General features: G+C 74.5%; 59 protein-coding genes and 1 pseudogene (1 of these 60 only partly in view). 37 read left to right on the forward strand and 23 right to left on the reverse strand.

Annotated features, from left to right (window positions below; translation table 11 throughout):
• Together AB0C84_RS31125 and AB0C84_RS31130 are read right to left on the reverse strand one after the other, a co-directional pair.
• A partial coding sequence (locus AB0C84_RS31125) for a hypothetical protein (protein ID WP_361073517.1) occupies nucleotides 1–317 on the reverse strand: 317 nt, incomplete at its 3' end.
• Between the two features lie 253 nt (nucleotides 318–570).
• The gene (locus AB0C84_RS31130; RefSeq protein ID WP_361073519.1) at nucleotides 571–1299 is read right to left on the reverse strand and encodes a hypothetical protein; all 729 of its coding nucleotides are present in this window, start codon (nucleotides 1297–1299) and stop codon (nucleotides 571–573) included.
• 167 nt (nucleotides 1300–1466) lie between these two features.
• Between AB0C84_RS31130 and AB0C84_RS31135 the strand changes: the two genes are divergently transcribed.
• Entirely contained in the window at nucleotides 1467–2648 is a 1182-nt protein-coding gene (locus AB0C84_RS31135) for a sensor histidine kinase (protein WP_361073521.1), read from the forward strand.
• Nucleotides 2645–3316 carry a response regulator transcription factor gene (locus AB0C84_RS31140; protein WP_361073523.1) on the forward strand — a complete coding sequence of 224 codons (672 nt, stop codon included), beginning with the start codon at nucleotides 2645–2647 and terminating at the stop codon, nucleotides 3314–3316. The genes AB0C84_RS31135 and AB0C84_RS31140 overlap by 4 nt, the downstream gene beginning before the upstream one ends.
• 39 nt (nucleotides 3317–3355) lie before the next feature.
• Here AB0C84_RS31140 and AB0C84_RS31145 read toward each other — a convergent pair whose 3' ends face one another.
• Nucleotides 3356–3778 carry a DUF6069 family protein gene (locus AB0C84_RS31145; RefSeq protein WP_361073525.1) on the reverse strand — a complete coding sequence of 141 codons (423 nt, stop codon included), beginning with the start codon at nucleotides 3776–3778 and terminating at the stop codon, nucleotides 3356–3358.
• A 161-nt stretch (nucleotides 3779–3939) separates the two neighbouring features.
• On the opposite strand from AB0C84_RS31145, the gene AB0C84_RS31150 reads away from it, so the two are divergent.
• Both AB0C84_RS31150 and AB0C84_RS31155 read left to right on the forward strand, forming a co-directional pair.
• Nucleotides 3940–5100: a histidine kinase gene (locus AB0C84_RS31150; protein WP_361073527.1), complete on the forward strand. Its 1161-nt coding sequence runs from the start codon at nucleotides 3940–3942 to the stop codon at nucleotides 5098–5100.
• Complete coding sequence (locus AB0C84_RS31155; RefSeq protein ID WP_179848944.1) at nucleotides 5088–5750, forward strand: response regulator transcription factor; 663 nt, start codon at nucleotides 5088–5090, stop codon at nucleotides 5748–5750. The genes AB0C84_RS31150 and AB0C84_RS31155 overlap by 13 nt, the downstream gene beginning before the upstream one ends.
• A gap of 31 nt (nucleotides 5751–5781) precedes the next feature.
• Here AB0C84_RS31155 and AB0C84_RS31160 read toward each other — a convergent pair whose 3' ends face one another.
• Nucleotides 5782–6939, reverse strand: coding sequence for a serine hydrolase domain-containing protein (locus tag AB0C84_RS31160; RefSeq protein WP_361073529.1), 1158 nt, complete (start codon nucleotides 6937–6939; stop codon nucleotides 5782–5784).
• A 217-nt stretch (nucleotides 6940–7156) separates the two neighbouring features.
• On the opposite strand from AB0C84_RS31160, the gene AB0C84_RS31165 reads away from it, so the two are divergent.
• Nucleotides 7157–7747, forward strand: coding sequence for a helix-turn-helix domain-containing protein (locus AB0C84_RS31165; RefSeq protein WP_361073531.1), 591 nt, complete (start codon nucleotides 7157–7159; stop codon nucleotides 7745–7747).
• A 21-nt stretch (nucleotides 7748–7768) separates the two neighbouring features.
• Nucleotides 7769–8323, forward strand: coding sequence for a carboxymuconolactone decarboxylase family protein (locus tag AB0C84_RS31170; protein ID WP_361073533.1), 555 nt, complete (start codon nucleotides 7769–7771; stop codon nucleotides 8321–8323).
• Nucleotides 8324–8330: 7 nt separating this feature from the next.
• Here the strand turns inward: AB0C84_RS31170 and AB0C84_RS31175 are convergent, their stop codons facing one another.
• Nucleotides 8331–9878: an MFS transporter gene (locus AB0C84_RS31175; protein ID WP_361073535.1), complete on the reverse strand. Its 1548-nt coding sequence runs from the start codon at nucleotides 9876–9878 to the stop codon at nucleotides 8331–8333.
• Nucleotides 9879–10062: 184 nt separating this feature from the next.
• On the opposite strand from AB0C84_RS31175, the gene AB0C84_RS31180 reads away from it, so the two are divergent.
• Complete coding sequence (locus tag AB0C84_RS31180; RefSeq protein ID WP_361073661.1) at nucleotides 10063–10473, forward strand: YciI family protein; 411 nt, start codon at nucleotides 10063–10065, stop codon at nucleotides 10471–10473.
• 40 nt (nucleotides 10474–10513) lie between these two features.
• Here AB0C84_RS31180 and AB0C84_RS31185 read toward each other — a convergent pair whose 3' ends face one another.
• A complete protein-coding gene (locus tag AB0C84_RS31185) occupies nucleotides 10514–10966 on the reverse strand; it encodes a helix-turn-helix domain-containing protein (protein WP_179848938.1) in 453 nt (150 codons plus the stop codon).
• A gap of 107 nt (nucleotides 10967–11073) precedes the next feature.
• On the opposite strand from AB0C84_RS31185, the gene AB0C84_RS31190 reads away from it, so the two are divergent.
• Nucleotides 11074–11925 (forward strand): alpha/beta hydrolase, encoded by an 852-nt coding sequence (locus AB0C84_RS31190; RefSeq protein ID WP_361073537.1) that lies wholly within the window; start codon nucleotides 11074–11076, stop codon nucleotides 11923–11925.
• Nucleotides 11926–11967: 42 nt separating this feature from the next.
• Here AB0C84_RS31190 and AB0C84_RS31195 read toward each other — a convergent pair whose 3' ends face one another.
• Complete coding sequence (locus AB0C84_RS31195) at nucleotides 11968–12585, reverse strand: TetR/AcrR family transcriptional regulator (protein WP_361073539.1); 618 nt, start codon at nucleotides 12583–12585, stop codon at nucleotides 11968–11970.
• Nucleotides 12586–12701: 116 nt separating this feature from the next.
• Between AB0C84_RS31195 and AB0C84_RS31200 the strand changes: the two genes are divergently transcribed.
• The 8 genes from AB0C84_RS31200 (at nucleotide 12702) to AB0C84_RS31235 (ending at nucleotide 19736) form a co-directional block, all read left to right on the forward strand.
• A complete protein-coding gene (locus tag AB0C84_RS31200) occupies nucleotides 12702–13592 on the forward strand; it encodes a virginiamycin B lyase (protein WP_361073541.1) in 891 nt (296 codons plus the stop codon).
• Between the two features lie 69 nt (nucleotides 13593–13661).
• The gene (locus AB0C84_RS31205) at nucleotides 13662–15056 is read left to right on the forward strand and encodes an MFS transporter (protein WP_361073543.1); all 1395 of its coding nucleotides are present in this window, start codon (nucleotides 13662–13664) and stop codon (nucleotides 15054–15056) included.
• A 51-nt stretch (nucleotides 15057–15107) separates the two neighbouring features.
• Nucleotides 15108–15893, forward strand: a complete 786-nt coding sequence (locus AB0C84_RS31210; protein ID WP_361073545.1) for an RNA ligase family protein — start codon at nucleotides 15108–15110, stop codon at nucleotides 15891–15893.
• Nucleotides 15880–17004, forward strand: coding sequence for an AAA family ATPase (locus AB0C84_RS31215; RefSeq protein WP_361073547.1), 1125 nt, complete (start codon nucleotides 15880–15882; stop codon nucleotides 17002–17004). Before AB0C84_RS31210 ends, AB0C84_RS31215 begins: the two co-directional genes overlap by 14 nt.
• Nucleotides 17005–17136: 132 nt before the next feature.
• Nucleotides 17137–17625, forward strand: a complete 489-nt coding sequence (locus AB0C84_RS31220; RefSeq protein ID WP_179848933.1) for a phage holin family protein — start codon at nucleotides 17137–17139, stop codon at nucleotides 17623–17625.
• Nucleotides 17622–18071, forward strand: a complete 450-nt coding sequence (locus tag AB0C84_RS31225) for a DUF3618 domain-containing protein (RefSeq protein ID WP_361073549.1) — start codon at nucleotides 17622–17624, stop codon at nucleotides 18069–18071. The genes AB0C84_RS31220 and AB0C84_RS31225 overlap by 4 nt, the downstream gene beginning before the upstream one ends.
• 21 nt (nucleotides 18072–18092) lie before the next feature.
• Complete coding sequence (locus tag AB0C84_RS31230) at nucleotides 18093–19094, forward strand: YihY/virulence factor BrkB family protein (RefSeq protein ID WP_361073551.1); 1002 nt, start codon at nucleotides 18093–18095, stop codon at nucleotides 19092–19094.
• Nucleotides 19095–19169: 75 nt separating this feature from the next.
• On the forward strand, nucleotides 19170–19736 hold the full coding sequence (locus tag AB0C84_RS31235) for a GNAT family N-acetyltransferase (RefSeq protein ID WP_361073553.1): 567 nt from the start codon (nucleotides 19170–19172) through the stop codon (nucleotides 19734–19736).
• Between the two features lie 18 nt (nucleotides 19737–19754).
• Here AB0C84_RS31235 and AB0C84_RS31240 read toward each other — a convergent pair whose 3' ends face one another.
• Complete coding sequence (locus AB0C84_RS31240; protein ID WP_361073555.1) at nucleotides 19755–20717, reverse strand: YafY family protein; 963 nt, start codon at nucleotides 20715–20717, stop codon at nucleotides 19755–19757.
• Nucleotides 20718–20798: 81 nt separating this feature from the next.
• On the opposite strand from AB0C84_RS31240, the gene AB0C84_RS31245 reads away from it, so the two are divergent.
• Both AB0C84_RS31245 and AB0C84_RS31250 read left to right on the forward strand, forming a co-directional pair.
• Nucleotides 20799–21563, forward strand: a complete 765-nt coding sequence (locus AB0C84_RS31245; protein WP_361073557.1) for an alpha/beta fold hydrolase — start codon at nucleotides 20799–20801, stop codon at nucleotides 21561–21563.
• A 132-nt stretch (nucleotides 21564–21695) separates the two neighbouring features.
• Entirely contained in the window at nucleotides 21696–22736 is a 1041-nt protein-coding gene (locus tag AB0C84_RS31250; protein ID WP_361073559.1) for an alpha/beta hydrolase-fold protein, read from the forward strand.
• A gap of 100 nt (nucleotides 22737–22836) precedes the next feature.
• Here the strand turns inward: AB0C84_RS31250 and AB0C84_RS31255 are convergent, their stop codons facing one another.
• The 3 genes from AB0C84_RS31255 to AB0C84_RS31265 all read right to left on the reverse strand — a co-directional run bounded on the left by AB0C84_RS31255 (nucleotide 22837) and on the right by AB0C84_RS31265 (nucleotide 26726).
• Nucleotides 22837–24675, reverse strand: a complete 1839-nt coding sequence (locus AB0C84_RS31255; protein WP_361073561.1) for a glycoside hydrolase family 3 protein — start codon at nucleotides 24673–24675, stop codon at nucleotides 22837–22839.
• A gap of 131 nt (nucleotides 24676–24806) precedes the next feature.
• Nucleotides 24807–26009 carry an AI-2E family transporter gene (locus AB0C84_RS31260; protein WP_361073563.1) on the reverse strand — a complete coding sequence of 401 codons (1203 nt, stop codon included), beginning with the start codon at nucleotides 26007–26009 and terminating at the stop codon, nucleotides 24807–24809.
• Between the two features lie 123 nt (nucleotides 26010–26132).
• A complete protein-coding gene (locus AB0C84_RS31265; protein WP_361073565.1) occupies nucleotides 26133–26726 on the reverse strand; it encodes a TetR/AcrR family transcriptional regulator in 594 nt (197 codons plus the stop codon).
• A gap of 114 nt (nucleotides 26727–26840) precedes the next feature.
• On the opposite strand from AB0C84_RS31265, the gene AB0C84_RS31270 reads away from it, so the two are divergent.
• The gene (locus AB0C84_RS31270; protein ID WP_361073567.1) at nucleotides 26841–27662 is read left to right on the forward strand and encodes an SDR family NAD(P)-dependent oxidoreductase; all 822 of its coding nucleotides are present in this window, start codon (nucleotides 26841–26843) and stop codon (nucleotides 27660–27662) included.
• A gap of 43 nt (nucleotides 27663–27705) precedes the next feature.
• A complete protein-coding gene (gene abc-f / locus AB0C84_RS31275) occupies nucleotides 27706–29340 on the forward strand; it encodes a ribosomal protection-like ABC-F family protein (protein ID WP_361073663.1) in 1635 nt (544 codons plus the stop codon).
• Here abc-f and AB0C84_RS31280 read toward each other — a convergent pair.
• The gene (locus tag AB0C84_RS31280) at nucleotides 29326–29889 is read right to left on the reverse strand and encodes a helix-turn-helix domain-containing protein (RefSeq protein WP_361073569.1); all 564 of its coding nucleotides are present in this window, start codon (nucleotides 29887–29889) and stop codon (nucleotides 29326–29328) included. The genes abc-f and AB0C84_RS31280 overlap by 15 nt on opposite strands.
• A gap of 91 nt (nucleotides 29890–29980) precedes the next feature.
• Here AB0C84_RS31280 and AB0C84_RS31285 point away from each other — a divergent pair, with 91 nt between their 5' ends.
• Together AB0C84_RS31285 and AB0C84_RS31290 are read left to right on the forward strand one after the other, a co-directional pair.
• Nucleotides 29981–30388 (forward strand): nuclear transport factor 2 family protein, encoded by a 408-nt coding sequence (locus AB0C84_RS31285; RefSeq protein ID WP_361073571.1) that lies wholly within the window; start codon nucleotides 29981–29983, stop codon nucleotides 30386–30388.
• A gap of 182 nt (nucleotides 30389–30570) precedes the next feature.
• The gene (locus AB0C84_RS31290) at nucleotides 30571–31062 is read left to right on the forward strand and encodes a DinB family protein (protein ID WP_361073573.1); all 492 of its coding nucleotides are present in this window, start codon (nucleotides 30571–30573) and stop codon (nucleotides 31060–31062) included.
• Nucleotides 31063–31079: 17 nt separating this feature from the next.
• Here the strand turns inward: AB0C84_RS31290 and AB0C84_RS31295 are convergent, their stop codons facing one another.
• On the reverse strand, nucleotides 31080–31994 hold the full coding sequence (locus AB0C84_RS31295; RefSeq protein WP_361073575.1) for a phosphotransferase: 915 nt from the start codon (nucleotides 31992–31994) through the stop codon (nucleotides 31080–31082).
• 79 nt (nucleotides 31995–32073) lie between these two features.
• Here AB0C84_RS31295 and AB0C84_RS31300 point away from each other — a divergent pair, with 79 nt between their 5' ends.
• From AB0C84_RS31300 to AB0C84_RS31335, 8 genes are all read left to right on the forward strand, one after another.
• Nucleotides 32074–32667: a TetR family transcriptional regulator gene (locus AB0C84_RS31300; protein ID WP_361073577.1), complete on the forward strand. Its 594-nt coding sequence runs from the start codon at nucleotides 32074–32076 to the stop codon at nucleotides 32665–32667.
• A gap of 16 nt (nucleotides 32668–32683) precedes the next feature.
• Nucleotides 32684–33721 carry an NADP-dependent oxidoreductase gene (locus tag AB0C84_RS31305; protein WP_361073579.1) on the forward strand — a complete coding sequence of 346 codons (1038 nt, stop codon included), beginning with the start codon at nucleotides 32684–32686 and terminating at the stop codon, nucleotides 33719–33721.
• Nucleotides 33722–34234, forward strand: coding sequence for a DinB family protein (locus tag AB0C84_RS31310; RefSeq protein WP_361073581.1), 513 nt, complete (start codon nucleotides 33722–33724; stop codon nucleotides 34232–34234).
• A gap of 150 nt (nucleotides 34235–34384) precedes the next feature.
• Nucleotides 34385–34753, forward strand: a complete 369-nt coding sequence (locus AB0C84_RS31315; RefSeq protein WP_361073583.1) for a hypothetical protein — start codon at nucleotides 34385–34387, stop codon at nucleotides 34751–34753.
• A gap of 53 nt (nucleotides 34754–34806) precedes the next feature.
• Nucleotides 34807–35130, forward strand: a complete 324-nt coding sequence (locus AB0C84_RS31320) for a YciI family protein (RefSeq protein ID WP_361073585.1) — start codon at nucleotides 34807–34809, stop codon at nucleotides 35128–35130.
• Complete coding sequence (locus AB0C84_RS31325; RefSeq protein ID WP_361073587.1) at nucleotides 35127–36362, forward strand: DUF6596 domain-containing protein; 1236 nt, start codon at nucleotides 35127–35129, stop codon at nucleotides 36360–36362. Before AB0C84_RS31320 ends, AB0C84_RS31325 begins: the two co-directional genes overlap by 4 nt.
• Before the next feature lie 117 nt (nucleotides 36363–36479).
• Nucleotides 36480–36860: a hypothetical protein gene (locus AB0C84_RS31330; RefSeq protein ID WP_361073665.1), complete on the forward strand. Its 381-nt coding sequence runs from the start codon at nucleotides 36480–36482 to the stop codon at nucleotides 36858–36860.
• A 4-nt stretch (nucleotides 36861–36864) separates the two neighbouring features.
• Complete coding sequence (locus AB0C84_RS31335) at nucleotides 36865–37020, forward strand: hypothetical protein (RefSeq protein WP_361073667.1); 156 nt, start codon at nucleotides 36865–36867, stop codon at nucleotides 37018–37020.
• Here the strand turns inward: AB0C84_RS31335 and AB0C84_RS31340 are convergent.
• The 3 genes and pseudogenes from AB0C84_RS31340 to AB0C84_RS31350 all read right to left on the reverse strand — a co-directional run.
• Nucleotides 36973–37107, reverse strand: a pseudogene (locus AB0C84_RS31340) (helix-turn-helix domain-containing protein); the annotation flags it as partial. The gene AB0C84_RS31335 and the pseudogene AB0C84_RS31340 overlap by 48 nt on opposite strands.
• 67 nt (nucleotides 37108–37174) lie before the next feature.
• A complete protein-coding gene (locus tag AB0C84_RS31345) occupies nucleotides 37175–37444 on the reverse strand; it encodes a helix-hairpin-helix domain-containing protein (protein ID WP_361073589.1) in 270 nt (89 codons plus the stop codon).
• Nucleotides 37445–37491: 47 nt separating this feature from the next.
• On the reverse strand, nucleotides 37492–38352 hold the full coding sequence (locus AB0C84_RS31350) for a sigma-70 family RNA polymerase sigma factor (protein ID WP_361073591.1): 861 nt from the start codon (nucleotides 38350–38352) through the stop codon (nucleotides 37492–37494).
• A 69-nt stretch (nucleotides 38353–38421) separates the two neighbouring features.
• On the opposite strand from AB0C84_RS31350, the gene AB0C84_RS31355 reads away from it, so the two are divergent.
• Entirely contained in the window at nucleotides 38422–39564 is a 1143-nt protein-coding gene (locus AB0C84_RS31355; RefSeq protein WP_361073593.1) for an alkene reductase, read from the forward strand.
• On the opposite strand, the gene AB0C84_RS31360 is transcribed toward AB0C84_RS31355, so the two are convergent.
• The 3 genes from AB0C84_RS31360 to AB0C84_RS31370 form a co-directional block, all read right to left on the reverse strand.
• A complete protein-coding gene (locus AB0C84_RS31360; protein WP_361073595.1) occupies nucleotides 39561–39935 on the reverse strand; it encodes a nuclear transport factor 2 family protein in 375 nt (124 codons plus the stop codon). The genes AB0C84_RS31355 and AB0C84_RS31360 overlap by 4 nt on opposite strands.
• A gap of 96 nt (nucleotides 39936–40031) precedes the next feature.
• Nucleotides 40032–40409 carry a VOC family protein gene (locus AB0C84_RS31365; RefSeq protein WP_361073597.1) on the reverse strand — a complete coding sequence of 126 codons (378 nt, stop codon included), beginning with the start codon at nucleotides 40407–40409 and terminating at the stop codon, nucleotides 40032–40034.
• A complete protein-coding gene (locus AB0C84_RS31370) occupies nucleotides 40406–41212 on the reverse strand; it encodes an ArsR family transcriptional regulator (protein ID WP_361073599.1) in 807 nt (268 codons plus the stop codon). Before AB0C84_RS31370 ends, AB0C84_RS31365 begins: the two co-directional genes overlap by 4 nt.
• A 49-nt stretch (nucleotides 41213–41261) precedes the next feature.
• On the opposite strand from AB0C84_RS31370, the gene AB0C84_RS31375 reads away from it, so the two are divergent.
• Together AB0C84_RS31375 and AB0C84_RS31380 are read left to right on the forward strand one after the other, a co-directional pair.
• Nucleotides 41262–42686 (forward strand): APC family permease, encoded by a 1425-nt coding sequence (locus AB0C84_RS31375; RefSeq protein WP_361073600.1) that lies wholly within the window; start codon nucleotides 41262–41264, stop codon nucleotides 42684–42686.
• Nucleotides 42679–43134, forward strand: coding sequence for a thioesterase family protein (locus tag AB0C84_RS31380; RefSeq protein WP_361073602.1), 456 nt, complete (start codon nucleotides 42679–42681; stop codon nucleotides 43132–43134). The genes AB0C84_RS31375 and AB0C84_RS31380 overlap by 8 nt, the downstream gene beginning before the upstream one ends.
• Nucleotides 43135–43280: 146 nt before the next feature.
• Here AB0C84_RS31380 and AB0C84_RS31385 read toward each other — a convergent pair whose 3' ends face one another.
• The 3 genes from AB0C84_RS31385 to AB0C84_RS31395 form a co-directional block, all read right to left on the reverse strand.
• Complete coding sequence (locus tag AB0C84_RS31385) at nucleotides 43281–44291, reverse strand: DUF6569 family protein (RefSeq protein ID WP_361073604.1); 1011 nt, start codon at nucleotides 44289–44291, stop codon at nucleotides 43281–43283.
• A 91-nt stretch (nucleotides 44292–44382) separates the two neighbouring features.
• The gene (locus AB0C84_RS31390; protein WP_361073606.1) at nucleotides 44383–45729 is read right to left on the reverse strand and encodes a hypothetical protein; all 1347 of its coding nucleotides are present in this window, start codon (nucleotides 45727–45729) and stop codon (nucleotides 44383–44385) included.
• Nucleotides 45730–45784: 55 nt separating this feature from the next.
• The gene (locus AB0C84_RS31395) at nucleotides 45785–46546 is read right to left on the reverse strand and encodes a TetR/AcrR family transcriptional regulator (RefSeq protein WP_361073608.1); all 762 of its coding nucleotides are present in this window, start codon (nucleotides 46544–46546) and stop codon (nucleotides 45785–45787) included.
• A 94-nt stretch (nucleotides 46547–46640) separates the two neighbouring features.
• On the opposite strand from AB0C84_RS31395, the gene AB0C84_RS31400 reads away from it, so the two are divergent.
• Entirely contained in the window at nucleotides 46641–47588 is a 948-nt protein-coding gene (locus AB0C84_RS31400; protein ID WP_361073610.1) for an ATP-binding cassette domain-containing protein, read from the forward strand.
• A 16-nt stretch (nucleotides 47589–47604) separates the two neighbouring features.
• On the forward strand, nucleotides 47605–48447 hold the full coding sequence (locus tag AB0C84_RS31405; protein ID WP_361073612.1) for an ABC transporter permease: 843 nt from the start codon (nucleotides 47605–47607) through the stop codon (nucleotides 48445–48447).
• A 10-nt stretch (nucleotides 48448–48457) separates the two neighbouring features.
• On the opposite strand, the gene AB0C84_RS31410 is transcribed toward AB0C84_RS31405, so the two are convergent.
• Nucleotides 48458–49564, reverse strand: a complete 1107-nt coding sequence (locus AB0C84_RS31410; protein WP_361073614.1) for a DMT family transporter — start codon at nucleotides 49562–49564, stop codon at nucleotides 48458–48460.
• Nucleotides 49565–49659: 95 nt separating this feature from the next.
• On the opposite strand from AB0C84_RS31410, the gene AB0C84_RS31415 reads away from it, so the two are divergent.
• Together AB0C84_RS31415 and AB0C84_RS31420 are read left to right on the forward strand one after the other, a co-directional pair.
• Nucleotides 49660–52548, forward strand: coding sequence for a hypothetical protein (locus tag AB0C84_RS31415; protein ID WP_361073616.1), 2889 nt, complete (start codon nucleotides 49660–49662; stop codon nucleotides 52546–52548).
• A 103-nt stretch (nucleotides 52549–52651) separates the two neighbouring features.
• Nucleotides 52652–52926: the 5' portion of a WYL domain-containing protein gene (locus AB0C84_RS31420; RefSeq protein ID WP_361073618.1), read on the forward strand. The gene runs 844 nt beyond the window's last position; only the first 275 of its 1119 coding nucleotides appear in the window; its start codon is at nucleotides 52652–52654; the stop codon falls past the right edge of the window.

Consider the following 52926-nt stretch of genomic DNA (forward strand, 5'->3'; position numbering starts at 1 on the left):
TTGCACTCCTCCACGGAGTACTTGGGCGGCTCGAACCGGTGATCCCGGAACGACAGGGACATGGTCCCGGAGAAGTCCTCGATCGGACTGATCTCCTCGAAGATCTCCTCCAGCCCCGACTGCGTCGGGACGTCCCTGCGTCCCTCCTGCCGAGCAGCCTCGACCCGGGCCTTCCAGCGCTCGTTGCCGACCAGCCAGTCGAAGGAGTTGGTCTGCAGGGCGAGCAGATCGGGAACCTCGAGGGGTTCGTGGATGCGTGAGAAAGAGACGCGGCGGGGACCGGCGGGTACGGCGGAACTGGTGCGCGAGGCTGCCAACAGGTGTCCTTCCGAGGGCTCGCGGCGAACTGGAGGCGCGCACGCCGACGACATCACGGCCGATACGGAAGGAGGGGACGTCGAAGGACGGGCGCGGAACGGCAGCATAAGCCAAAATGCCGATAGCTGTCCACACCTATGAGAATTGTCAACCTCGATGCCGGGACCAGGATGACATGCGCGCTTCGCTCTCGTCAACCCGCACGCCGAAAGCCCGGGAAAGGCATCCGCCGAGTGCCTGGACGCCCCATTCTCATCCCTGGGAGGAGACGAAGCCGAGGATCACCACCGCCAAGGCGGCGGCACCGAACCGGGCCACCGACCGGCGGGAGGGGCGGGGCCCCTCCCGGAGGGTCGCGAGTCCAAGTGGCACGAACGCGACGCACAGGCCCGCCGCACCCGCGATCGACAACGGCGTCGTCCCCTTCAGCACCCCCAGCGGCAGCAGTGCCATGAGCGCCAGACCGAGGCAGCGCACCGGGCCGAGCACGCCGGAGCGCCAGGCTCCGACCGCCAGCACGGGCCAGCCGAGCATGATCGCGAACGAGGTGTACTGGAAGATGTGGAACGCCTGATAGGTGCCGGCCACGGCCACGGTGGCCGACGGCCGCCCCTGGGCGTCGACGAGCCCGAAGGCCAGATGGTCCACACCGGCATGGAACGTGCGGGCGAACAGCCCCACCAGGACGAGGCCGCCGCCGAACGCCGCCGGCGCCGGCCGGACGGCGCCGATGCGCACGGCCAGGTCGCTGACGGCCGGCCACAGGGCCACGGTCCCGGCCGCGAAGCAGCTGTAGGACGCCGTCATCAGCACCGGGTACCGGTCGTAGGCGGCCAGTTGGTCGGGGAAGAAGAAGTGGAACCTCGCTCGGAGGAGCACCCCGAACAGCAGCAGGACCGGTCCGATGAGCAGTGATGTCCCGGCCAGCCACCGTCCCGGGAACGCGAAGACGACGTGTGCCGGAGGTCGGGTTGACGACATGCCCACAGGCTGCCCGCACGGCACGTTCCGGCGAATCGGCCTAGCGCCGACATTTCTCGTTCAGACAGCCGTGGACACCACTCGCCGACATGGCGCCGCCTTCATCCCCAGGGATGATCCATTCTGGGCCGATGCGGCGAGTCACCTGCGCGGATAACGTGCGCTCCGTGGACGAAGCCGACTTCGAGGCGCGCCAGGCGCACCTGCTGCGCCGGGGCCGCATGCTCGCCCTCGACCTGCCGCCGGCGGTCGTGCTGGTCGCGGTGGACGTGATGGTCGCCGGGAACATGCTCAAGGACCGGCCGGACTTCACCCCCTTCTTCCCGGTGTCCTGCCTGGTGGCGGTCGTGCTGGGCTCGGTCGTGGCCGTTCGGCGGCTGTGGCCGCGGCGCGCGTTGGCGACCGCGGTGGCCCTGTCGTCGGTCGCGGCCGTGACCGGCGTGCTGTGGGATCCGTTCGCGGCGACCGCGCTCGTGCTCGGCACCGTCGCGACCCTCGCGCCGCCGCGGTGGTCGGCCCGTGTGCTGGGCGGATGCGTCGCCGCCGCGACGGCGGCCGCGGCGGTCGCCCAGGTCGTCCATCCCCGGTACGGCCTGGGGGCGGCCGTCGGCTGGACCGCGGCCGCCTGGCTGCTGTCCGCCCTCGGCTGGCTGGCCGGCCACCGGTTGCGGCGCCGCAGGTGGCACGCCGCGTGCGCGCAGGAGCAGCGGGCGCGCCAGATCCTGGCCGAGGAGCGGCTGCGGATCGCCCGGGAACTGCACGACGTGGTCACGCACGGCATGGGCCTGATCGCCGTCAAGGCGGGGGTCGCCAACCACATCGCCGAGGCGCGCCCCGAGGAGGCCCTCCAGGCGCTGCGGGTGATCGAGACGACCAGCCGCGAGGCCCTGACCGAGATGCGGCGACTGCTCCAGATGCTGCGCCGCGACGGCGCGGAGGGTAACGATTTCAGCGGGCCGGGCGTCGACGGCCTGGAGGATCTGGCCGAGCGCGTCCGGGCCGCCGGGGTGGAGGTCGAACTAGCGGTGTCCGGTGAGCACGAGCTTCCCGAATCTCTGCGGCTCACCGTCTACCGGATCGTGCAGGAGGCCCTGACCAACGTGGCCAAGCATGCGGCTCCGGCCTGGTGCCGGGTCACGGTGGACGTCTCGGCCGACCAGGTGGGGATCCAGGTGGTGGACGACGGGACGGCCCGCACGCCTCCCGAACCGGGCACTGGTGGGCACGGACTGGTCGGGATGCGGGAACGCACCGCGATGTACGGCGGCACGTTCAGCGCCCGGCCCCGTCCCGGGGGCGGCTTCGCGGTCACCGCCACACTCCCGTACGCCCAGGTCGGCGCCCGGTGACCGAACCGATCCGCGTCCTCGTCGCCGACGACCAGGCCCTGCTGCGCGGCAGCTTCCGCGCCCTCATCGACACCACCTCCGACCTCACCTCGGTCGGCGAGGCCGCCACTGGCGCCGAGGCCGTCGACCTCGCCCGCGCCCTGCGGCCCGACGTCGTCCTGATGGACGTGCGCATGCCCCGCCTGGACGGCATCGAGGCCACTCGGCGGATCCGCCAGGCCACCGACACCGCGGATGTCCGGGTGCTCATGCTGACCATGTTCGACCTGGACGCCCACGTCTTCGCGGCCCTGCGCGCCGGCGCCGCCGGCTTCCTGCTCAAGGACACCCCACCGGCCGACCTGCTCAACGCCGTCCGCGTCGTGGCCGCCGGCGAGGCACTCCTGGCCCCCACGGTCACCCGCCGCCTCATCGCCGAGTTCACCCGCCAGCCCCGGACCGCGAGCCCGCTCCCTCGCGCCCTCGACGGCGTCACCGAACGGGAACGCCAGGTCCTCGCCCTCGTCGCCCGCGGCCTGTCCAACACCGAGATCGCCGACCACCTGCACCTGAGCCTGGCCACCGTGAAGACCTACATCGGCCGCCTGCTCACGAAGCTCCGCGCCCGCGACCGCGCCCAGCTAGTGATCATCGCCTACGAGTCCGGCCTGGCCGGCGCCGCCGGGTGAAGGCGGCCGCCCCGTCCGGCCCTCCTGCTCGCAGGCCGGTCAGGCGGGGACCGGCGGCTCTTCTCGCCGGGACGACGGGCGGGCCGTACGGCCGAGGCCGGGGATCAGGATCGCCGCCACGATCAGGTGCATCCCGGCCAGGACCGCCATGGACGCGCCGTCGGCGGCGCCGCTGAGCGGTCCGGACATCGACAGGACCAGCGCCGCCACGGCGATGACGGTCCACACGCGCCCCGGCCGCCCGGTCACGCGTTCCAGCAGCGCGAGCAGGCCCCAGGCGGCCAGCCCCGGAATCAGGCTGCCCGCGATCACCAGACCCGCCCCGACCGGCTGGACCTCCCCGCCCGTCTCCGCGGACGGATCGAGCCCGGTCACCGGGCCGGTCACCACCCACAGCGCGAGGGGGGCGGCGACCGCTCCCGCCACGGTCAGCGCCCGCCGTGCACCCGTACCTCCGGACATGTGCTTCTCCCTTCGTCGCGGCTCGTTCATGTCCGGAAGCGTGGCCGCCCGACCGCGGCCGGCGCATCGGGCGCGGGGCGAGAGCCGGTCCGTCCGCGGTACGGGAGGGCACCGACTTTGGTCGGTGTCGGCGCAGCGGCCCCTGCGGCTAGCCTCGCCCCGTGAGCGAGACGTTCGACCAGGCGAGAGACGATGCCCGGCGCATGCGGTGTTGGGCGGCCGGCGTCGCCGCGACGGCGGGCGCGCTCGGCGGGCTGACACTGTGGGGCCGTTTCAGCGCGGACGTGGGCGGCACCGTCCTGGCGCTGGACGTCGCGGTCGCCCTGCTGAGCTGGCTGCTGTCGCCGCTGCTGCTCTGGCGGCCGGTGGGCGTCACCCTGGCCCTGACCGTGCTGGGGGCGCTGTCCCCCACCGCCACCCCGGCGGCCAGCATCGGCGTGTTGCAGGTCGCGCAGCGTCGCCCGTTCCGGGTGGCGGCGCTGGTCTGCGCGGTTGGGGTCGCGTCGCACGTCGTGCAGGGGCTGTGGCAGCCGAACCGGGGGATCTCCTTCGGCTGGTGGCTGCTGCTCATCACCCTCGGCTACGGCGCGATGGTCGGCTGGGGCGCGCTGGCGCGGGCGCGCCGGGAACTGCTGTGGTCGCTGCGCGAGCGGGCCCGCCGCGCCGAGGCGGAGCAGGGGCGCCGGGTCGCCGAGGCCCGCATGGCCGAGCGGACCCGCATCGCCCGGGAGATGCACGACGTGCTCGCCCACCGGCTGTCGCTGCTGGCGACCTACGCGGGCGCGCTGGAGTACCGGCCGGACGCGCCGCCCGAGAAGCTGTCGCACGCCGCCGGGGTGATCCGCGCCGGGGTGCACCAGGCGCTCGACGAGCTGCGCGAGGTGATCCTGCTGCTGCGCGCCGAGGACGCCGATGAGGAGGACCGGCCCCAGCCCGTGCTGCAGGACGTGCCCCGGCTGGTGGAGGAGTCCCGCGACGCGGGCGGGCAGGTGGAGCTGCGCGACGAGACGGTCGGGGCGTCCGCGCTTCCGGCGGCGGCCGGGCGCACCGCGTACCGGGTCGTGCAGGAGGGGCTGACCAACGCCCGCAAGCACGCCGTGGGACGTCCCGTCCGGGTCGTGCTGGAGGGCCGGCCGGGGGCCCGGCTCGTGGTCGACATCCGCAACCCGCTGCCCGAGGGCGGCGGGGAGCCGCTCGCGCCCGGCAGCGGCACGGGGCTGGTGGGGCTGACCGAGAGGGTGCGGCTGGCGGGCGGGCGGCTCGACCACCAGGCCGCGGAGGGCGAGTTCCGGCTGCGCGCCTGGCTACCATGGCCCGCGTGACCCGCCCCCTGCGCGTGCTGATCGTGGACGACGACGCCCTCGTCCGCGCCGGGCTGTCGATGATGCTGGACGGGACGGGCGGCATCACCGTGGCGGGCGAGGCCGCCGACGGCGACGAGGTGCCCGCCGCCGCCGACGCGCACTCCCCCGACGTCGTGCTGATGGACCTGCGGATGCCGCGCGTGGACGGCATCACCGCGACCCGCAGGCTGCGGGCCCGGCCGAACCCGCCGGAGGTCGTCGTGCTGACGACCTTCGACTCCGACGAGAACATCCTGCACGCGCTGCGCGCGGGCGCCAGCGGGTTCCTGCTGAAGGACACCCCGCCCGACCAGATCGTCCACGCCGTCCGGCAGGTCGCCGCCGGCGACCCGATCCTGTCGCCGCGCATCACCCGCCGCCTCATGGACCGCGCGGCGGTGGAGGCCGGCGCCTACCAGCGCGCCCGCGCGGCGCTCGCCCGGCTGAGCCCCCGCGAGAACGAGGTCGTCCTGGCGATCGCGCGCGGGTGTTCCAACGCCGACATCGCCGCGGAGCTGTTCATGAGCGTGGCCACGGTCAAGGCGCACGTGTCCAGCGTCCTGACCAAGCTCGACCTGGACAACCGCACCCAGATCGCGCTGCTGGCCCACGACGCGGGCCTCGCCTGAACGTCCCGGCGCGGGGTGCCCGGAGCGGCCGCTACGAGGACGGGCAGAAGACCGTCTCCACGGCCTTGCCCGCGTCGACCTCCACGGCGCTGGGCTTGACGCTCAGGGTGAACGACATCGCGAACTGGCGGCGGCCGTCCGCCGAGTAGAAGGTCATGGCGATGGAGCCGGGGGCCAGCCCGCCGGTGATGTAGAAATCGTCGCCGCAACCGCTGCGGCTCTTGCCCTGGGTGCGCGATTCACTGGGCAGCCGGTCGGTCAGGACCCGCTGGAGTTCCGGCGGCAGCAGTTTGCCCTGGGTGAACGCCCGTTGGAAGGCGCTGACGTCGTGCGCGGTGGAGACCACCCCTCCGGCCCCGCCGGTGTAGCCGGCGTTGAACCGGTCCACGTTGCGCAGCGTGCCGCCGGCGTCGGGGTAGTACCCGTGTCCGTGCGGCCCCTTGACGCCGTCCGGCGGCTCGACCATGAGGTAGCTCTTGGTCAACCCGAGGGGGCCGAACAGGCGCTCGTGCAGCTCGGTGGCCAGGTCGTGGCCGGTCAGCCGCTCGATGATCATGCCGAGGAGGGTGTAGTTGGTGTTGGAGTAGGTCCACTTCTCGCCCGGTTCGCCGGTCCGGGGCCGGCCGCGGCTCCACTTCACCAGATCGAGCGGCTGGTAGCGGGTCGTGAAGTCGAACACGTCGAACGAGGGGTCGTCTCCCTCGCTCCCGTCCGGGTTCGGCTTGCCGGCGTACCAGTCGGGGATCCCGGAGGTGTGCCGGAGCATCTGCCGTACCGTGACCTCGTCGGCCCGCTCCACCAGGTCCTTCTCCACCACCACGGGCAGCAGGTCGCCGAGTTTGTCGTCCACGCCCAACCGGCCCTCCTCGACCAGTTGCAGCACTGCGACGGCCACCATCTGCTTGGTCTGCGACCAGATCCGGAAGCGGGCGTCCGCGGGTATCCGCCCGCCCTGGCCGTCCAGCAGCCGGGAGCCCGCGCTGGCGGTCCCGACGGGCTTGCCGTCGACGTAGGCCCCGCCGACGACCCCCACGACCCCGGGGGTCCTGGCCAGTTCCTCCATCGCCTTCTGCACGTTCCCGACCCGGGCCGGGGCGGCGGTGGCAGGTGCGGCCTGCGCCGCCATCGTCATGGCGACGCCTGCGGCGAGACCGGCCCTCAGCAGCGGGCGAACGTTCCTGTGTGACACCAAGCGCTCCATTTCCTGATCACCTTCCGCGGCCGGGCGCCATGCCCCCGGCACGGGACCGCTGTGGTCCATGGGTCCAGCGAAGACGACGGTCTGTTGCGTTGGCGTATGCGCTTTCCGATACGCCCGCGATAACACGACCGCCGGCCCCCTCTTGCGCGCCTCGGGGCCGCGTGTCAATCTTGGAACGATCATTCCAAGTTGGGGAGGCGGGGCGATGCCGGACGTCAAGCACTTCGATCCCGACGCCGTCCTGGACCGGGCGGTGCGCCTGTTCTGGCAGCGCGGCGGCGCCGCCGGGATCGCCGAGGTGGTGGCCGAGACCGGGCTCAGCCGGTCCAGCCTGTACGCGACGTTCGGCGGCAAGCGGGACCTGTACGTGGCGGCGCTGCGCCGCTACGCCGACCGGTGGTCGCGCCCGGTGTTCGACCGGCTCGCCGCCGACGGGCGGGGCCTGCCGGGCGTCGCCGCGTTCTTCGACGGGCTCGTCGCCGCGCGGTGCTCCGGCGAGTACGCCCGCTGGGGCTGCATGGTGTCCAACGCCCACGCCGCACAGGACGGGAGCGACGCCGACGAGCGGGAGGTGCTCGACGCCCACCACGAGGCGCTGTGCACCGCCATGCGCACCGCCCTTCTCGCCGCCCGCGAGCACGGGCAGCTGCGCGCTGACGTGGACGTGCGCTCCGCCGCGCAGATGCTGGCGCTACTGGCCTACGGGGTGAACCTGCGCTCTCGCGCGGGCGCCGACCCGGGCGAGCTGGCGGGCACGGTGGACACCGCCCTGCGCTCCCTCTCCCCGCTCCCCTGACGACCCGTTGAGGAGATGACGATGGCCGAGTTCACCGTGTACGACGAGACCGACGCCCCCGGCGACGCGCGCCCGCAACTGGAGGCCGCCAAGAAGCGGATGGGGTTCGTCACCACGCTCAACGGCGTGATGGCCGAGTCGCCGGAACTGCTCGCCGGCTACAACGCCCTGTCGGAGCAGTTCAACAAGTCGTCGCTGCCGGGCCACGCCAAGCACGCCGTGCTGATCACGGCCAGCGTGCTGAACGGCTGCGAGTACTGCGTGGCCGCGCACTCCACCGTGGCGCTGCGGGCCCGCGTCCCCGCCGAGGTCGTGGAGGCGCTGCGCGCTGGGCGTCCCTTGGACGACCCCGCGCTGGAGGCCGTCCGCCGCCTCACCGGCGCCATGGTCACCCAGCGCGGCTGGGTGGACGACGCGGAGGTCGAGGCGTTCCTCGCCGCCGGCCACACCCGCCGCCACGTCCTGGACGTGGTCCTCGGCGTCGGCATGAAGACCCTGTCCAACTACACCAACCACATCGCCCACACGCCGCTCGACCCGGCGTGGAAGGAGCAGGAGTGGACGGCTCCCTCCTGACGCCCCCTCACACCCCGGCGGGCCGGGCCTCGGCTTCCGCGGCCGGGGCGGGCTCGGGGGCCGCGCCGCGCCGTGCCGACGCCGCCACGAGGACGGCGAGCACGGCGAAGATCGCGGCGGCGATGGCGCCGGTGACGTGCAGGCCCGCGGTGAACGCGGCGCGGGCGCCGTCCAGCAGCTCCCCGGCCCGCGCGGGCGGCAGGTGGCCGGCGTCGGCGACGGCGCCGGCCAGGGTGCGGGCCGCGGCCCCGCCGACGTGGTCCATCCGGGCCTGGTAGACGGAGGCGCCGATCACGCCGATGACCGCCAGGCCCAGCGATCCGCCGAGGTAGTTGCCGGTCTCCGACATCGACGCAGCCGAGCCGGCGCGTTCGGGCGGGACGGACCCGACCACCAGACCGGTTCCCAGCGCGAACAGCGGGCCGGTGCCGAGTGCCAGGACGGTGATGCCGGCGATGACGGGCACGAGCCCGTCCGACACCAGGAGCGGGAGGCAGCCCGCCGCCGAGAGCGCCAGTCCGGAGGCGATCGCGGTGGCGGGGCGGACCCGCTTGGCCAGCGCGGGCGCGGCCATCGTCCCGGCCGCGACGCCCAGCCCCATCGGAGCGAACAGCACGGCCGAGGCCAGCGGCGAGTGCCCCAGCACGTCCTGCAGGTACTGGGTCACCATCAGGCCCGTCCCCGCCATGGCGACGCCCGCGAAGACCAGCGAGACCAGGACGGCGCTGAGCGGGCGGCTGCGCAGCAGCCGCAGGTCCAGCAGCGGGTGGTCGAGCGTGAGCTGGCGCCGGACGAACACGGCGCCGACCAGCGCCCCGCCGACGAGCGCCGCGGCCGGGGCGGCCGCGCCGTAGCCGTCGGCGAGCGTCAGCTGCTTCATCCCGTACACCATCGGCAGTACGGCGCCCAGGGAGAGCACGACGCTGAGCGGGTCGATCCGCCGTCCGGCCGACCGGTCCCGGAACTCCGGCAGCAGGACCGGGCCGGCCGCCAGCAGCAGCGCCATGACCGGGACGGCGACCAGGAACACCGATCCCCACCAGAAGCGCTGGAGCAGGAGCCCGGCCAGCACCGGGCCGAACGCGCCGCCCGCGAACTGGCAGGTGGCCCAGATCGCGATGGCCTTCCCGCGCTCGCGCTCGTCGCGGAAGATGTTGATGATCAGCGCCAGCGTCGAGGGCATCAGCGTGGCCCCCGCCACGCCCAGCAGCGCCCGGGCGGCGATCAGCGTCCCCGGGTCGGGGGCGTAGGCGGCGACGGCCGACAGGACGGCGAACGCGGCCGCGCCGGTGAGCAGCAGGCGGCGGCGGCCGATCCGGTCGCCCAGCGTCCCCATGGTGATCACGAATCCGGCGACCATGAACCCGTAGGCGTCGCTGATCCACAACTGCTCGGTGCCGCTCGCTCCCAGATCGGTGCTCAGCTGCGGCAGCGCCAGCAGCAGCGCCGTCATGTCCATGGCCATCAGCAGCGACGGCAGCGCCAGGACGGCCAGTGCGAGCCACCCGCGCGTCCCGGCGCGGACGCTCCCGGCGCCCTGCCCTTCGTGCTCCATATCCGTACTCCCCCTTCGGGTCGGCTCACGTGTCACGGGGTGGTCGGAGCGGGCGCGCGGTTCTCGACATGGAGCCGCGAGAAAAATGGGAAGGGGTGTCGAAAGCGGCCCGAGCGGCTCCGACGTCTCGCGCGCGAGGCGCTGACCGGGGCGCTTGGCCGGAGGGGAGACCACCGTGAAGTACATGCTCATGCTGTACGCGTCGCAGCGGGACTACGACGAGATGGCGGGCAAGGTGCCCGAGGGCGAGGCCGTCTGGTCCGCCGGGGAGCTGGCCGAGATGCAGGCGTTCATGGAGAAGTTCAACCGGGACCTGGTCGAGTCCGGGGAGTTCGTGGACGCCCAGGGCCTGGCCGCGCCCGTCCACACCCGCCGGTTCCACATGCAGGACGGGGTGCCGGCCGTGACCGACGCCCCCTACCCGGAGACCGCCGAGGTGCTCGCCGGATACACCGTCATCGAGTGCGACGGCTTCGACCGCGCCTCGCAGATCGCGGCGCGGCTCGCGCGGTGCCCCGGTCCGGAGGCGGTGCGGGCACGGGCGTACACGGACCTGCGGCCGATCGTCGAGGGGCGCGCCGACCTGGAGGCGTGACCGCGCGACCGTAGGTCATCGGCGTGATGACGGGGGCGTCCTAGCCGCGCAGGCGGGTGATCGACTGCGGGGTCAGGTGCCGGGCCAGCTCCTCCAGGAGGCCGGCGATCTCGGCGACCCGTCGCGGGTCGTCCGTGTCCAGGGCCGCCGCGAGGGCGGCGTCGACGGTGCTCGACCTGACCTCCTCCACCCTGGCCGAGGGCCGGGGCGCGGGGCGGATGCGGACCCGGCGGCGGTCGTCCGGATCGGGTTCGGTGACGACGGCGCCCGTGTCGCGGAGCCGGGCGACGGCCGCCGACACGGCGCTCTGCGGAAGGCCGGTCCGGGTGGCGATCTCTCCGACGGCGCTGCCGGGGTGCGCGCGCACGTCGCTCGCGACGATCAGGACGGTCCGCACGCTGGTGGAGTGCCGGCCGATGCCCTCGGTGGGCAGGGCCTCCTCGCCGATCTTCATCAGCGTCCGTCCCAGCAGGAAGAGCTCGACTCCGTCCATGCCGCCAAGTTACATCACTTCTGATGCATCAGTCTTGATGTATCAAGTTTGATGCTTTACGGTCGATCTCGCACGGGCCGAAACGCCCCGACCGAGAGGACCCTGCGATGGACACCGCCACGACCCCGGCCCCGACGGCCACGGGCACGCTCCGGACCGACGGCGCCACGCTCTACTACGAGGTGCGCGGCGCCGGCCCGATGCTGCTGATCTCCCAGAGCGGCGAGGGGGACGCCGGGCGCAGCGCGGACCTCGTCGACCGGCTCGTCTCCGACTACACCGTGGTGACCTACGACCGCCGCGGCCTGTCGCGCAGCGTGCTGGACGTCCCCGCCCGGGGAGTGAGCCTGGCCGCGCACGCCGACGACGTCCACCGCCTGCTCGCCGAACTGTCGGACGAACCGGTGCTCATGCTGGGGTGCAGCCTGGGCGCCTCCATCGGGTTCCACCTGGCCGTCGACCACCCTGAGCAGATCAGCGTGCTCGTCGCCCACGAGCCCGTCACCCCGCGGCTGCTGCCCGCCGCCCAGCGCGCCCACCACGAGCGGGAGCTGGCGCACATCCAGCGCGTCCACCGGCGCGACGGGCTGGCCGCCACGTTCACGACGATCGCCGAGGTGCTGGGCATCGACCCCGCCGCCCCCGACGCCGAGCCCGGCCTCACCCGCCACCCCATGACGCCCCAGCGGGGCCGCAACTTCGACTTCTTCGTCGAGCACGACTTCACGGCGGTCATCGACGACACTCTCGACGTCTCCGCGCTCACCGAGACCCCGACCCGGATCGTTCCGGCCATCGGGCGCACCACCCCGCGCACCGTCTTCGACAACAAGTGCGCCTTCGCGCTGGCCGACCTGCTCGGCGCGGACCTGCACGAGTTCCCCGGCGGCCACAACGGCAACACCACCCACCCGCGGGCCTACGCCGCCGCTTTGCGCACCGTCCTCAACGCCCTCTGAGCTCGCGACCCGGAACGCGGCCGTGCCGAGTCGCGGCGGCGGTCACGAGTCCGGCGCGGCGCTGAGGACGCCGGCGCGGGCGGCGGCCTCCGCGGACGCGGCGGCCCGGTCGGCGGCCTGCTCGTCGACCGGCTCCCCCGTGATGAACAGCCGGTAGTACAGGGGCGCGACGGCGAGCCGGACGACCTCGGCGGCGTCCGTGTCAGCGGGGACCTCGCCGCGCTCGACGGCACGCCCGACGATGACGGCGGACTGCTCGTGGCGCCGGGCGAAGAACGCGTGCAGGGAGCGGGCGGCGTCGCCGCTCTGCGCCGCGGCCAGCACGAACGCGCGGGCGATCGGTCCCTCGACGGGATCGGCGAAGCCGGCCACGACGAGCCGGGCGAGCGCGCGCAGGTCGCCGGCGAGGGTGCCGGTGTCGGGGATCGGCCACGGCTCCGCGGCCGCGATGCCGAGGGCGTCGGCGATGAGGCCGTCGGCGCTGCCCCACCGCCGGTAGACGGTGGTCTTGTGCACTCCGGAGCGGGCCGCGACCCCTTCGACGGTGAGCCCCTGGTAGCCGCGCCCGGACAGCTCGGCGAGGGTCGCCTCGCGGACGGCGTCGCGCACCCGCGCGGTGCGGCCGCCGGGGCGCACGGTCCCGGGCTCGGAGGCGGTCACCGCGCGGTCCCGTGATCCAGGCCGGTCTCCATTACCCGATCGTAACGCAACTCAAGTTGCGTTAACTTCGTTCTCGGACGGAAACAGCAATGGAGGGACGAGGGGGGACGACATTCATGCCAGACGGTTCGCACACCACCATCAAGGAGTTCCAGGTGTCCGGCCCGGAGGCGGGGCCGTACAGCGTCGCCGCCGGACCGGACGGGGCGCTGTGGTGCACGCTCGTCCATGAGGGCCGGATCGCGCGGGTGACGCCGGACGGGGGCGTCACCGTGCACGGGCCCGTCCCCGCCGGACCGATGATCATCACGGCGGGGCCGGACGGCGCGCTGTGGTTCACCGCGTTCACCGGCGACGCGATCGGCCGGATCACCACCGCGGGCGAGGTCACGCCGTTCGCCCTGCCCGAAGGGTGGGGCCCGTGCGGGATCGCCGCCGGGCCGGACGGCGCGCTGTGGTTCACCCGCATGCACGCCGGCGGCGTCGGCCGGATCACCGTGGACGGCCAGGTCAGCGCCTATCCGGTGCCGGGAGAGGGCGCGCTGCCCTCGATGATCGCGGCGGGTCCGGACGAGGCCCTGTGGTTCACCCTCAACCAGGGCAACGCCATCGGGCGGATCGCGCCGGACGGGGAGGTCGCCGTCCACCCGCTGCCCACCGAGGGCTCCGCGCCGGTCGGGATCGCCGCCGGGCCGGACGGCGCGCTGTGGTTCACCGGCATCGGCGCCGGGCACATCGGGCGGATCACCACCGACGGGAAGGTGACCGAGTTCCCGCTGCCCGATCGTGGCGCCCGCCCGCACGCCATCGTGGCCGGGCCCGGCGGGGACCTGTGGTTCACCGAGTGGGCCACCGCCCACGTCGGCCGCATCAGTCCCGACGGCCGCATCGACGAGCACCCGCTGCCGACGCCCGGATCCGAGCCGCACGGCATCGCGGTCGGCCCGGACGGCGCCCTGTGGGTGGCTCTGGAGACCGGCGCGCTCGCCCGCGTCGCCGTCGCCTGACCCGCCGCCGCCCTCGGGGACCGGACGGTTCGAGCCGCGCCGAAACGTCCGCGGGCCACCGTGGGCGGCATGGGTTCCCCAACGCACGCGACCGAGGTCCCCGGCACCCGGCGGTCACGCCCCGCGCCCCGGCGCGGGGCGGTGCTCGCGATCCTGTGCGCCGGGATGTTCCTGGTGCTGCTGGACGTGACGATCGTCAACGTCGCGCTCCCCGGCATCGGCCGGGCGCTCGGCACCGGCCTGCCCGGCCTCCAGGGCGTCGTGGACGGCTACGCCGTCGCGATCGCGGGCCTGCTGCTGGGCGGCGGCGCGCTCGGGGACCGGATCGGGCACCGCCGGATGACGCTCGCCGGGTTCGCGCTGTTCGGGCTGGCGTCGCTGGCCTGCGGAGCCGCGCCCGGCGCCGGCCCGCTCATCGCGGCGCGCGTCGCGCAGGGGGCGGGCGCCGCGCTGCTGCTGCCCGGCGGCCTCGCCCTGATCACCGCGTACTACCCGGGACGCGCCGAGCAGGCACGGGCGCTCGGGGTGTGGGCCGGGATCTCCTCCACGGCGCTGCCGGCCGGGCCGCTGCTGGGCGGGCTGCTGGTCGACACGGTCGGCTGGCGGTGGATCTTCCTGCTGAACGCGCCGATCGCCGCGGCGGCGGTCGGCGGCGTCCGCGCGCTGGTCCGCGAGCCCCACCGCGCCCGGCCGGGCGCCGCGCCGGACCGGGCGGGGACCGTGCTCGCGCCGCTCACCCTCGGCGGCCTGGTCTGGACGGTCATCGCCGCGGGCCACGGGCACCGCGACGGCGCCGCCGCGGCCGCCGCCCTCACCCTGGCCGCCGGGACGGCGTTCGTCCTGGCGGAGCGGCGCGCGGCAGCGCCGATCCTCCCGGGCGGGCTCCTGCGGGCCCCGGCGTTCCTCGGCGCCGGGGGCATCGCGCTCATCATGAACCTGGTCACCAACGGGGTGCTGTTCGTGGCGACGCTGCGGCTGCAGCAGGCCGGGCACCGTTCCGCGCTGGTCGCCGGGACGATGCTGCTGCCGATGGCCGTTCCGCTGGCGGTGCTGGCCCCGGTGAGCGGGCGCCTCACCGCCCGGTTCGGGACGCGTGTCCCGCTCGCCGCGGGCGCCGCCGTCGCCGCGGCCGGGTCCCTGTCCCTGCTCGGCGCCGGTCCCGGCGGAGGCTACGCGCCCCTGCTCCCGGCGCTGCTCGGCATCGGGATCGGGGACGGCCTGATCGTCACCGCGGTGGTCGCCGCCGCGATGCGCGCCGTCCCCCCGGCGCACGCCGGGCTGGCCGGCGGGTTCAACAACACCGCCCGGCAGGTCGGGACGGCGCTCGGCGTCGCCGTCTACGGGGCGGTCGCCGGTCCGGCCCCGGGGCCGGGGTTCGCCACGGGCCTGCACGTGCTGGCCTGGGCGAGCGTGGCGCTGTGGCTGGCCGCGCTGGCGCTCACCCGCGCCGTCCCGGCCCGCTGACGGACCGAAAACCGGTTGGCAGGACCGGCCGCCCGGCCTTAGAACGGTCGCATGCTGCACAAGTACCCCCGGACCCGGCACATCGCGGGCTCCCGGCTCCAACCGGGCGACCACGATCTGGCCGCCGTGCCGTTCGAGGCGATCGCCGGGCGGTACCTGGTGGTGGAGGAGAAGCTCGACGGCGCCAACTCCGGCATCAGCTTCTCCCCCGAGGGCGAACTGCGGTTGCAGAGCCGCGGCCACTACCTGACCGGCGGGCCGCGCGAGCGGCAGTTCGGTCCGCTGAAGGCGTGGGCGGCGTCGGTCCAGCACGTCCTGCGCGACCGCCTGCGCGACCGCTACGTCCTGTACGGGGAATGGCTGTACGCCAAGCACACGGTCTTCTACGACGCGCTCCCCCACTACTTCTGCGAGTTCGACGTCCTCGACCAGACCGACGGGACGTTCCTGTCGACCGAGCGGCGCCGCGAGCTGCTCGCCGGTACGCCGGTGGTGTCGGTGCCCGTCCTGCACGAGGGCCCGCTGCCGAATCTGGCCGCGCTGACGAGGCTGGCCGGTCCTTCCACCTGCCGCAGCCCGCGATGGCGGGACGCGCTGCGCGCGGCGGCCGTGGCGGGCGGCGCCGACCCCGGCCGCGTCGCCGCGGAGACCGACGCCTCCGAGGAGATGGAAGGCCTCTACATCAAGGTGGAGGAGGACGGGAAGACGGTGGACCGCTACAAGTGGGTCCGGCCGAGCTTCCTGACCGCGATCCTCGACTCGGGCACCCACTGGCAGGAGCGGCCCATCGTCGCCAACGGGCTGGCCGATCCGGAGGTGCTGTATGCGGGTGTTTGAGGAGTTGTGCCCGGCGCCACCGCACTGGACCGTCCCGTGGGAGCGGATCCGGGACGCCTTCGCCTGGGTGCGCGACATGGCGAACGTCCCGCAGGACGCCGTCTACCACGGCGAAGGCGACGTCGAGACCCACACCCGGATGGCGTGCGAGGCGCTGGCGGCGCTGCCGCGTTGGCGCGAGCGGCCGCCGGAGGAGCGGGTCCGCCTGTTCACCGCCGTGCTGATGCACGACATCGCCAAGCCGCACTGCACCGCCCTGGACGACGACGGGCGCATCACCGCGCGGGGCCACTCCCGCCGCGGCGACCTGATGGTGCGGCGCATCCTGTGGGAACTGGGCGCGCCGGTCGCGTGGCGCGAGCACGTGGCGGCGCTGATCCGCCACCACCAGGTGCCGTTCTGGGCCCTGGAGCGGCCCGACCTGCGGCAGATCGCGTTCCGTGTCAGCCTGCTGGCCCGCAACGACGACCTGGTGCTGCTGGCCTCCGCCGACATCCGCGGCCGGATCTGCCCCGACACCGAGGAACTGCTCGACAACGTCGCCCTGTACGGGGAGTACTGCGCCGAGCAGGACTGCCTGGACGCACCGCGCGCCTTCCCCTCCGACCACGCGCGGTTCTGGTACTTCCGCAAGCCCGACCGCGACCCCGGCTACGCCGCCTACGACGACACGCGCTGCACCGTGACCGTCCTGTCCGGGCTGCCGGGCGTCGGCAAGGACCACTGGATCGCCGCGCACCGCCCGGACGTGCCCGTCGTGAGCCTCGACCGGCTCCGCGCCGAGATGGGCGTCGACCCGTCCGGCGACCAGCGCGCCGTCGCGGCCGCCGCGTACGAGCTGGCCCGCGACCACCTGCGCGCCGGGCGGTCGTTCGTCTGGAACGCCACGAACGTGTCCCGGCAGCAGCGCGAGCTGTGCACCGGCCTCGTCGCCGGGTACCGGGGGCGGGTCGAGGTCGTCGCGTTGGAGGCGCCGCCGCGGGTGCTGCGGGACCGCAACCGGGCGCGCAGCTCGCCCGTCCCGGACGCGGTGATCGACCGGCTGGTGCGCCGGTGGGAGACCCCGGACCCGACCGAGGCGCACCGGGTCCACTGGCTCAGCACGGCCTGAGCCGGCCGGCGGGGCGCCCGTCGCGGCCGGACCCTGCCTGGTCACCGCGTGTCGGGGCGCCGCCACGTTTAGCCCATGCGCACAGGGAACGCCCTTTTCCAGGTTTCGAAACGTGGAGGGGGGCCTGGAGGCATGAGCATCGTGCGGCAGCAACACGACGGCGACGGCCAGGCCGGAACGACCGGCGTGCACCGGCAGGACGTGGGACACGCGACGGAGTTCCGCGCCGAGCGCCACGAGGCGGGAACGGGCGAGCTGGTCCGGCAGGCCGCGCAGCAGGTGTCGGACCTGATGCGGGCCGAGATGCGCCTGGCCGTCGCCGAGCTGAAGGACAAGGGCCGCCACGCGGGCACCGGCGCCGGCCTGTTCGGCGGTGCGGCGCTGGTCGCGCTCTACGGGGTGGCGGTGCTGCTGGCGGCGGCGGTGGCCGCGATCGCGCTGGCGCTGCCGGTGTGGGCGGCCGCGCTGATCATCGGCGGGTTCCTGCTGGTGGTGGCGGGTGTGCTGGCGCTGATGGGCCGGGCGCAGACCAGGCGGGCCACACCGCCCAAGCCCGAGCAGGCCATGGACGAGGCCAAGCTGGCCGTGGCCGAACTGAAGGAGAGGGCGACGCACCGATGACGATGCAGGGCAAGCACGGCGCCGAGGCGGGCACCGAGGAACTGCGTCAGGAGGTCGACCGGGCCCGGCACGAGCTCGGCGAGACGGTGGAGCAGCTCGCGGCCAAGGCCGACGTGAAGGCCATGGCGCGGCAGAAGGTCGAGCAGGCGCGCGGCAGGGCCCGCGACGCGGCGGTGTCGGCGCGGGAGATGGCGGGGTCGGAGCAGGGCAGGGCGAGGGCGCGCCAGGGCGGCGTGGTCATCGTCTCGGCCGGGGCGCTCGCGCTCGGCGCGGTGTGGCTGCGCCGCCGCCGCACGTCCCGGACCACACCGCGAGACGTGCTGCGGGACGTGCCGCGAAGCGTGTCGCGGATGCGGCGGGGACGCGGCCGCAAGGCGCCGGTGCAGGTGCGGATGCGCACCGGGCAGAAGCGCGCCGTCACGGTACGCCGCACCGGCCGGCGCTGAGTGGCCGGGAAGAGGACGCGCATGCGCAAGCCCGGAGCGCCCACCGACCTGTCCGCTCGGTCGTGGTGGCAGACGCTCAAACGCACCTTCGCCGAGTTCCAGAAGGACAACCTCTCGGACTGGGCCGCCGCGCTCACCTACTACTCCATCCTGTCGATCTTCCCGGCGATCCTGGTGGTGGTGTCGCTGGTGGGCATGGCCGGCCAGTCGGCCACCGACAGCCTGGTCAAGAACGTCGGGAGCCTGGCGCCGGGCGCGGTCCGGGACCTGCTCGTCAGCTCGATCAGGCAGCTCGAGGGCGGCGCCGGAGGCGCGGGCGTCGTCGCCGTGCTGAGCCTCGCGGCCGCCGTCTGGTCGGCGTCGGGTTACGTCGGGGCGTTCATGCGCGCCTCCAACGCCGTCTACGACGTCCCCGAGGGCCGCCCGTTCTGGAAGACGGTGCCGCTGCGCATCGGGGTGACGCTGCTGACGCTGGTGCTGCTGTCGGGGTCGGTCATCGCGGTGGTGGTGTCCGGGCCGCTGGCGCGCAAGCTCGGCGACACGCTCGGTTTCGGTTCCCAGGCGGTCACCGTCTGGGGCATCGCCAAGTGGCCGATCCTGGTGGTGGTGGTCGGCTTCCTGTTCTCGCTGCTGTACTGGGCCTCCCCCAACGCCAAGCGCGGTTTCCGCTGGGTCTCGCCGGGCAGCGCGCTGGCGATCCTGCTGTGGCTGGCGGCGTCCGGGCTGTTCGCGCTGTACGTGGCGAACTTCGCGTCCTACAACAAGACCTACGGCAGCCTCGCGGGGATCATCATCTTCCTGGTGTGGCTGTGGATCACGAACCTGGCGATCCTGCTGGGCGCCGAGCTGGACGCCGAACTCGAACGCAGCCGCGCGATCGCCGCCGGGCAGCCCCCCAAGGAGGAGCCGTACGTGGAGTTCCGCGACACCCGCGCCTTCGACGAGGAGGAACGCCGCGAGAACGGCGTCGAAGATAGCGCCGACGAGGGCGCCGAGGACGAGCACGGGGCCCATCGGCTGTAGCGGGCGGCGGGACGGAGGGTGCTACCGGGGAATTACGGGTCGCACAAGACCGAATCCCCTGAATAGGATCAACGCATGCTCCGTCCCGCCTACCCGATCGAGACCGAGCGGCTGATCCTGCGGCCGTTTCGCGAAACCGACCTGGAGGGCCTGTACGCCTACCAGTCCCTGCCCGAGGTGGCACGCTTCCTGTACTGGGAACCCCGCTCCGTGGAGGAGTCGCGGTCGTTCCTGAAGCAGAAGATGAGCGCGTCCACCGTGGAGAAGGAGGGCGACTGGCTGGTCCTGGCGGTGGAGTGGCGCGAGACCGGTGAGCTGATCGGCGAGGTCAACCTGCAGTGGCGCAGCCGGGAGCACCGGCAGGGCGAGATCGGCTACATCTTCAATCCCGCCTACCACGGCAAGGGGTTCGCCACCGAGGCGGCCGAGGTCGTGCTGCGGCTGGGCTTCGAGGGGCTGGACCTGCACCGCGTCTGCGGGCGGCTGGACGGCCGCAACGCCGCGTCCGCCCGCGTCCTGGAGCGCCTCGGGATGCGCCGCGAGGCGCACCTGGTGCAGAACGAGATCGTCAAGGGCGAGTGGAGCGACGAGGTCGTCTACGCGATGCTCCGCCGCGAGTGGGACGCCCGCGCCAAGTCCTGAGCGCCGCCCGGCCGGCGGTCACCGCCCGGCCTGCTCTCGCAGGGCCTGCGCCAGTTCGCGGACGTGGCCGCGCAGCTCGTCGGGCCGCCGGATGACGAACGGGAATCCCAGGCCCGCCAGCATCCGCGCCATGCCGTCCAGGCGTTCGGCGCGCGTGGTCATCACCACTCCCCCGGCGGCCTCGGCCAGCGTCGCCGTCGTGGCGGGGATCCGGCGCCGCGCCTCGGCGAGGTCGGTCTCCAGCAGCACCTCCACTTCGTGCGCGTAGGGCACCCGCGCCAGCGACAGGGTGACGTGCTGGACGGGGTCGACGTCATCGGGCGGCTCGAAGCGGGCGGTGCCGGGTTCGGCGGCGGCGACGCGGTCGACGCGGAACGTGCGGATCTCCCCGCTGCGGTGGTCGTGGCCGGTGACGTACCAGCGCCCGGAGTGGAAGACCAGGCCGTAGGGGTCCAGGTCCCGCTCGGTCTCGGCGCCCTGCCAGGACCGGTAGCGCATCCGGACGCGGCGCCTCTGCCTCGCCGCCGCGGCGAGGGTCAGGACGGCGCCGGTGTCGGGCGCGGCGGAGTCCCGGACGGCGAGGGTGAACCCGAGCGTGTCCCGCAGTGCCTGGACGCGGTCGCGCAGGACCGAGGGCAGGACGCGCTGCACCTTGGCCAGCGCGCTCTCGGTGGCCTGCCCGGGCAGCCCCAGCCGCCGTCCGGCCAGCAGCCCGAGCACCACGGCGGTGGCCTCGTCGTCGGTGAGCATGAGCGGCGGCAGCTTGTAGCCGGGCATGAGCCGGTAGCCGCCGTACCGGCCGCGTTCGGCGACGACGGGGACGCCGAGATCGTCCAGGCGGGCGGCGTAGCGGCGGACGGTCCGCTCGTCCACGCCGAGCCGCCGCGCCAGTTCCGCCCCGCCCATGCGCGGGTTGGCCTGCAGGAGCTCCAGCATGGCCAGGACGCGGGTCGTCGGATGGGACGGCGCGGGGTGTGGCACGGGTCACTCGCTTAATCCGGGCGGTTCTTGTCCGGTATCGACCCTAGCGTGGGATCACATCCACCGAGAGGACGGCTGAACATGGCAGCTGGCAAGGCGACGTTCGTACTGGTCCCGGGGCACTGGCTCGGCGCCTGGGCGTGGGACGAGGTGGCGGCGGACCTGCGGGCCGCGGGCCACGAGGTGCGCGCGGTGACGCCGGCCGGGCAGGCCGAGCGGGCCGACGAAGCCGCCCCCGGCACCGACGTCGACGGGCAGGCCGACGACCTGGTGCGGCTCATCGAGGACGACGACCTGACCGGGGTCGTGCTCGTCGCGCACAGCGGCGCGAACATGGCGGTCACCGGCGCCGCCGACCGCATCCCCGAGCGCGTCGCCCGGATCGTCTACGTCGACACCGGCCCCATGCCGTCCGGGCTGGCCGGCATCGACTTCCACGACCCCGCCTCGCGCGCGGAACTGGAGAAGGCCGTCGACGAGCACGGCGACGGCTGGAGGCTCCCGGTGCCGGCGTTCGACCCGGATCAGGATCCGGCCAACCTCGCGGGCCTGACCGGCGAGCACCTGGCCGCGATGCGCGAGCGCGGGACGCCCCAGCCGTTCGGCACCGTGACGCAGGCGCTCACCCGCCCCGACCCGGTGCCGGCCACGCCCCGCACGCTCATCGCCTCCACGATCCCGCTGGCCGCGGTGAAGCAGATGGGCGAGAGCGGCCACCCGGTCTTCTCGATGATGACCGGGCCCGGCTGGACCTACCACGAGCTGCCGACCGGGCACTGGCCGATGCTCTCCCGGCCCCGCGATCTGGCCGCGCTGCTGGCCGAGGCCGCCGCCGGCGGGGCCTGAGAATCACTCACTTCTCCACAGCGGCGCGGAGAAATCTTGTCAGCCGCCCACGTAGATCATTTCGCCGGAGGCGAGGACACTCTGCGGAAGTCGCGCGGCCGCGGGGGTCGGGCCTGATCCGCGAGGTGAGCCTTGCACACGAACCCGACCGGCCGCCGCCGCCCGCACCGGGTGACCTGGCGCCGCTCGCTGGCCTCCGGGGCGATCACCGTCGTGCTGGCGGCCGGTCTCGGAGCGGTCGGCACCGGTCCCGCGCAGGCGCTCGCGGGACCGGTCCGGGCGGACGACGGGGCGCGCATCACCGCGGAGAAGAAGATCGCCTCCCGCGAGGTCGACGTCGCCATCGACTCCCCCGCCCTGGGCCGGGCGGTCAAGACCCGCATCCTGCTGCCGAAGAACTGGACGCGGAACGCGACGGCGACGTGGCCGGTGCTGTACGCCTACCACGGCGGCCAGGACGACTACACCTCCTGGACGCGCAACACCGACATCGAGGCGTGGGCGGCCAAGTACAACGTCATCGTCGTGATGCCGGAGGGCGACAACGGCTCGTACACCGACTGGTACAACTACGGCAAGGGCGGGACGCCCCGGTGGGAGACCTTCCACACCGCCGAGGTGCGCCAGCTGATGGAGCGCAACTACCACGCGGGCGCGCTGCGCGCGGTGATCGGCAACTCCTCCGGCGGCGCCGGCGCGATGTCCTACGCGGCCCGGCACCCGGGGATGTTCAAGTACGCGGCGTCGCTGAGCGGGATCCTGTCGATGCGCTCGATCGGGATGCCGGCGCTGCTGATGTTCACCAACGCGGGCAACGGCCAGGACCCGTTCGCGATCTGGGGCGTCCCGTGGTCGGACGACGCCAACTGGGCGGCGCACGACCCGTACTCGCTGGCGCCCAAGCTGCGCGGCACCGGCCTGTTCTTCTCCGCCGGCACGACCGGGCGTCCCGGCCCCGGTGACCCCGACGTGGCGCCGTGGGACATCGGCCTGCTCAGCGAGATCGCGGTCGGCGCGAACAACAGGGACTTCCAGAAGCGGCTGAGCGAGCTGAACATCCCCTACACCGCCCACATCTACGGCGACGGCCGGCACAACTGGCCGGCGTGGGTGCGTGAGGCGGGCGCGGTGTGGCCGACGCTGATGAAGTCGATCGGCGCGCGGAAGGTGTGACGCGCCCGCGCGTCCCCCGGTGCGAACCCGGCCCGGTTCCGGTGCGGCTGCGGCTGCCGTCCCGGAGCCGGGCCGCCGCGCGTGCGGCCCGGTCGGGGGCTCAGTAGCCCAGGCCGTGCCCGAACGGGTAGAGGGCGGTGCCCGGCTGGTCGCGGGCGGGAATGGCGACGGGCAGCCGCCCGCTCGGGTCCAGCTCACCGAACAGCACCTTGGCGGCCGACCGGAGCGCCTCGGCGGTGTAGGAGTAGGTCGCCAGGTAGGTGGTCGTCTCGGGGAACCAGGCGATGTCGTAGGGGTCGCGGACGGCGACGACGACGACCGGTTTCCCGGTGGCGACGAGCGCCTTGACGAGGTTCGTCTGCCCGGGCCCGTTGTGGCCCGGCTCCTGCTTGACGTCCCAGGCGCGGTTGGTGACGGCGACGACCAGGTCCTGGTCCCGTGCGGCGGCGACGGCCTCGTCGATCTGGGCCTGGCCGGGGCTGATGCCGGTCTGCCGGATGGTGGTGGTGGCGCCGCGGCGGGCGATCTCGGTGCCGAGGGCCGCGGTGGTGGACACGCCCCATCCGGTGACCAGGGCCTTGCGGGCGCCGGGGCGCAGGGGCAGGATCCCGGCGCCGTTCTTGACCAGGGTGGTGGTGCGGTCGGTGGCGCGCTGCGCGGCGGCCAGGTGCTCGGGGGTCCCGACGACCTGGCCGATCTTCGACTCGTCGGCGTAGGGGTCGCGGAACAGCCCGCGGCGCTGCTTCAGCTCCAGGATCCGGTAGACCGACTCGTCGATGCGCTTCTCGGTCAGCTCCCCGGACCTGACGGCGTTGACGACGGCGGCGAGCTGGCGGGGGAACACGCCGTCGCCCTGGGCGTCGGCGGGCGGCTTCAGCAGGACGTCCACGCCGGCTTTGAGGGCCAGGACGGGAATGTTCTCGTCACCGTACTTGTCGCGGACGCCCTGCATGTCGAGGGCGTCGGTGACGACGACGCCCCGGTAGTGGAGGCGGTCGCGCAGGATGCCGGTGAGGATGGGCCGCGAGAGGGTGGCGGGGTCGCCGGAGGGGTCCAGCGACGGCACGACGATGTGCGCGGTCATGATGGAGTCGACGCGCTGCTTGATCGCGGCGCGGAACGGGGGCAGGTCGAGCCGCTCCCATTCGGCGCGGGTGTGGTCGATGTGCGGGACGCCGGTGTGGCTGTCGGTGGTGGTGTCGCCGTGCCCGGGGAAGTGCTTGACGGTCGGGGTGACGCCCCCGGCCCGGTAGCCGCCGATCTGCGCGGTCACCATGTCCGACACCAGGGCGGGGTCGGAGCCGAAGGAGCGGACGCCGATGACGGGGTTGGCCGGGTTGACGTTGACGTCGGCGTCGGGCGCGTAGTCCTGGTTGACGCCGATGGCGCGCAGTTCGCCGCCGGTGATGCGGGCGAGCGTCCGGGCGTCGCCGGTGCGGCGCCCGGCGGCCAGGGCCATGCTGCCGGGCGACTGCGTCGCGGGCGGCTGGACGCGGGCGACGATGCCGCCCTCCTGGTCGATGGCGATCGTGGCGGGGACGCGCAGGGGCTGCGCCGCGGCGGCGCGCTGGATGCCGTTGGAGAACGCGGCGAGCTGCCGCGGGTCGGTGACGTTGTCGCCGTAGTAGATGAAGCCGCCGGGGTGGTAGCGGGCGACGACCTGCGCGGCGTTGTCGACCCCGTACAGCTTGCGGTTCGCGGCGACGTCGGCCGGTTCCGCGGTGGTGGCGCTCTTGCCGTAGACCTGCAGGACGAACAGCTGCGCGGCCTTGTCCTGGAGCGACATCGACCGCAGGATCCGCATCAGCCGCGGATCCTTGCCAGCGTGCGGCGCGGCCTGCGCGGCGGACGCGTCCACGCCGCCGAGGCCGGTCACCGCGAGCGCCCCGGCCGCGAGGCCGGCGAGCCACCTGCGGCGGCGCGTGCGGGGACGGTACATGACGGCTCCCTCCCGCCCCCGAGCTGCCTGATGATCAAGGTTCCTCCCGGCACGGTAGCCGCGGGGGGCGGCTCCCGTCCACGGCAATGCTCGACGATCCGTCCCGGAACCGTCCCCGATCCGGTAAAAGGTCAGCGGCGCAGCCACCGCCACCACCGCCCGGGGGGCGCGTCCGGCTTGGTCAGGGGATGCTCCTCCACCTCGTAGCGTCGCACGTAGGCGCTGACGAACGCCTGGAGGCTGGCGCCGAGCGGGATCGCCAGCAGGATCCCGATGGGCCCGGCGACGGCGGCGCCGGCGAGGATGAGCCCGAACGCGACCGCCGGGTGCATGTCCAGGGTGCGGGCGGTGATGCGGGGCTGCAGCAGGTAGTTCTCGAACTGCTGGTAGGCGATGATGAACAGCAGGATCCACAGCGCGGTGCTCGGCGACTTGGTCAGCGCGATGAGCACCGGCACGGCGCCGGCCAGGTAGGTGCCGACGGCGGGGATGAACTGCGAGACCACGCCCACCCACAGCGCCAGGGCCGCCGCGTACGGGACGCCGAGCCCGGCCATGGCGGCGTAGTGGGCGATGCCGGAGATGAGGGCGAGCAGTCCCCGGGAGTAGATGTAGCCGCCGGTCTTGTCGACGGCGATCTCCCAGGCGCGCAGGACCTCGCGCTGGCGGCGCGGCGGCAGCACGGAGCACACCGTCCGGCGGAACCGGGGGCCCTCTGCGGACAGGTAGAAGGTGAACAGCAGGACGCCGAGGGCGTTGAAGATGACGCCGAAGGCGGTGGTGCCGAATCCCCACACGTTCGCGGCAAGGCCCGACAGGTGCCGTGAGAGCGCGTCGGTGACGGTGGGGAGCCGCTGGAAGACGGTCCGCTGCGACAGGTGCGTCCCGAAGGTGGAGTTCACCCATCCGACGAACCGGCGGACGTAGCCGGGGAATCCGGTGATCAGGTTGTTGGCCTGGGCGGCCAGCAGCGACCCGATGCCGCCGAGGAACCCGGCCAGCAGCAGCGCCACGACCACGAACATCGCCGCGGTCGCCACGCCGCGGCGCCAGCCGCGCGCGGCGAGCCAGTTCACCGCCGGTTCGATCGCGAAGGCCAGGAACAGCGAGATCAGCAGGAGCAGCAGCAGTTCGCGCAGCCGCTCCAGCAGCCACAGCCCGGCCAGGAACGCCAGCACGCTCCCGCCGGCGAGCGCGAACGCCTTGGGCAGCCACGGCGGCATCTGGTGCGACCGCTCGGCGTCCTGCCCGGCGGCGGGGGCGTCGCCGGCCGGTTCACGGGCGGGCGTGTCGCCGGGCGTGTCGCCGGGCGGCTCGCCGGGCGTCTGGGGCATTCCTGCACGTTAACGGCGTCCGGGCGGGCATTCCGGACGTCCCGCACCGCGGCATGGGCAAGTTTTGCCGGGATTTCAGTCCCGCCGGCCCTGCCGGGGGGGTGGGGGTTCTCGTCGCGCGGCTCAGGGGGCGAACGCGCGCAGGGTGACGTCTACGAGCGCGTCGGCGTACGCGGGGGTGAGCGGCCCCGAGCGGTGCAGCCAGCGCTGGAAGAGCGGGGCGTACAGGACTTCGAGCACGAGGTCGAGGTCGGCGTCCGCGCGCAACTGGCCCGCCTGCTGGGCGCTGCGCAGCCGCTCCTTCTTGGCCCGGTCGAGAGGGTCGGCCAGCTTCTCGCGGTACAGGGCGGCCAGGTCGGGATCGTCGATGATCTGCGTGTTGAGCGCCCTGAGGGGCGCCTCGAACGCCGGGTCGGCGAACTCGGCGGCCGTCGCCCGCATGACGGTCCTGAGGTCGGCCGCGATGTCGCCGGTGTCGGGCAGCCGGACGCCCTCCTCTCCCTCGCTGAGCGCCAGGAACGCGTCGAAGACCACCGCGCCCTTGGAGGGCCACCAGCGGTAGATGGTCTGCTTGCCGACGCCCGCGCGCGCCGCGATGGCCTCGATCGTGACCTTGGCGTACCCGAGCTCGGAGACCAGCTCACGCGCGGCGGTGAGGACGGCCTGCCGGGATCGCTCGCTGCGCCGCGCGGGGTCGGGCTTTCTGGTGCTGGACACGCCGGGAGTGTACCGCAAACGAGACGAGACGGTCCGTCTTGACACGAGGGCGGCGCGGCCGCATACTCCTTCAACGAGACGAACCGTCTCGTCTTCAAGAAGCGAGGAGTGTGGATGACGACCGCCCGCGTATGGTTCATCACCGGCGCGTCGAGAGGCCTGGGCAGGGCCTTCGCCGAGGCGGCGCTCGCCGCCGGGGACCGCGTCGTGGCGGGCGCGCGCGACCTGACCCCGCTCGACGGTCTGGCCGCCGACCACCCGGACCGCCTCGCGCGGCTGACGCTGGACGTCCGCGACCGCGCCGCCGTGCGGACGGTGGCCGACCGGGCGGCGGCCCGGTTCGGGCGGCTGGACGTCGTGGTCAACAACGCCGGCGCCATGCTGCTCGGCATGGTGGAGGAGGCGACCGAGGAGCAGATCCGCGCCCAGTTCGACGTCAACTTCTTCGGCGCGGTCTGGGTGGCCCAGGCCGTCGTGCCGCACCTGCGCAGGCAGGGCTCCGGCCACATCCTGCAGGTCACCACGATGGGGACCGGCGGCGGCGTCGCCTCCGCCGGGTTCTACGCGGCGAGCAAGAGCGCGCTCGACTCGCTCAGCCAGGCGCTGGCGATGGAGGTGGCGCCGTTCGGGATCAAGGTGACGATCGTGCAGCCCGGCGGGTACGGCACGGACCTGTTCACGCGCGGCACCACCGCGACCTCGCCGCTCCCTGAGTACGAGCCGCTGCGCGTCCGGATGGCCGAGATGTGGGGCGAGGACGCCGGTCCCGATCCGAGCACCGCCGCCCCGGTGGTCATGGAGCTCGCCGCTCTGGAGGAACCGCCGCTGCGGCTGATCGTCGGCGGCGCCTCCTACGACATGGTCCAGCAGATGGACCGGGCGCGCACCGAGGAGTACCAGGCCTGGGAGCACCTCAGCCGCAAGGCCCCGGGCTGACCCGCGGCACCCGTCCGCACCCTGACGAGAAGGAGGTGGCGCTCTGCGCGCCCCTGCCCAACTGGCACTCGACCAGATCACCAAGCGCTACGGGACCCGCACCGTCCTGGACCGGGTCTCGCTCAGCGTCAGGCCCGGCGAGCGCCTCGGAGTGATCGGCGACAACGGGTCCGGCAAGTCCACGCTGCTCAGGCTCATGGCGGGCGCCGAGCGTCCGGACAACGGCGAGGTCGTGGCCGTCGCGCCCGGCGGCGTCGGGTACCTGCCGCAGTCGCTCGCGCTGCCGCCGGACGCCACCGTCGCCGATGCCGTCGACCTCGCCCTGGCCGACCTGCGCGACCTCGAATCCCGGATGCGGGCCGCCGAACGCTCGCTCGGCGCGACGGGCGGGCGGGAGCGCCCGAACCTGGACGCCTACGCGGAACTGGTGGCGGAGTTCGAGGCGCGGGGTGGCTACGAGGCCGACGTCCGGGTGGAGCTCGCGCTGCACGGGCTCGGCCTGCCCGGGCTCGACCGGGGCCGCCCGCTGGGCACGCTCTCGGGCGGCGAGCGCTCCAGGCTCGCCCTGGCCGCCACGCTGGCGTCCTCCCCCGAGCTGCTGCTGCTCGACGAGCCGACCAACGACCTGGACGACCAGTCCACGGCGTGGCTCGAACGGCGCCTGCGCGCCCACCGGGGCACGGTCGTGGCGATCACGCACGACCGGACGTTCCTGGAGCGGGTGACCACCGCCGTCGTCGAGGTGGACGGCGGGCGGGTGCGCCGCTACGGCGACGGGTACGCCGGATACCTCGCCGCCAAGGCCGCCGACCGCGCCGCGCAGGCGCGGGCGCACGAGGAATGGAGGACCGAGCTGGACCGGCACGCCGCGCTGGTGGACGCCAACGCGGGCCGCCTCGCCGCGATCCCGCGCAAGACGGCCAAGGCGGGCATGGGCACCGGCGCCTGGCGGGCGCGCTCGCGCACCCACGGGGCCGCCGGGCGCATCCGGCAGTCCCGGCAGCGGCTGCGGTGGCTGGTCGACCACCCCGCGCCGCCGCCTCCCGAGCCGCTGCGCTTCACCGCCGTCCCGGCCGCCGCGGGCGCCGCCGGCGACGAGGTGGCCGCGCTCGCAGGCGTGGTGGTGCCGGGACGGCTCCGCGTGGAGTCCCTGACCGTCCGCGCCGGTGAGCGGGTCCTCGTCACCGGCCCGAACGGAGCGGGCAAGACCACCCTGATGCGCGTCCTCGCCGGGGAGCTGCGTCCGGCGGAGGGCGAGGTGCGCCGCACCGGCCGGGTCGGGTTCCTCCGGCAGGACGGGCCGGTCGGCGCAGGGCACCGGACCGTCCTGCAGGCTTACGCGCACGGCCGTCCGGGCAGTCCCGACGAGCATGCGGACGCCCTGCTCGCCCTGGGCCTGTTCCGCCCCGGCGACCTGGAGCTGCGCCTCGCGGAGCTGTCCCACGGGCAGCGGCGCCGGGTCGAGCTGGCGCGGCTGGTGAGCGATCCCCGGGACCTGCTCCTGCTCGACGAGCCGACCAACCACCTGTCGCCGATGCTCACCGAGCAGCTGCAAGAGGCGCTCGCCTCCTACCAGGGTGCGCTGGTGGTGGTCACGCACGACCGGCGCCTGCGCGCCGCGTTCACCGGCACCCACCTCGAACTGGCCGAGGGCCGCCCGCTCTCACCGGCTAGTTAGGCCGTGCCGGGCGATCGCAAGCAGGCGGCGGACCTGGTCCGGGGCGGTGCTGGAGGTGGCGATGGCGTGGGTCAGGGTCAGCACCTCCGCCACGGTGAGATCTCCCCGGGCGGCGCCCTCCTGCTGCGCTCTGGAGAGAAGCCTCTCGGCGGCGCGGGTCAGGGCGGCGTGCCAGCGCGCGAACTGCTCGGTGCGCCGCGCGCCCTCGCCGTCCGCGCCGGCGAAGGCCGGGGCGCGCCCGGTCGCGACCTGGACGGCGAAGGACTCCAGCCAGGCGTGGAGCGCCTCACCCGCGTCGGCCTCGGTCAGGAGGGCGGCGCCCCGCTCGCACAGGGCCGCGACCTCGTCGGCGTAGACGGCGGCGAGCAGGTCGTCGCGGGTCGGGTAGTGCCGGTAGAGGGTCGCGTTGCCGACGCCCGCGCGCTTGGCGATCTCGTCCAGGGGTGCGCCGGGGCCCCGCTCGTCGAACACCTCCCGGGCGGCCGCGACGAGCAGGCGCGCGTTGCGCTCGGCGTCGGCGCGGCGCGCCCGGCCGGGGACGGCGGTCATCGCGGCTCCCTGGTTGTCGAGCGGGGACGTCCCCGGTTAGCCTAGCGGGGCATTAAACGGGGACTTCCCCACTTATTGGCGAGGAGGGGCGATGGCGTTCACCGCCGAAGATCGCACGGAGATCACTGAGCTGATCTCCCTGCACGGCCACCTGTGCGACAGCGGGGACCTGGACCGGCTGGGAGAGCTGTTCACCCCCGACGTCGTCTACGACGTCTCCGACTTCGGGGGCGGGCCGCTTCTCGGCGTGGCGGCCTGCGCCGAGGCCGCGCGGGCGCTGGGCGACCTCAACCCCGTCGGGCATCACGTCACCAACATCGTCCTCGCCGAGACCGCCGGCGACCGGGTGCGCGCGTACTCCAAGGGGCTCGGCGTCAACGCCGACGGCACCGTCGGCAGCGTGACCTACGAGGACACCCTCGTCCGCACCCCGCGCGGCTGGCGGATCAGCCACCGGACGGTCCGCGCGCACCGCACTCCCTTGGGCGGACGCCTGTGAGGCTCCGGCGGGCCCGGGACCTGGCGGGCGACGATCCCGCCGGTGAACGCCGCCATCGGCCCGCTGTTTGCCGGAACGGCAAGATTTCGTGCCGGGTCGCGGCGCGGATGCCGAGACTGGCCGCAGCCCCGCACCGCGGGCCCGCCCGCCAGCGGGCCCGTCCCGCGCAGAAGGAGATCATTGTGCCCACCGCGCGACGCGGCCGCCGCCGCGACACCCCGCCGCCCCGGACCGGGGGTACCGAGGCCGAGACCCTGCGCGGGTTCCTCGACTACCTGCGGACCTCGGTCGCCGCGAAGGTCGAGGGCGCGCCCGAACCGCAGGTGCGGACGGCCGGGGTGCCGTCGGGCACGAACCTGCTCGGCCTGCTCGGCCACCTGACCTTCGTCGAACGCTCGATGTTCCTCGGGGAGGAGGTCACCGACTGGCAGGCGACGTTCCAGGCGGCGGCCTCGGACGGCGTGGACGAGGTCGTGGCCCGCTACCGGGACGCGGTCGAGCGCGCCAACGAGATCCTCGACCGGTGCGCCGACCTCGACGCTCCCCTCCCCCGGCCGGGGCGCCCCTCCCCCAGCGTCCGCTGGGCCCTGGCCCACATGATCGAGGAGACCGGCCGCCACGCGGGCCACGCCGACATCCTCCGGGAGCAGATCGACGGCGCGACGGGCCGCTGACGCCCGGCCGGGTCCGGTCAGCGCGGGGTGGCGAGGAGGCGGCGCAGCGCGGCATGGCCGGGCGGGCCCCAGGTGGGTTTGCCGCCGGGCCGGCCGCGGACGCCGGCGTCCCCGATGAGGATGCAGGCCAGGGCGCGGCCCACGGCCCATCCGCGGGCGCGGCGCAGCGTCGCGGCGTCCGGGGCCGGCCGGTAGGCGGCGTGGAAGCGGTCGACGGCGCCGTCCGGCAGGAGGATCCAGGCGGAGGCGAGGTCGAACGCCGGGTCGCCCGCGAAGAGGTCACCGAAGTCGACCACACCGCTGACGGTGCCGTCAGTGGTGAGGACGTTGGCCGGGTGCAGGTCGCCGTGAAGCCAGAGCGCCGGGCCGTCCCAGTCGGGCGCGGCGGCGGCGTCCTCCCAGACCGCGCGGACGGCGCCGGGGTCGGGGACGAGCCCGAAGCCGGCGGCCGCGTCGAGCTGCTCGATCACCCACTCGGAGTGGCCGGCCAGGGGCCCTCCGCGGCCCCGGCCGGCGGGCGCGTGCTCGGGGGCGGGCCGGTGGAGCGCCGTCAGGAAAGCGGCCAGGGCGTCGGCCGCCTCTGCGGCGCGGGCGGCGGGGGCGCGGTCGGCGGGCGTGCCCGGCACCCATGTGGTGACGATCCAGGGCCGCGGGAACCGCGGGGAGGGCTCGCCGAGACGTTGCGGGACGGGGACCGGCAGCGGCAGGTGAGGGGCGAGGGCGGGCAGCCAGGTGTGCTCCTTGCGGAGCAGCTCGTCCGCGGACTGCGTCGCCCAGGGCAGCCGGACGGCCAGGTCGTCGCCGACGCGCCACAGCTGGTTGTCCCATCCGCGCGCGCCGAGCCGCACCGGCTGGTCGGCCAGATCGGGGTGCTGGTCGCGCAGCAGGTCCCGCACGAGCTCAGCGGTGATCTCGATCTCGGCATGCGTCATGCGGAACCACGGTAGTCCCCGGGCCGGGCGATTTTCACATACGGCGATGTATGCGGATACGAGGATGTATCCTGTCGTCATGGCAAGGGAGACGCGCGCTGAACGCCGGCAGCGCACGCGCGAGGAACTGGTGGCGTCGGCGACGCGGCTGTTCGCCGAGCAGGGGGTCGCCGCGACCTCGGTCGAGGCGATCGCCGAGGCGGCCGGGTACAGCCGCGGCGCCTACCACAGCAACTTCGAGACCAGGGAGGAGATCCTCGACGCCGTCGTCGCTCGCGTGGTCGGGAGTCTCGGCCCGGAACTGGTCGCCGTGCTGCGCGGTCAGGGCAGCGTCCTGGAGCGGCTCGCGGCCTATGTCCGCGGATTCCTCCAGTACTGCGCGCGGCGGCCGGTGGAGACGCGCGCCCTGGTCGCGGTCGTCGCGCACCGCGCCGCGGCGGCGGCCGACGTCTACGACGAGCTCGTGGCGGCGTCGCTCGCCGACGTCGTCGCGCTGCTGGAGGAGGGGCAGCGCACCGGCGAGCTGCGCCGCTTCGACCTCGTGATGATGGCCTCGATGCTGCGCCGCACCCTCGACGCCGAAGGGCTGCGCGTCGCCCGCGGCGCTCCCGTGGATGCCGTCAGCGACGAGCTGGTCGCCACTTTCGTCCGAGCGACACGCTCGGCCCCCTGATCGAGAGGCTGAAGTCATGCCCGTGCGGACCTTCCGCGAGATGGTGCTCCGTGAACGTCCGACAGGTGGGATCACCCCGGGCACGTTCGCTGAGCGGCGCAGCCCCATGCCGGTCCTGGACGACGGCGAGGCCCTGGTCGCGGTCGTCTGGCTGGGCATCGACGCCACTCAGCGCACGTGGCTCAACCCTGACGCCACCTATATCGCACCGGTCGAGATCGGTGAGGTGATGCGCGGCAGCGGTGTCGGGCGTGTGGTGGCCTCCCGGAACCCGTCGCTGCCGGAGGGACAGTGGGTCTACGGCGTCCTTGGGTGGCGGGAGTACGTCGTGGCGCGCGAGGGCGGCCTGTTCGGCGTCAACCCGGTGCCGGAGGGCATCGATCCGCGTCACATGCTCACCGTCTTCGGCGTGAGCGGGCTGACGGCGTTCGTCGGCATGTCCGCCGTCCTGGACGTCACCGACGCGGACACGGTGCTGGTCACGGGCGCGGCGGGCAGTGTCGGTTCCCTGGCCGGGCAGATCGCGCGGCTTCTGGGCGCCCGGGTGGTCGGCACCGCCGGTTCGGCCGAGAAGGTCGCCTGGGTGAGGGACGTGGCGAAGTTCGACGCCTGTGTGGACTACCGCGCCGACAGCGTCCCGGAGGCGTTGCGCGACTTCGCGCCCGACGGGCTCACCGCCGTCTTCGACAATGTGGGCGGTGTGCTGCTGGAGAACGCGCTCGACCGGCTCGCTCTTCACGCGCGCATCGCGCTGTGCGGGTCGATCTCGTCCGGCTACACGGCCGCGGGATACGGCGCGGGCCCCGCCAACTACATGCAGCTCGCGTTCCGCCGAGCGCGCATGGAGGGTTTCGTGTTCCTCGACCATCAGGCGCTGTTCCCCCAGGCGCTGTCGCGTCTCGCCGGCTGGGTGGGGGCGAGCGAGCTGCGCTGGGCCGAGGACGTCGTCGACGGCCTCCCCAACGCCCCCGCCGCGCTGCAGCGCCTGTTCGACGGCGCCAACCTGGGCAAGCAGCTGGTCAGGGTCAGCGCGGACGAAACGAAGGTGGACTGAATGACCGACGTCAAGCAGATGCTCCAACAGCAGCTCGCCACCACTTGGGCGCTGCTCGACTACCACGTGCAGCAGTGGCATGACGACGACCTGTTCTGGGAACCGGCGCCGTCGCACTGGACCATGCACCAGGTCGAGGGCGGTTGGGCCCCCGACTTCGCCGATGTGGAGCCCATTCCCGTCCCGGCTCCGACGATCGCCTGGCTGACCTGGCACATCGGCTGGTGGTGGTCCACGGCACTCGCCCATCTGAAGCAGACCGATGTCCCCGCACGCGAGGACATCGCCTGGCCGGGCACGTGCGCCTCGATCACCGAATGGCTGGGAGACATCCACGAGGCATGGCGGACGGCGCTGTCGGCCACCGACCGCCTCGACGACCCATCGGCGTTCCCCTGGCCCGAAGAGGCGGGCCGCACCGTCGCCGACATGTGCGCGTGGGTGAACGTCGAGCTCACGAAGAACGCCGCCGAGATCGGTCAGCTACTGATCCTTCGCCGCGCACGCCACTGACCGGCGCACCGTTCACCGCGGAGCCGCCGTGCCGCCGTCCCGGAAATCTCTTCGAAGAATTCCGGGACGCGGTGTCGGATCGGGGCGGTGGTGTTCGTGGAAGGGGTGAGGCCGCCCGCGAGGGCGGCGCCGAGGCGAGGAACAACGATCATGAAGCTGACGACCATCACCCAGGTCACCGTCGACGGAGTGGTGCAAGGAAACGGCGGCGCGTCGGACGAGGACCGCCGGAACGGGTTCGAGCGCGGCGGATGGGCTCTGGGGAAGGGCGACGCCGAGACCCACGCCTTCATCGGCCAGACCTACCGGCGCGCCGAGGCGTTCCTGTTCGGGCGGCGGACCTACGAGCTGTTCGCCGCCTCGTGGGGGACGCTCACGGTCCAGGACACCCCGGGCTGGGAGCCGGTGGTGGAGGCGTTGAACACGCGACCCAAGTATGTCGAGTCGCGCGTCGACTCCAGGGACGTGACGATCCAGGTCTACCGGCCGGCCGGGCGCCCGCAGTACGCAACGGCTTGAAGTCCCCCACCACCGGACCGCGACGGCGCGGCACCACAGGAGATGATTCTCAGATGCGTTATCTGGTTTCCGTGATCGACGACAAGGACGGCCCCGGCAGCACCGACAGGCAGCCTGCGATCAGCCGGTTCAACGAACAGCTGATCGCCGATGGGTACTGGGTGTTCGCGGGCGGGCTCGCGGACACCGACGCGGCCACGGTCGTCGACAACCGGGGCGAGCAGGCGGTGTTCAGCGACGGGCCTTTCGTGGAGTCGAAGGAGTATCTCGCCGGTGTCTGGGTGTGGGAGGTCCCCGATCTGGACGTGGCGCTCAGGCTGGCCGCCGAGGCGTCGAGGGTCTGCGACCGGAAGATCGAGGTGCGGCCGTTCCAGTGAGCGACGTCCAGGAGGCGGTCACCCGGGTGCACCGCGAGGAGTGGGCGCGGGTGGTCGCCGCGCTGACCAGGCGCTTCGGTGACCTCGACATCGCCGAGGAGGCGGCCGCCGAGGCATTCGCGACCGCCGTCGAGCGGTGGCCGGCCGACGGGGTGCCTCCCAACCCCGGCGGCTGGCTGACCACCACCGCCGCCCGCAAGGCCATCGACCGGATCCGGCGCGAGAGCAGGCGCGACGACAAGCACAAGGAGGCCGCGATGGTGTACGACGCCGAGCCGCCCGAGCCCGTCGGCGCCATCGACGACGACCGGCTCCGGCTGATCTTCACCTGCTGCCACCCGGCGCTGGCGGCGCAGACCCGCGTGGCGCTGACGCTGCGCATGGTCGGCGGCCTGACCGTGCCCGAGATCGCCCGCGCGTTCCTGGTGGCCGACACCGCCCTGGAGCGGCGGATCACCCGCGCGAAGGCCAAGATCAAGGCGGCGCGCATCCCCTACAGGGTGCCGTCCGCCGAGGATCTCCCGGCGCGTGTCTCCGGCGTGCTCGCCGTCCTGTACCTGGTGTTCAACGAGGGCTACCTGGCGACCGGCCCCGGCACCGATCCGGTACGTCACGACCTGACCGCCGAGGCGATCCGGCTCACCCGCCTGCTCCGCACCCTGATGCCGGGCGACGGTGAGGTGGCCGGGCTGCTGGCCCTGATGCTGCTCACCGAGGCCCGCCGCACCGCCAGGGTCTCGGCCGGCGGCGAACTGGTCCCGCTCGCCGAGCAGGACCGCGGGGCCTGGGACGCGGCGCTGATCGCCGAGGGGCATCGGCTGGTGCGCGAGCGCCTCGCCGCTGCCGCCGCCGGGGCCGCTCCGGGCCGGTACCAGATCCTCGCCGCGATCAACGCCGTGCACACCTCCGCCCGCGACGTCCGCGACACCGACTGGTCGCAGATCCTCGCCCTCTACGACCAGCTCGTCCGCCTCGACCCCTCGCCGATCGTCGCCCTCAACCGGGCCGTCGCGGTCGCCGAGCTCGACGGCCCGCAGGTGGCGCTGGCGGCCGTCGACCGTCTTGAGGGCGAGTTGGCCGGTTACCACGCCTACCACGCCACCCGGGCCGACCTGCTGCGCCGGCTGCACCGCGGTCATGAGTCGCGCGCGGCCTACGACCGGGCCATCGAGCTGGCGGGCAACACCGCCGAGACCGCCTACCTCACCCGCCGCCGCGACCAGCTGCGGTAGCCCCCGCTGCAACTGCGACCGAACGCCGAGCTGGCCGCCTGAGTGCGGTTCCAGGCGGTCCGCGGAGCGTTCGGTGGCGCGCAGGGTCCGGTCCGAGGAGCCCGCGCGCGGCATGGTGTGGATGCGCAGGAAGTCGCACTGGCCGCGCCGGACGGGGTCGTCCAGGACGGTCGCCGCCTGTTCGGCGCGAACGGCCGCCAGGTGGGCCAGGTCGGGGTAGCCGAGGTCCTTGGCGGTGAAGGTGGCCGCGACGCAGGCGTCGACGAGGGGCTCCAGCGCGGTGCGGTGGGCCGCTTCGTCGGCGGGATCGGCGGTGTGCAGGTGCAACTCGTCCAGCAGGCCGGGCAGCAGGGTTCCGACGCGCACGTAGTCGCAGGCCTGGTGGTAGGGCTCGACGCGCGCCATCTCGGCGACCAGTTCCGGCAGGGGGCGGGCGCGCTCGACGGCGGGGTCCCTCAGCTCGTTGGTCTGCAGGGCGAGCCTGATCGGGGGGGATGACGGCGTGGGGGTCGGACTGCCCGTGGTCGGGGCCGAGGTGGGGGCCGCCGACGAGGTCGGTTTCGGAGACGTGGAGGGCGTCGGCGAGGGCGGCGATGTGGGAGCGGCGGTCGAGGCTGCGCTGCCCTCGTTCGGCCATGGACAGGAAGGACTTCGATAAGCCCGCCTGCCCGGCGAGCTGGTCGAGGGTCATGCCGCGCCAGCGGCGCAGGGCGCGCAGTCGGGCGCCGATGGTCTCCTGGGGCATCGCCGCACCTCCTCGTGAGGCTCCCGCCCTCCAGGCCACGGCCCCGGCGCGGGCGCGCGGCGGGGAATCAGGGACGGGTGCCGGCGAGGAGGCGTTTGCGTTCGGGCGTGTAGTGCCACCAGGGGCGGGCGGGCCTTCCTTCGGCCTGGTCGACGGCGGACATGACGGTGTCGAGCAGGCAGGGGTCGAGACGGCGGCCGTGGGCGGCCGACATCCGCTCGTACAGCTCGACGGGGTCCTGGCCTTCGAGCTGGGCGACGGTGGTGACGCCGATGCGGTCGAAGTGGGCGGCGACGGCCGGTCCCACGTTGGCCAGTTCGGAGAGTTCGCTGCTCATGGGGCCAACATAGGGCGAGTGGGGCGGCGCGGTCTTGTAGGAATCGGTCAGGGGACGGTGATGTGAAGGGCGGTGAGGCGGGCGGGGTCGGCGATCATCTCGTAGCCGGTGACGCGGCCGTCGTGGACGGTGACGGCCAGGGCGAGCAGGAGGCGGCCGTGCGGGGCGACGACGGCGCCGACCGTCCCGTCGATGAGGGCGGGTCCGGCGTATCGGGCGCGGCGGCCGAACAGCTGCATCTCGCGGGCGACGGGGCCGGCGCCGCGCAGGACGGCGGGGCGGCCGGGGGTGAGAGCGGTGCGGTCGGCGCGGCGGACGACGTCGGGGGCCAGCACGGCGAGGAGGGCGTCGAGGTCGCCGCTGCGGGCGGCGGCGAGGAACGCCTCGACGACGCGGCGCTGTTCGGCGAGTTCGGGTGCCGGTGGGGTGGCGGCGCCGCAGACGCGGCGGCGGGCGCGGCTGGCGAGTTTCTTGGCGGTGGCCGGGGTGCGCTCGACGATCGGCGCGATCTGGTCGAACGGGACGGCGAACACGTCGTGCAGGACGAAGGCGACGCGTTCGGCGGGCCCGAGGGTGTCCAGGACGACGAGCATGGCGCGACCGACCGATTCGATGAGGACGGCCTCGGTCTCGGGGTCGCCGTCGCCGGTCTGGACGGGCGAGTGCCATCCGTAGGGTTCCTCGCGGCGGGAGGTGCGGGCGCGGAGCATGTCGAGGCAGATGCGGGCCACGACGGTGCGCAGCCACGCCTCCAGGTCGTCGATTCCGGCGGGGCCGTGGCGGGTGAGGCGCAGCCACGCCTCCTGGACGGCGTCGTCGGTCTCGCCGGGGCTGCCGAGCATCCGGTAGGCGACCGCGCGCAGGGCGGGGCGGTGCGCTTCGAAGCGTTCGGCGAGTCGGTCGTGCATCGGTCACCTTTCCGTGCCGTGTTGCGTCTGCTTCGTGGCATCGGAGAGACGGCGACGGCGGGAGGACGGATGGTCCGACATGACGAGGGTAGCGAGCCGGGCGGGCAGCCGCTGCTGCGGCCGGTGGCGCTGGGGGACCTGGAGCTGCCCAACCGGGTGGTGATGGCCCCGTTGACGCGGTCGCGGGCGTCGGGGCCCGGGCTGGCGCCGACGGATCTGCACGCCGCCTACTACGGGCAGCGCGCCACGGCCGGGTTGATCGTCGCGGAGGGGGCGTGGGTCGGCGAGGGGGCGGTCGGGTTCCCCGGCGTTCCCGGCATCTACGGCGAGCGGCAGGTGGAGGGCTGGCGCCGCGTGACCGGGCTCGTCCACGCGCTGGGCGGGCGCATCGTGCTGCAGTTGTGGCACGCCGGCGCCCACTCCCATCCCGACCACCGCGGCGGAGCGCGGCCCGCGGGGCCGTCGGCGGTCGATCCGGGCGAGGTGTCGTGGACGGCGGCGGGCCCCAAGGCGACTGTCACGCCGGTGGAGATGACCCGCGCGCAGATCGAGGAGACGGTCGCCGAGTACGGCGCGGCGTCCGCGCGGGCGCGGCGGTCGGGGTTCGACGGGGTGGAGGTCGCCGCGAACGGCACGTTCCTGATCGCGCAGTTCCTGAACCCGCGCCTGAACCGCCGCGCCGACGCCTACGGCACCGACCGGGGCCGGCTGCTGCTGGAGGTCGTGGACGCGGTGACGGCGGAGTGGGACGGGCGCCGCGCCGGGGTCCGGCTGTCGCCGTACTGGACCGTGCACGACACCTCGCCCCGGGCGCGCCGCGCCGGCTACCCCTACACCGCCGACGAGGCGACGCTCGCCGCCTACGACGCCCTGGTCGCGGAGCTCGCCACGCGTCCCCTAGCCTACCTTCACCTGCGCGGGCGGGCCGTGGCCGGGCCGGGCGCGGTGCCGGACTTCGAGGAGTTCGCCCGCTACCGCAAACTGTTCGACGGAGCCCTGGTCGCCAATCACGGGTTCGGGCGGGTGTCGGGGAACGCGGTGGTCGAGGCGGGGATCGCCGACGCGGTGTCGTTCGGGCGGCCGTTCATCGCCAATCCCGATCTGGTCGCGCGGTTCGCGCTCGGCCATGCCGTGGCGCGCGGCGACGAGAGCACCCACTACGGCGGCGGCGCGCGCGGGTATGTCGACTATCCGATCTGGGCGGGGTGCTAGGCGCCGGTCCCGGGGGGCGTCACGAACTCGGGCTGGTCCAGGACGCGCAGCCAGCTGCCGTCGGGCTGGCGGCGGGCGACCTGCGCGCGCGCTCCGGCCCCGTCCCTGGGCGGGGTGGAGGTGAGGGCGAGGTCTCCGCTGATCAGGGTGGGCAGCGGCTCCTCGGGCGTGAAGCGGGGACGCGCGGCCAGGACCTTCTCCCACAGTTCGCGGATGGCCTGGCGCCCCACGGTCTGGGAGCCGGGCGGGTAGGCCATGACCGCGTCCTGCTCGTAGAGGGCGGCGACTCCGGCGGCGTCGCCGGCGTTGGACCGTTCGACGAACAGGCGGGTGATGTCCTCGGGCCGCAAGGCCTTCTCGTACTGCGTCATGGCTTCCCCCAGGTCGTGTGTGCTGTCACCTCCCATCGTGGTCACCCCGGGTCGAGAAGTCCAAGAGATGGTTCTTCTGGCTTTCAGAAGCGATGCTTATGCGGGCTGGAAGAGTTCGACCAGGTTTCCGGCGGGGTCGGCGAGCAGGATCTGGCGCCCGCCGGGCCCTGTGACCAGGTCGCTGCGGAAGGCCAGGTCCGCGCCGCGCAACCGGGCGATCTCGGTGTCGAGGTCGTCGACGATCAGGTGGATGCGGTTGCGTCCGGGGGCGGCCGCGTCCGCGGGTGTGGCGCGGGCGCCGGAGCTGGCCGGTCCCGACAGCAGCAGGCGCAGCGGCCCGCGCACGACGTCGGCGAAGGCGGGCGACGCGTCGAGGTTGACGGTGAAGCCGAGGTGGGTGGTGTAGAAGTCGACGGCGGCCTTGACGTCGTCGACGAGGTAGCGGACGCCTGCGTACTTCTCGGGTCCGGTCATGGGCGTGCCTCCGTCGTCTGGGTGGCTTGCGGGATCTGGGCGAGCAGGGGCAGCAGGTGGCGGACGCGGGTGTCGAGGTCGGCCGCCACCCGGCCGAAGGCGGCGAGCCCGTCGGGCGCCGCCGCGGCCGGGTCGGGTGTGCTCCAGTGGGCGTGCCGCGCGTGGTCGCCGAGGTCGGGACGGGCCTCGCGGGCCTTGTCGCACAGGGTGATGACGCGGTCGAAGCGGCGGCGCAGGGCGTCCAGGGGGCGGGGCCGCTGCCCGGAGATGTCGATGCCGTACCGCTCGCGCAGTACCTGGACGGCGCGGGGGTGCATCTCGGGCTTGGGACGGGTGCCGGCGCTGGCCGTGGCGACGCGGCCGGCGGAGTGGTGGCGCAGGAGGGCTTCGGCGATCGGTGAGCGCGCGCTGTTGCCCGTGCACACGAACAGCACCGCCGGGGCCGCCCGGCGCTCGGGGCCGTCGGGGAGCCGGGGGTCGTCGGGCAGCCGCGGCGGCGCGGGCGCGCATCGCAGCGCCGGGTGCAGGGCGGCTCCGGCGCCGTCGAGGGCGTGGGCGCAGCGGTCCAGGTCGAGGCGGTAGTAGCTGTCGCGGCCGTCGTGGCTGCTGCGGGCGGCGGTGACGAGGCCGCCGTCGCGCAGCAGCCGCAGGTGGTAGGAGACCAGGTTCTGCGGCGCGGCGGCCAGGTCGGTGAGCTCGCGGACGCGCAGGTCGCCGTCGGCCAGGGCGGTCAGCAGCCGCCAGCGCAGCGGGTGGGCGGCCAGCCGCACGAACGCCGGGGCGGCTTGACTCGGTGACGCCATGCCCGGACGATACATCAAATGAGTTTGATGGAATAGGCGGGGGTGGGCGATGGCGTTCCGGCGCCGGAACCGGAGCGGGCCCGAGACGGCGGCGTCCGGTGCGGGCGGGCCTGTTGAGGACGGGCCTGCTGAGGACGGGCCTGGTGGAGACGGGCAGGGCGCGGGCGAGGCGTCCGGTGGTGGCGATGCGCTGGCGCGGCGGCTGGGCACCGGGGACGCGGTGCTGATCGGGCTCGGGTCGATGGTCGGGGTGGGCGTTTTCGCGGTGTTCGGGCCCGCGGCGCGGGTGGCGGGCACGGGTCTGCTGGTGGGGCTGGTGGTCGCGGCGGTGGTCGCGTACTGCAACGCGGCGGCCTCGGCGCAGCTGGCGGCGGTTTATCCGACGTCCGGCGGCACCTACGTGTACGGGCGTGAGCGCCTGGGGTCGTGGTGGGGGTTCGCGGCGGGGTGGGGGTTCGTGGTGGGCAAGACGGCCTCGTGCGCGGCGATGGCGCTCACCTTCGCCTCGTATGCGGTGCCGGGTCCCGGGTGGGTCCGCCGCGTGGTGGCGGCGGCGGCCGTGGTGGCGCTGGCGTCGCTGAACTACCGGGGCGTGACCAGGACGGCGCTGCTCACGCGGGTGCTGGTGGTCGCCAGCCTGTCGGCGCTGGCCGTGGTGGTGCCGGGGATCGCGGTGGGCGGGCAGGCGAGCGCGGCGCGTCTGGGCGGGTGGGCGGCGGTGGGCGAGGGCGGCGTCTACGGCGTGCTGCAGGCGGCGGGGCTGCTGTTCTTCGCGTTCGCCGGCTATGCCCGCATCGCGACGATGGGCGAGGAGGTGCGGGACCCGGAGCGCACGATCCCCCGGGCGATCCCGGTGGCGCTGTTCATCGCGGTGGCGGTGTACCTGGTGGTGGGGGCGGCGGCGCTGCTGGCGGCGGGTCCGCGGGTCCTGGCGGGCGCGGCGGCGCCGCTGGCGGCGGCGGTCGAGGCGGCCGGGGCCGGGGCGCTGGCGCCGGTGGTGCGGGCGGGCGCCGCGCTGGCGTCGCTGGGGGCGCTGCTGGCGCTGATCGCCGGGATCGGGCGCACGTCGCTGGCGATGGCGCGGCACCGCGACCTGCCGGGGTGGCTGGCGGCCGTGCATCCCCGGTACCGGGTGCCGCACCACGCCGAGGTCGCCGTGGCGGTCGTGGTGTGCGGCCTGGTGGCGGCGGTGGACCTGCGCGGGGTGATCGGGTTCTCCTCGTTCGGCGTCCTGGTGTACTACGCGGTCGCCAACGCGAGCGCGTTCACCCAGCCGGCGCGGGACCGCCGCTGGCCGCGCGCGCTGAACGTGCTCGGCGCCGCCGGGTGCGTGGTCCTGGTGGCGGCGTTGCCGTGGACGTCGGTGCTGGCGGGGGCGGTGATGTTCGCGGTGGGGCTGGGCGGCCGGTGGCTGGTGCTGCGGCGGCGGGGCCCGGGCGCGTCCGGCGACGTGCACAATGCCGGGTATGAGTGAGATCTTCGCGCATGGGCTGCGGGTCCGGTACAGCGAGTGCGATCAGCAGGGGGTGGTGTTCAACGGCCATTACCTGTTCTTCTACGACGTGGCGCTGACGGAGATGTGGCGGGCGCTGTTCGGCGACTGGGCGGGAATGGTGGAGCAGGGCTACGACCTGGTGGTGGCCGAGGCGCGGATCCGGTTCCGGGAGGGCGCGCGGTTCGACGATCTGCTGGAGGTGTCGATGCCGGTGGCGCATCTGGGGACGACGAGCATGATCGTGCGTCCGGTGTTCCGGGTGGAGGGACGGCTGATCGCCGACGGGGAGGTGCGGCACGTGTTCATCGACCCGGAGTCCAAGGCCAAGAAGGAGATGCCGCCGCAGGTGAGGTCGGTTCTGGAGCCTTACCTGGACGGAACGGCGGGACAGGCGGCCGGCGCCTCGTCAGGTTCACAATCGCTTTGACGATGTCTCGAGCATCGCGCGTTTCCCGGATTTGGAATCGGGGTTCGGCCTGACGTGCCCGGCACAGTTCCCGCGGTTCTGATTCAACCGGGCGCCGCGCCCCCGGGGCAACCCCTTTTTTTCTCGGGGGCGCCGGGGGCGGGCGGTCAGCGGGCGAACAGGGACGCGTAGACGGTGCGGTCGCCGTCGGTGACGATCTGCCCGGCCAGGTGGGGGGCGGTGACGGTGGACAGCCGCACGTCGAGGTAGCGCTCCTCTTCGCGGAGTTCGACGGGGCCGGTGGGGGCGTCGGCGAGCCAGCCGCCGATCTCGGTGAGGCGGACGGAGCGGTCGCGGTCCAGGGCGGCGCGCAGCCCGGCGAGCCCGGCGGCCTGGTACGGCGTCCCCTGGTAGGACGTCCCGTCGCGGGGGGCGAGGTCGTAGGGGGCGGTGCCGGGGCCGGGCGGGGCGGGTTCGGCGTGCCAGGCGGCGACGCCGTAGGCGAAGCAGACCAGCGCGGTCCACATCTCGGCGAAGTAGCGGGGGTCGGGGGCGATCTCCAGGCCGGCGAAGCGGCCGGAGACGAAGAACAGGGCGCCGAGCTGGGCGGGCTGCGGTTCCAGCCGGGACTGGAACTGGGTCAGCACGGCCCGCTTGCGGGACAGGATCTGCTCCAGGTGGCCGCGGCGGGGCAGGCCGTGGCGGGCGTTGAGGGCGGCGATGTCGTCCCACAGCTTGCTGTAGCCGGCGACGCCGCGCAGGTCCAGGGCGCGGGCGCGCAGTTCCAGCGGCAGGACGAAGAACCACTGGTCGCGCTCGCTGAGGAGGCCGCCCTGGCTCTGCTGGACGCAGCAGGCGTCGTCGAAGCGCACGGTCTGCCCGGGGGCCAGGAACGCCGACCGGCACAGGGCGTGGTTCTGGGCGCGGTCCTGGATGTAGCCGATGTGCAGGGGGACGATGGCGACGCCGGAGTCGGCGCGGTTGGACAGTTCGACCTGCCCGTAGCCGGCGACGCGGGTCAGTTTGAGTCCGGTGCGGGGCGGGACGTAGCCGCGGTGGGCGGGCCCGGAGATGGGCACCATGGTGAGCGCGCCGGCCTGCTGGGGGGTGCCCAGGCGGTGCCCGGCGAGGCTGAGGGGGCCGGGGACGAGGGTGTCGAGCGCCGTCATCTGGGTCATGCGGTGCTCCCTTCGGGACGGTGTCGGCGTGCGGCGGGCGTGCATCGGGCGTTGCGGGTCGCGTGTGGGCGGCGCGGCGCGGGTGGGCGGTTCAGGCGGCGATGCGGGCGGTGAGGGTGTCGGCCTGCCGGTCGAGGGCGTCCAGGCGGTCGTGCAGGGCGGCGCGCAGCCAGGGCGCGCCGGCCTCGCAGTGCCCGAACATCCAGGGCAGCAGTTCGGCGAAGTCGTCCTGGTGCCAGAAGCCGCGCTGCGGCAGGGACGGGGCGGGGCGCCGCAGCGTCAGGTCGTCGCTGCCGGTGAACAGGGCGTGGCAGAACACCACGGGGGTGGTGACGCCGGCGTCGGGCAGGCTCGCCACGACCTTGGCCAGGTCGCCGGGGAAGACGTTCTCGTAGCCGTCGGAGACGACGGCGACCAGGTCGGGGCCGGCGCCCAGGGCGTCCAGGACGCCGGTGGCGAGGTCGGTGGCGCCGCGGGGGGCGCGTTCGTCGCCGCCGGTCTCGATGACCTCCAGCCGGGCGCACACCTGCGACAGCACCATGCGCAGCGCGGCGGCCTGGGACAGCGCGGCCCATTCGCGGTCGCCGTAGCCGCGCATGGACGCCGAGGCGTCCAGGACGAGCGCGACGGTGCCGGTGAAGCGGGGGAACGCCGCGGCGGCGGCGCCGACGTAGCGGCCGAGGGCGGCGTAGAGGTCTTCGGACGGCCCGCCCCGGTAGAGGTGGACGAGGGTGGCGGCGATGTCGCCGCGGTTGGTGGCGGTGATGGTGGCGGGCCGCTGGCGGGCGGGGTCGACGGGCAGCACCGGCTCCCCCACCGCGGCGTGGTCGCCGCCGGGCGTGGCGGCCGCGGCCTTGCCGGCGTCGTAGAGGGCCTGGACGCGGGCGGGCGCGGCGGCGGGGTCGGTGAGGAAGCGCAGCAGGCGCCGCTGGAGGTAGTCCGAGGCGGTGTCGCCGCCGGCGATGCGGCCGGCGCAGCCGCGGGCGGTGGCGGCGCCGAGGGCGTGCTCGAAGCAGTCGCGCAGGGCGGGGCGGCGCGCGGCGATGAGCGCGTCGGCGGCGGGGTGCTCCAGGACGAACCGCAGCGCGGTGCGGGTGGTGTGCTTGTGGTTGGCGCGCAGCCGCCGCAGCGCGAGCAGGACGGTGATGACGTGGGCGGGCGGCAGGCCCAGGGTCAGGACGCGGGCGACGCGGGCCTGCACGGCGCGGGCGCGGTCGTCCAGGCCGGCCTGGGAGGCGGCCAGGATCTGCAGCAGCACGCGGGCGCGCTGCCAGGGCCGCACGCCGGGTGCCAGCCCGAGCAGGGCGTAGCCCTCGGGGTCGCCGGTGTGCGCGGCGCGGTGCAGGTCCGCGTCGTCCCAGCGCAGGCAGGCGCCCCGGGGCAGGCTCAGGGCGGTGTCGTGGTGGTGCAGGTGGGCAAGGAGCGTGGGGGTGTCCATGGTTGTTGGCCTCCGCAACCATGAAGTCTAGGAATGATCTGCGGTGGGCCGACACTCAATTTCCGGCGGCCGGGCTTTCGACGCCGGTGCCCGCAGCGGGGTCGGCCCGGGGGTCGTCCGGAGTGTCGGCCGTGGTGCCGGCCGTGGTGCCGGCGGGGGCGGCGGCGTAGTGGCCGAGGCCGTGTTCGAGCAGGTCGAAGGCGCGGGCCGCGGCGGCGTAGACGTCCTCGGCCATCTCCTGGAGGGTCTCGCCCGCGGTCTTGCGGTCGGCGATCTGCTCGACGAGCGTGTTCTGCACGGCGAAGATCATGGCGGCGGCGGCGCGGGGGGCGATGTCGTCGGGGCCGGCGCCGGTGGCCTCGGCGAGCAGGTCGGCGAGGCGGTCCTGGGCCTGGCGGCCGATCTCGCGCTGGCGGGCCATGAGGGCGGGGCTGTCGCGGACGGTGCGGGTCCAGACCTCCGCGCCCTCGTGGAAGGCGGTCTGGAAGGCGCGGGCGTCCAGGCCCTCGAAGAAGCGGCGGCGGAACAGCGCCACGGCGCCCTCGCCGGGGCGGCGGTCGCGGAAGTCCCGCCCGGCGGCCTCGATGATCTCGTCCTGCCGGTCGAAGAACAGGTCCTCCTTGGTCCTGAAGTAGTTGAAGACGGTGTTGACCGACACGTCGGCGGTGCGGGCGACGTCGGCGATGGTGACGTTGTCGAACCCGCGGGTCATGAACAGGCCGGTGGCGATGTCGGCGATGCGGCGCCGCGTCTCGCGCTTCTTGCGTTCCCGCAGTCCGAGTTCCGGCGCTGCGTCGGGGACGTGGTCCTCAGCCATGCACAGGAATATACCTTCACTGGTGTGACTGAAAACTTGGTGTGACTGCAAATTTGGGGTTACGCTAGCGGCCATCGTTCTGAGGGAGGTCAACGTGATCGAGGCTCGCGGGCTCGCCCGCACCTTCACCGGCGGGCACGGGACGGTCGAGGCCGTCCGCGGCGTGGACCTGTCGGTCGCGCCCGGCGAGATCGTCGGGTTCCTCGGCCCCAACGGGGCCGGCAAGACCACGACGCTGCGGATGCTGACGACGCTGCTGGCGCCGACGGCGGGCACCGCGACCGTCGCCGGCCACGACCTGCGCGCCGACCCGGCGGCGGTGCGGCGCCGGATCGGCTACGTCGCGCAGGGCGGCGGCGCCGACCCGGGCGTCCCGGTCGCCGAGGAGCTGGACCTGCAGGCCCGCCTGTACGGGGTGCGCGACCGGTCCGCGCGGATCGCGGAGCTGTGCGCGCGGCTGGACCTGGAGGGCCTGGAGCCGCGCCCGGCGGGGTCGCTGTCGGGCGGGCAGCGCCGCCGCCTGGACATCGCGCTCGGGCTGGTGCACCGCCCGCCGCTGCTGTTCCTGGACGAGCCGACCACGGGCCTGGACCCGCAGAGCCGCGGCAACCTGTGGGACCACATCCGCGCCATGCGCGACCGGGACGGCGCGACGGTGTTCCTCACCACGCACTACCTGGACGAGGCCGACGCGCTGTGCGACCGGCTGCTGATCATCGACCGGGGCCGCATCGTCGCCGAGGGCACGCCCGCCGAGCTCAAGCGCCGCGTCGCCGGGGACGTCGTCACGGTGGAGCTGGCCGAGGCCGCCGGCGTCGAGGGCGCCCGCAAGGCGCTGGCGGCGCATCCGGCCGTCCGCGAGGCCGCGGTGTCCGGCGGGACGCTGCGCCTGACCGTCGAGGACGGCGAGACGGCGCTGATGTCCCTGATCCGCGCGCTGGACGGCGCGGGGGTGGAGCTGGCGTCGCTGAACCTGGCCCGTCCCACGCTGGACGACGTGTTCTTCACCGTCACCGGCCGCTCGCTGCGCGACGCGGCCTGAACCGAGGAGTCCCCCCATGTCTTATGAAGAGTCCATGTCTTATGAAGAGTCCGCGTCCCTCGGGCGGGCCGCGGCGCCCGGACGGGTCGCCGCCCTCGGGCGGGTCGCGTCCGACACCCGCCTGATCTTCCTGCGCTCCATGCGGCAGACGCTGCGCAGCAAGGTCGCGGTGGTGTTCGGCGCGGTGCAGCCGCTGCTGTACCTGGTGCTGTTCGGGCCGCTGCTGTCGGACCTGGTCGACGTGCGCGGGTTCGGCGCGGGCAGCGCCTGGCAGGTGTTCGTGCCCGGGGTGCTGATCCAGCTGGCGCTGTTCGGCGCGGGGTTCGCGGGGTTCGGGCTGATCGCGGACCTGCGGTCGGGGGTGGTGGAGCGGCTGCGGGTCACCCCGGCGAGCCGGACCGCGCTGCTGCTGGGGCGGGTGCTGCGCGACACCGTCGTGGTCGCGTTCCAGGGCGCGGTGGTCGTGGCGGTCGGGCTGGCGCTGGGGCTGCGGGCCCCGGTGGGCGGGATCGTCGTCGGGCTGGCGTTGGTGGTGGCGCTGGCGGTGAGCGTGGCGTCCCTGTCCTACGTGGTGGCGCTGCGCACGCGCAGCGAGGACGCGTTCGCTCCGATCCTGTCGTCGGTGACGCTTCCGCTGATGCTGCTGTCGGGGATCCTGCTGCCGATGAGCCTGGCGCCGGGGTGGCTGGACGTGGTGTCGCGGTTCACGCCGTTCCGGTACATGGTGGACGCCGCGCGGGCGGCGTTCCTGGGCGACTACGCGACGGCGGCGGTCGCGGAGGGGGCGCTGGTGGCGGTCGCGCTGCTGGTGGCGTCGGTGGCGCTGGGCGCCCGGCGGTTCCGCCGCGAGAACGCCTGATCCGGCCCGGTCACCGGGGCAGGGCGGCGGGCCGGGCCTGCGGGCCCGTCTCGCCGCCCGTCCGACCGCTCTTTCCGCCGCTCTGCGCGGTGCCGGGCGGGCGGTGCGCGGGGACGGCGGCGGCGTTGAGGACCTCGGGGTTGGCGACGGTGGCGCGCTGGGCGATGTAGGCGCCGGCCAGCACGATCGCGCCGCCGGTCATCTGCGCGGCGGTGAGGCGCTCCCCGAGGACGGCCCAGGCGATGAGGGCGGCGGCGACGGCCTCGGTGTAGCAGATGGCGCCGCCGACCTGCGCCGACAGGCGCTGCAGCCCGGCGACGCCGGCGAGGTAGGCCAGGACGGTGCTGACCAGGCCGATCCAGGCGACCAGCGCCCAGCCGGGCGCGGCGTGCCCGGCGACGGGCACCGGGGCGGGCAGCACCTGCCAGGGCAGCGTCCACGGCGCGGCCAGCGTGGTGAGGGCGAGCGCGGCGACGACGGCGCCGGCGGAGGTGATGACGACGGGGTCGACCTTCCCGGCCAGCCGGTCGACGATGAGGAAGTAGCTGGCCTGGCAGGCGGCGGCGCCGAGCCCGGCGGCCAGGCCGATCGGGTCGAGCGACAGGCCCGTCCACACCTGCACGACCAGGGCGAGGCCGACCATGGCGATCGCGACGCCGGCGGCGGCGGTGCGGTGCACGGGGGCGCGGCGCACCAGCCGCAGCCACGCCAGCACGATGACGGGGCCGCTGAACTCCAGCAGGATCGCCACCCCGACCGGAAGGCGGGAGGCGGCCACGAAGTAGAACGCCTGGCATCCGGCGACGCCGGTCAGGCCGTACACGGCCAGGGCGGGCAGGTGGGGGCGCAGGCCGCGGGCGGCGGCGCGCCCGCGCAGCAGGAACGGCAGCGGCGCCAGGACCAGCGCGGCGACCGCGATGCGCAGCCACACCGCCTGCAGGGGGCTGAGACCGGCCTCGATGAGGGCCTTGCCGAACGGCCCGGACGCGCCGAAGCACACCGAGGACAGCACCGCCAGGGCCAGGCCCCAGGCGCGGGTACGTGCGGCGCCGTCCATCCTCACCCCCGGGTCGTGCGGTGTGCCGCCGAGCCCGCTCCCCGGCGGGCTAATGAGCATCCTGCCATAACGCTCCTTACACGTCGACGGCGGGATACCGGCCCGTAATGCGGGCGATGCCGGACGTGACGCCCGCTGCTACTACTATTCGCCGGATGAGCTGGCAGTCGGCCGGGGCGGGGCCCGGCGGAACCGGAGGGGGCCCGAGCGGCGACCTGTTCGCCTCGGTCGAGGGCAACGTGCGCGAGCTGGTGGCCTCACCGTGGTGGCAGAGCGCCCAGCCGGCCGACCGGGCGGCGCAGATCACCGCGCGGATGCTGTGGGGCGCCGGCGAGTGGTGGCTGTACGGCGCGTGGGGACGCTGGTACCGGTGCGGCCTGGACGGCACCTGGCACCCCTGCCCGCCCCCCGCGCAGTTCGAGGACCGCCGCGTCGCCGTCCCCGCGCCCCAGGGCGCCGGGACGCCGCCCGTCCCGCCGCAGCTGTTCCCCACCGGCCCGGACCTGTCGGCCGGGCGCGTGGCGCCGCTGGGGTTCCTCGGGCCCGTCCCCGACACCGCCGTCGTCGCCCGCATCTCCCAGGCCCTGACCACCGCGCTGGCGGTGAACCCGCAGCAGTTCACCCAGCGCGACCCGATGTTCCAGCCCGGCACGCCCAGCACCGTCGCCGCCGCGTGGGGCGCACTGCTGTGGTGCGCGGGGTCCCCGGTGGTGCTGACCGAGCACCCCCTGATCGAGTCGTTCATCCCGTTCCTGACCACCTCGGCCGAGCACCTGCACTGGATGATGCCGCCGGACTTCGCCACCCTGGCCGGCTACTACGTCCACCGGCTCGGCGCGGGCGACGGCGGCGGCGCCGCGCACATCGCCCGTGTCATGTACGAGGTCGCCGCCGGGCTCCAGGCCGACCCGCGGTTCCGCCCCGGCGCCGACGCGCTGGCCGCGGTGACGGCGGCGTCGCTGCGGATGGTCAACCAGGACATGGCCACCGTCCGGTACGGGCCCGAGGCGATCCTGCAGGAGTGGCGGCGCCGCTGCCCCGCCGAGTTCGCCACCCCGATGGTCCGTGACACCGCGCCCGGGGAGTACCTGCGCCTGGCCCTGTACGACCTGCAGGAGATCGTCGCGGGGCTGACCGGGCCGCGCCCGGCCGCGGCGGGACGCAGCCACGACGAGGTCCGCCGCGCCGGGATCGCGGTGCTGGCCGCCGACCTGCAGGCCGCGCCGGGCGCGCTGCAGGCGCTGCAGCACTGGCTGGACGCCGACAGCGCCCGCACGCTGCAGGCGGTCCTGACCGATCCGGCCAACCCGCTGCGGTCGCTGTGGCCGCGCGACGGGCGCCTTCCCGACGCGCTCCGCAGCGACGACTCCGACGCCCTCGCCGCGCTGCTGGCCACCAGCTACACCCTCGGGCTGACGTGGTGCCGGCTGGCGCAGGTGCCGCCTCCGGCGACGGGGTTCGCCGTCCCGCAGGCGGTCGCGGCGGAGCTGACGTCCCCGGCGATGCACACCCCGCCCTCCACCGACGAGCTGTCGGCGTGGGACATCATCAAGGCCGCCCGCGCCCACATGGCCGCCGAGCGCGCCGCCACCGGCGCCGACCAGCCGGTCGCGCCGGTGCCCGAGCCGGCGCAGGAGGCCCCGGGCCCGCCGCCGGCGGTGGCGCCCGCCCCTCCCCCGGCCGCCCCGCCGGTGCCCCCGCCCGCCGCGCCCGAACCGCCCGCCCCGGCCTCGCTGGAACCGCCCTTCCGGTACACGCCGCCGCCCCCGCCGGGGTCGCAGGCGGAGCGGGACTCCCGCCACGAGCAGGGCCCGCCCGACCAGCCCCACGGCGAGCAGCACCGCACCGACCAGCACCGCCACGAGCCCGCCGCCCCGCCGCTCGCCCTGCCGCCGCCCGCTTCGTCGCCGGACCCGTTCGGGTCGGACGTGCCGCCGCCGCGGATCCCGCCTCCCCCGGCGCCCGAGCCGCCCGCCCCGGCGCAGGACCGGGCCCCCGAGCGGCCGCCGGTGAGCGAGCCGGTCCCCGAGCCGGTGTGGCCGTCGGAGCCGCACCAGACGCAGCTGGACACCGACGCGTTCCGCACCCAGCTCGACCCGGGCCCGGCGTGGCCCGGATCCGGCGCGCCGCCGGCCCCCGCACGGCCCTCCCCCGTCCCGGCGCCCGCGCCGCACGCGGATCTGCCGCCGCCCCCGGCGCCGGTGCCCGAGCCGCCGCCCCCGCTGCCGCCCGCGCCCGTGGCCGAGCAGGCCCCGCAGGTCGCCGAGGCCTACGGGGTCCGGTTCCTGTGCGGCGCCGACGACATCGAGCGCGTCGTCACCGAGGTGCGGCGGCGCGGCAAGTGGGCGCGGCGGCTGCGCGGGCAGGAGGTGTCGAGCGCGTCGGCGCCGGCGCTGCTGCTGATCGGCGCGCCCTCCAGCGGGCAGCGGCGGCTGGCGCGGATGGTGGCGCGGGCGCTGGCGGAGGTGGAGGCCTCCAGTGGCGAGGTCCACGCCGTCCACGCCGAGGACCTGCGCGAGCACGGGCCCGACGGGCTGCGCGCGGCGCTGGAGGAGCACGCGGGCCACGTCCTGCTGCTGGACGGCCTGGACGGGCTGATCCTGGACGAGTCGCAGGGCCCGGCCTACGCGTCGGTGCTGTACCGGACGCGGCTGGAGGGCGTGAACGACACGGCGCTGCTGGGCACGTGCGAGCCGGACCGCGTCGGGGAGCTGTCGGCGGCCTCGCCGGAACTCGTGACGGACCTGCGGGCGGTGCGGCTGCCGGACCTGTCGGAGACGCCGGCGCGCGCGGCGCTGGTGCGGCTGCTGGCCGAGGAGCGCAGCCTGCGGCTGGGTTCGGACGCGTGGGAGGTGGTGAACCGCGAGGTGGGTTCGCTGCGCCCGCGGGGCCGGCTCGCCGGGGCGCGGCTCGTGGAGGCCTACCTGGACCGGGCCGCGACGCGGCATCTGGGCAGCGCGGAGGCCACGCAGGCGATCGGCAGCGCGCTGTCGCTGACGGCGGCCGACTTCCAGGGCCTGGCGGCGGAGCTGTCGGGCCGCTGACCCCCGGGCCCGCGCCCGGCGCGGGCCCGAAACCCCGCGCCGGTAAGGGTTTTAAGCCCCTGCGGGTGGGTGAATCGCTCGCGGGCGGGGTCACGATGGGTGCGTGGACCGCGTGGATCGGCTGCTGGCGCTCGTCGCGGAGCTGCGGGCGGCCTCGCCCGAGCCGCTGGACGCGGCGGTGCTGGCGGCGCGGCTGGGGGTCAGCGGGCGGACCGTGCGCCGCGACCTGGAGCTGCTGACGCACGGCGGGCTGCCGGTGCGGGCCCGCAAGGGCCGCGGCTACGCGCTGCCGGAGCCCGCCGCGCGCGAGCCGCTGGGCGAGGTGGGGTCGCTGCTGGGTCCGGTGCACGACACGCTCGTGGAGGCGGTCCGCGCCCG

The organism is Actinomadura sp. NPDC048955, from assembly GCF_040649435.1.
GTDB lineage: Bacteria > Actinomycetota > Actinomycetes > Streptosporangiales > Streptosporangiaceae > Spirillospora > Spirillospora luteofluorescens.

What these genes read in the sequence shown, in the direction of transcription:
- AB0C84_RS31130 (WP_361073519.1), bottom strand. Translation starts at nt 1,299, where the DNA reads ATGTCGTCAACCCGACCTCCGGCACACGTCGTCTTCGCGTTCCCGGGA.
- AB0C84_RS31145 (WP_361073525.1), bottom strand. Translation starts at nt 3,778, where the DNA reads ATGTCCGGAGGTACGGGTGCACGGCGGGCGCTGACCGTGGCGGGAGCG.
- AB0C84_RS31155 (WP_179848944.1), top strand. Translation starts at nt 5,088, where the DNA reads ATGGCCCGCGTGACCCGCCCCCTGCGCGTGCTGATCGTGGACGACGAC.
- AB0C84_RS31165 (WP_361073531.1), top strand. Translation starts at nt 7,157, where the DNA reads ATGCCGGACGTCAAGCACTTCGATCCCGACGCCGTCCTGGACCGGGCG.
- AB0C84_RS31170 (WP_361073533.1), top strand. Translation starts at nt 7,769, where the DNA reads ATGGCCGAGTTCACCGTGTACGACGAGACCGACGCCCCCGGCGACGCG.
- AB0C84_RS31175 (WP_361073535.1), bottom strand. Translation starts at nt 9,878, where the DNA reads ATGGAGCACGAAGGGCAGGGCGCCGGGAGCGTCCGCGCCGGGACGCGC.
- AB0C84_RS31180 (WP_361073661.1), top strand. Translation starts at nt 10,063, where the DNA reads ATGCTCATGCTGTACGCGTCGCAGCGGGACTACGACGAGATGGCGGGC.
- AB0C84_RS31185 (WP_179848938.1), bottom strand. Translation starts at nt 10,966, where the DNA reads ATGGACGGAGTCGAGCTCTTCCTGCTGGGACGGACGCTGATGAAGATC.
- AB0C84_RS31190 (WP_361073537.1), top strand. Translation starts at nt 11,074, where the DNA reads ATGGACACCGCCACGACCCCGGCCCCGACGGCCACGGGCACGCTCCGG.
- AB0C84_RS31200 (WP_361073541.1), top strand. Translation starts at nt 12,702, where the DNA reads ATGCCAGACGGTTCGCACACCACCATCAAGGAGTTCCAGGTGTCCGGC.
- AB0C84_RS31205 (WP_361073543.1), top strand. Translation starts at nt 13,662, where the DNA reads ATGGGTTCCCCAACGCACGCGACCGAGGTCCCCGGCACCCGGCGGTCA.
- AB0C84_RS31210 (WP_361073545.1), top strand. Translation starts at nt 15,108, where the DNA reads ATGCTGCACAAGTACCCCCGGACCCGGCACATCGCGGGCTCCCGGCTC.
- AB0C84_RS31215 (WP_361073547.1), top strand. Translation starts at nt 15,880, where the DNA reads ATGCGGGTGTTTGAGGAGTTGTGCCCGGCGCCACCGCACTGGACCGTC.
- AB0C84_RS31220 (WP_179848933.1), top strand. Translation starts at nt 17,137, where the DNA reads ATGAGCATCGTGCGGCAGCAACACGACGGCGACGGCCAGGCCGGAACG.
- AB0C84_RS31225 (WP_361073549.1), top strand. Translation starts at nt 17,622, where the DNA reads ATGACGATGCAGGGCAAGCACGGCGCCGAGGCGGGCACCGAGGAACTG.
- AB0C84_RS31230 (WP_361073551.1), top strand. Translation starts at nt 18,093, where the DNA reads ATGCGCAAGCCCGGAGCGCCCACCGACCTGTCCGCTCGGTCGTGGTGG.
- AB0C84_RS31235 (WP_361073553.1), top strand. Translation starts at nt 19,170, where the DNA reads ATGCTCCGTCCCGCCTACCCGATCGAGACCGAGCGGCTGATCCTGCGG.
- AB0C84_RS31245 (WP_361073557.1), top strand. Translation starts at nt 20,799, where the DNA reads ATGGCAGCTGGCAAGGCGACGTTCGTACTGGTCCCGGGGCACTGGCTC.
- AB0C84_RS31255 (WP_361073561.1), bottom strand. Translation starts at nt 24,675, where the DNA reads ATGTACCGTCCCCGCACGCGCCGCCGCAGGTGGCTCGCCGGCCTCGCG.
- AB0C84_RS31260 (WP_361073563.1), bottom strand. Translation starts at nt 26,009, where the DNA reads ATGCCCCAGACGCCCGGCGAGCCGCCCGGCGACACGCCCGGCGACACG.
- AB0C84_RS31270 (WP_361073567.1), top strand. Translation starts at nt 26,841, where the DNA reads ATGACGACCGCCCGCGTATGGTTCATCACCGGCGCGTCGAGAGGCCTG.
- AB0C84_RS31280 (WP_361073569.1), bottom strand. Translation starts at nt 29,889, where the DNA reads ATGACCGCCGTCCCCGGCCGGGCGCGCCGCGCCGACGCCGAGCGCAAC.
- AB0C84_RS31285 (WP_361073571.1), top strand. Translation starts at nt 29,981, where the DNA reads ATGGCGTTCACCGCCGAAGATCGCACGGAGATCACTGAGCTGATCTCC.
- AB0C84_RS31295 (WP_361073575.1), bottom strand. Translation starts at nt 31,994, where the DNA reads ATGACGCATGCCGAGATCGAGATCACCGCTGAGCTCGTGCGGGACCTG.
- AB0C84_RS31300 (WP_361073577.1), top strand. Translation starts at nt 32,074, where the DNA reads ATGGCAAGGGAGACGCGCGCTGAACGCCGGCAGCGCACGCGCGAGGAA.
- AB0C84_RS31305 (WP_361073579.1), top strand. Translation starts at nt 32,684, where the DNA reads ATGCCCGTGCGGACCTTCCGCGAGATGGTGCTCCGTGAACGTCCGACA.
- AB0C84_RS31310 (WP_361073581.1), top strand. Translation starts at nt 33,722, where the DNA reads ATGACCGACGTCAAGCAGATGCTCCAACAGCAGCTCGCCACCACTTGG.
- AB0C84_RS31315 (WP_361073583.1), top strand. Translation starts at nt 34,385, where the DNA reads ATGAAGCTGACGACCATCACCCAGGTCACCGTCGACGGAGTGGTGCAA.
- AB0C84_RS31320 (WP_361073585.1), top strand. Translation starts at nt 34,807, where the DNA reads ATGCGTTATCTGGTTTCCGTGATCGACGACAAGGACGGCCCCGGCAGC.
- AB0C84_RS31345 (WP_361073589.1), bottom strand. Translation starts at nt 37,444, where the DNA reads ATGAGCAGCGAACTCTCCGAACTGGCCAACGTGGGACCGGCCGTCGCC.
- AB0C84_RS31350 (WP_361073591.1), bottom strand. Translation starts at nt 38,352, where the DNA reads ATGCACGACCGACTCGCCGAACGCTTCGAAGCGCACCGCCCCGCCCTG.
- AB0C84_RS31355 (WP_361073593.1), top strand. Translation starts at nt 38,422, where the DNA reads ATGGTCCGACATGACGAGGGTAGCGAGCCGGGCGGGCAGCCGCTGCTG.
- AB0C84_RS31360 (WP_361073595.1), bottom strand. Translation starts at nt 39,935, where the DNA reads ATGACGCAGTACGAGAAGGCCTTGCGGCCCGAGGACATCACCCGCCTG.
- AB0C84_RS31365 (WP_361073597.1), bottom strand. Translation starts at nt 40,409, where the DNA reads ATGACCGGACCCGAGAAGTACGCAGGCGTCCGCTACCTCGTCGACGAC.
- AB0C84_RS31370 (WP_361073599.1), bottom strand. Translation starts at nt 41,212, where the DNA reads ATGGCGTCACCGAGTCAAGCCGCCCCGGCGTTCGTGCGGCTGGCCGCC.
- AB0C84_RS31375 (WP_361073600.1), top strand. Translation starts at nt 41,262, where the DNA reads ATGGCGTTCCGGCGCCGGAACCGGAGCGGGCCCGAGACGGCGGCGTCC.
- AB0C84_RS31380 (WP_361073602.1), top strand. Translation starts at nt 42,679, where the DNA reads ATGAGTGAGATCTTCGCGCATGGGCTGCGGGTCCGGTACAGCGAGTGC.
- AB0C84_RS31385 (WP_361073604.1), bottom strand. Translation starts at nt 44,291, where the DNA reads ATGACCCAGATGACGGCGCTCGACACCCTCGTCCCCGGCCCCCTCAGC.
- AB0C84_RS31390 (WP_361073606.1), bottom strand. Translation starts at nt 45,729, where the DNA reads ATGGACACCCCCACGCTCCTTGCCCACCTGCACCACCACGACACCGCC.
- AB0C84_RS31395 (WP_361073608.1), bottom strand. Translation starts at nt 46,546, where the DNA reads ATGGCTGAGGACCACGTCCCCGACGCAGCGCCGGAACTCGGACTGCGG.
- AB0C84_RS31405 (WP_361073612.1), top strand. Translation starts at nt 47,605, where the DNA reads ATGTCTTATGAAGAGTCCATGTCTTATGAAGAGTCCGCGTCCCTCGGG.
- AB0C84_RS31410 (WP_361073614.1), bottom strand. Translation starts at nt 49,564, where the DNA reads ATGCTCATTAGCCCGCCGGGGAGCGGGCTCGGCGGCACACCGCACGAC.
- AB0C84_RS31415 (WP_361073616.1), top strand. Translation starts at nt 49,660, where the DNA reads ATGAGCTGGCAGTCGGCCGGGGCGGGGCCCGGCGGAACCGGAGGGGGC.